At 71.9% G+C, this 57,671-nt stretch carries 46 protein-coding genes, 6 tRNA genes and 1 riboswitch (2 of these 53 running past the window's edge); of the genes, 23 read left to right on the top strand and 29 right to left on the bottom strand.

What is annotated here, in order from left to right:
• Nucleotides 1–590, bottom strand: partial view of an FAD-dependent oxidoreductase gene (locus ABFX81_RS11305; protein WP_086850438.1) — the start only. The gene continues 790 nt to the left of window position 1, outside the view; the window shows 590 of its 1,380 coding nt (coding positions 1–590); the start codon lies at nt 588–590; the stop codon falls past the left edge of the window.
• 375 nt (nt 591–965) lie between these two features.
• Here ABFX81_RS11305 and ABFX81_RS11300 point away from each other — a divergent pair, with 375 nt between their 5' ends.
• Nucleotides 966–1,745 (top strand): TetR/AcrR family transcriptional regulator, encoded by a 780-nt coding sequence (locus ABFX81_RS11300; RefSeq protein WP_086855099.1) that lies wholly within the window; start codon nt 966–968, stop codon nt 1,743–1,745.
• Nucleotides 1,746–2,081: 336 nt separating this feature from the next.
• Nucleotides 2,082–4,082: a sigma-70 family RNA polymerase sigma factor gene (locus ABFX81_RS11295; protein WP_346137982.1), complete on the top strand. Its 2,001-nt coding sequence runs from the start codon at nt 2,082–2,084 to the stop codon at nt 4,080–4,082.
• Here ABFX81_RS11295 and ABFX81_RS11290 read toward each other — a convergent pair.
• Both ABFX81_RS11290 and ABFX81_RS11285 read right to left on the bottom strand, forming a co-directional pair.
• On the bottom strand, nt 4,069–7,374 hold the full coding sequence (locus tag ABFX81_RS11290) for an ATP-binding protein (RefSeq protein WP_346137981.1): 3,306 nt from the start codon (nt 7,372–7,374) through the stop codon (nt 4,069–4,071). The genes ABFX81_RS11295 and ABFX81_RS11290 overlap by 14 nt on opposite strands.
• 96 nt (nt 7,375–7,470) lie before the next feature.
• The gene (locus tag ABFX81_RS11285) at nt 7,471–9,585 is read right to left on the bottom strand and encodes an asparagine synthase-related protein (RefSeq protein ID WP_346137980.1); all 2,115 of its coding nucleotides are present in this window, start codon (nt 9,583–9,585) and stop codon (nt 7,471–7,473) included.
• Nucleotides 9,586–10,411: 826 nt separating this feature from the next.
• On the opposite strand from ABFX81_RS11285, the gene ABFX81_RS11280 reads away from it, so the two are divergent.
• The 4 genes from ABFX81_RS11280 to ABFX81_RS11265 all read left to right on the top strand — a co-directional run bounded on the left by ABFX81_RS11280 (nt 10,412) and on the right by ABFX81_RS11265 (nt 15,599).
• Complete coding sequence (locus tag ABFX81_RS11280) at nt 10,412–11,833, top strand: NsdA family TPR-like regulatory protein (protein ID WP_086852449.1); 1,422 nt, start codon at nt 10,412–10,414, stop codon at nt 11,831–11,833.
• 74 nt (nt 11,834–11,907) lie between these two features.
• Nucleotides 11,908–13,122 (top strand): L-2-hydroxyglutarate oxidase, encoded by a 1,215-nt coding sequence (lhgO, locus tag ABFX81_RS11275; RefSeq protein WP_428837161.1) that lies wholly within the window; start codon nt 11,908–11,910, stop codon nt 13,120–13,122.
• Nucleotides 13,123–13,331: 209 nt separating this feature from the next.
• On the top strand, nt 13,332–14,165 hold the full coding sequence (trmB, locus tag ABFX81_RS11270) for a tRNA (guanosine(46)-N7)-methyltransferase TrmB (RefSeq protein WP_346137979.1): 834 nt from the start codon (nt 13,332–13,334) through the stop codon (nt 14,163–14,165).
• Between the two features lie 75 nt (nt 14,166–14,240).
• Nucleotides 14,241–15,599, top strand: coding sequence for a PrsW family intramembrane metalloprotease (locus tag ABFX81_RS11265; protein WP_346137978.1), 1,359 nt, complete (start codon nt 14,241–14,243; stop codon nt 15,597–15,599).
• 24 nt (nt 15,600–15,623) lie between these two features.
• Here the strand turns inward: ABFX81_RS11265 and ABFX81_RS11260 are convergent, their stop codons facing one another.
• The 4 genes from ABFX81_RS11260 to ABFX81_RS11245 form a co-directional block, all read right to left on the bottom strand.
• A complete protein-coding gene (locus ABFX81_RS11260) occupies nt 15,624–16,568 on the bottom strand; it encodes an aldo/keto reductase (protein ID WP_086850859.1) in 945 nt (314 codons plus the stop codon).
• A gap of 106 nt (nt 16,569–16,674) precedes the next feature.
• Nucleotides 16,675–17,706 (bottom strand): peptidoglycan DD-metalloendopeptidase family protein, encoded by a 1,032-nt coding sequence (locus ABFX81_RS11255; RefSeq protein WP_086850858.1) that lies wholly within the window; start codon nt 17,704–17,706, stop codon nt 16,675–16,677.
• 11 nt (nt 17,707–17,717) lie between these two features.
• Nucleotides 17,718–17,874, bottom strand: a riboswitch (cyclic di-AMP (ydaO/yuaA leader).
• A gap of 289 nt (nt 17,875–18,163) precedes the next feature.
• Nucleotides 18,164–18,237 (bottom strand) — tRNA-Met (locus ABFX81_RS11250).
• A 112-nt stretch (nt 18,238–18,349) separates the two neighbouring features.
• A complete protein-coding gene (locus ABFX81_RS11245) occupies nt 18,350–19,543 on the bottom strand; it encodes a dihydrofolate reductase family protein (RefSeq protein ID WP_086850857.1) in 1,194 nt (397 codons plus the stop codon).
• 89 nt (nt 19,544–19,632) lie between these two features.
• Here ABFX81_RS11245 and ABFX81_RS11240 point away from each other — a divergent pair, with 89 nt between their 5' ends.
• The 3 genes from ABFX81_RS11240 to ABFX81_RS11230 all read left to right on the top strand — a co-directional run bounded on the left by ABFX81_RS11240 (nt 19,633) and on the right by ABFX81_RS11230 (nt 21,619).
• Nucleotides 19,633–20,148 (top strand): MarR family transcriptional regulator, encoded by a 516-nt coding sequence (locus tag ABFX81_RS11240; protein ID WP_086850855.1) that lies wholly within the window; start codon nt 19,633–19,635, stop codon nt 20,146–20,148.
• 151 nt (nt 20,149–20,299) lie between these two features.
• Nucleotides 20,300–20,941 carry a GTP cyclohydrolase II gene (locus ABFX81_RS11235; RefSeq protein WP_086850853.1) on the top strand — a complete coding sequence of 214 codons (642 nt, stop codon included), beginning with the start codon at nt 20,300–20,302 and terminating at the stop codon, nt 20,939–20,941.
• A 99-nt stretch (nt 20,942–21,040) separates the two neighbouring features.
• Entirely contained in the window at nt 21,041–21,619 is a 579-nt protein-coding gene (locus ABFX81_RS11230) for a MarR family transcriptional regulator (protein WP_086850851.1), read from the top strand.
• Between the two features lie 19 nt (nt 21,620–21,638).
• Here ABFX81_RS11230 and ABFX81_RS11225 read toward each other — a convergent pair whose 3' ends face one another.
• The 5 genes from ABFX81_RS11225 to ABFX81_RS11205 all read right to left on the bottom strand — a co-directional run bounded on the left by ABFX81_RS11225 (nt 21,639) and on the right by ABFX81_RS11205 (nt 25,821).
• Nucleotides 21,639–22,712, bottom strand: coding sequence for a SpoIIE family protein phosphatase (locus ABFX81_RS11225; protein ID WP_086850849.1), 1,074 nt, complete (start codon nt 22,710–22,712; stop codon nt 21,639–21,641).
• Nucleotides 22,712–23,155 (bottom strand): ATP-binding protein, encoded by a 444-nt coding sequence (locus ABFX81_RS11220; RefSeq protein WP_086850847.1) that lies wholly within the window; start codon nt 23,153–23,155, stop codon nt 22,712–22,714. Before ABFX81_RS11220 ends, ABFX81_RS11225 begins: the two co-directional genes overlap by 1 nt.
• Entirely contained in the window at nt 23,155–23,538 is a 384-nt protein-coding gene (locus tag ABFX81_RS11215) for an STAS domain-containing protein (protein ID WP_086850865.1), read from the bottom strand. Before ABFX81_RS11215 ends, ABFX81_RS11220 begins: the two co-directional genes overlap by 1 nt.
• 68 nt (nt 23,539–23,606) lie before the next feature.
• Complete coding sequence (locus ABFX81_RS11210) at nt 23,607–24,512, bottom strand: STAS domain-containing protein (protein ID WP_086850845.1); 906 nt, start codon at nt 24,510–24,512, stop codon at nt 23,607–23,609.
• Between the two features lie 139 nt (nt 24,513–24,651).
• Entirely contained in the window at nt 24,652–25,821 is a 1,170-nt protein-coding gene (locus ABFX81_RS11205) for a SpoIIE family protein phosphatase (protein ID WP_086850864.1), read from the bottom strand.
• Nucleotides 25,822–25,984: 163 nt separating this feature from the next.
• On the opposite strand from ABFX81_RS11205, the gene ABFX81_RS11200 reads away from it, so the two are divergent.
• The gene (locus ABFX81_RS11200; RefSeq protein ID WP_346137977.1) at nt 25,985–26,479 is read left to right on the top strand and encodes a MarR family transcriptional regulator; all 495 of its coding nucleotides are present in this window, start codon (nt 25,985–25,987) and stop codon (nt 26,477–26,479) included.
• Between the two features lie 330 nt (nt 26,480–26,809).
• Nucleotides 26,810–27,670: a SigB/SigF/SigG family RNA polymerase sigma factor gene (locus tag ABFX81_RS11195; protein WP_086850840.1), complete on the top strand. Its 861-nt coding sequence runs from the start codon at nt 26,810–26,812 to the stop codon at nt 27,668–27,670.
• A gap of 61 nt (nt 27,671–27,731) precedes the next feature.
• Here the strand turns inward: ABFX81_RS11195 and ABFX81_RS11190 are convergent, their stop codons facing one another.
• From ABFX81_RS11190 to ABFX81_RS11165, 6 genes are all read right to left on the bottom strand, one after another.
• Nucleotides 27,732–28,988, bottom strand: a complete 1,257-nt coding sequence (locus ABFX81_RS11190) for a diacylglycerol/lipid kinase family protein (protein WP_346137976.1) — start codon at nt 28,986–28,988, stop codon at nt 27,732–27,734.
• A gap of 83 nt (nt 28,989–29,071) precedes the next feature.
• Nucleotides 29,072–29,587 (bottom strand): DUF7144 family membrane protein, encoded by a 516-nt coding sequence (locus ABFX81_RS11185; RefSeq protein ID WP_086850836.1) that lies wholly within the window; start codon nt 29,585–29,587, stop codon nt 29,072–29,074.
• A gap of 30 nt (nt 29,588–29,617) precedes the next feature.
• A complete protein-coding gene (locus tag ABFX81_RS11180; RefSeq protein ID WP_086850834.1) occupies nt 29,618–30,085 on the bottom strand; it encodes a PLDc N-terminal domain-containing protein in 468 nt (155 codons plus the stop codon).
• Nucleotides 30,086–30,228: 143 nt separating this feature from the next.
• Nucleotides 30,229–30,987, bottom strand: a complete 759-nt coding sequence (locus ABFX81_RS11175; protein ID WP_346137975.1) for a YhjD/YihY/BrkB family envelope integrity protein — start codon at nt 30,985–30,987, stop codon at nt 30,229–30,231.
• 249 nt (nt 30,988–31,236) lie between these two features.
• The gene (locus tag ABFX81_RS11170; RefSeq protein WP_086850832.1) at nt 31,237–32,586 is read right to left on the bottom strand and encodes a hypothetical protein; all 1,350 of its coding nucleotides are present in this window, start codon (nt 32,584–32,586) and stop codon (nt 31,237–31,239) included.
• 120 nt (nt 32,587–32,706) lie between these two features.
• A complete protein-coding gene (locus ABFX81_RS11165) occupies nt 32,707–33,366 on the bottom strand; it encodes a DUF308 domain-containing protein (protein WP_086850830.1) in 660 nt (219 codons plus the stop codon).
• 220 nt (nt 33,367–33,586) lie between these two features.
• On the opposite strand from ABFX81_RS11165, the gene ABFX81_RS11160 reads away from it, so the two are divergent.
• Nucleotides 33,587–34,228 (top strand): ion channel, encoded by a 642-nt coding sequence (locus tag ABFX81_RS11160; protein ID WP_086850828.1) that lies wholly within the window; start codon nt 33,587–33,589, stop codon nt 34,226–34,228.
• On the top strand, nt 34,225–35,646 hold the full coding sequence (locus ABFX81_RS11155) for a DUF2252 family protein (protein WP_086850826.1): 1,422 nt from the start codon (nt 34,225–34,227) through the stop codon (nt 35,644–35,646). Before ABFX81_RS11160 ends, ABFX81_RS11155 begins: the two co-directional genes overlap by 4 nt.
• A gap of 28 nt (nt 35,647–35,674) precedes the next feature.
• On the opposite strand, the gene ABFX81_RS11150 is transcribed toward ABFX81_RS11155, so the two are convergent.
• From ABFX81_RS11150 to ABFX81_RS11140, 3 genes are all read right to left on the bottom strand, one after another.
• Entirely contained in the window at nt 35,675–35,872 is a 198-nt protein-coding gene (locus ABFX81_RS11150; RefSeq protein ID WP_031116763.1) for a hypothetical protein, read from the bottom strand.
• A 108-nt stretch (nt 35,873–35,980) separates the two neighbouring features.
• Nucleotides 35,981–36,520: a hypothetical protein gene (locus tag ABFX81_RS11145; RefSeq protein WP_086850824.1), complete on the bottom strand. Its 540-nt coding sequence runs from the start codon at nt 36,518–36,520 to the stop codon at nt 35,981–35,983.
• An 18-nt stretch (nt 36,521–36,538) separates the two neighbouring features.
• Nucleotides 36,539–38,167 (bottom strand): MFS transporter, encoded by a 1,629-nt coding sequence (locus ABFX81_RS11140; RefSeq protein ID WP_086850862.1) that lies wholly within the window; start codon nt 38,165–38,167, stop codon nt 36,539–36,541.
• A gap of 148 nt (nt 38,168–38,315) precedes the next feature.
• On the opposite strand from ABFX81_RS11140, the gene ABFX81_RS11135 reads away from it, so the two are divergent.
• On the top strand, nt 38,316–39,281 hold the full coding sequence (locus ABFX81_RS11135; RefSeq protein WP_086850822.1) for a hypothetical protein: 966 nt from the start codon (nt 38,316–38,318) through the stop codon (nt 39,279–39,281).
• A 23-nt stretch (nt 39,282–39,304) separates the two neighbouring features.
• On the opposite strand, the gene ABFX81_RS11130 is transcribed toward ABFX81_RS11135, so the two are convergent.
• From ABFX81_RS11130 to ABFX81_RS11110, 5 genes are all read right to left on the bottom strand, one after another.
• A complete protein-coding gene (locus ABFX81_RS11130) occupies nt 39,305–41,986 on the bottom strand; it encodes a winged helix-turn-helix domain-containing protein (protein ID WP_086850861.1) in 2,682 nt (893 codons plus the stop codon).
• A 185-nt stretch (nt 41,987–42,171) separates the two neighbouring features.
• Nucleotides 42,172–42,244 (bottom strand) — tRNA-Lys (locus tag ABFX81_RS11125).
• A gap of 156 nt (nt 42,245–42,400) precedes the next feature.
• Complete coding sequence (locus tag ABFX81_RS11120; RefSeq protein ID WP_086850820.1) at nt 42,401–44,524, bottom strand: DEAD/DEAH box helicase; 2,124 nt, start codon at nt 44,522–44,524, stop codon at nt 42,401–42,403.
• A gap of 345 nt (nt 44,525–44,869) precedes the next feature.
• Nucleotides 44,870–45,415 carry a hypothetical protein gene (locus ABFX81_RS11115; protein WP_346137974.1) on the bottom strand — a complete coding sequence of 182 codons (546 nt, stop codon included), beginning with the start codon at nt 45,413–45,415 and terminating at the stop codon, nt 44,870–44,872.
• An 87-nt stretch (nt 45,416–45,502) separates the two neighbouring features.
• A complete protein-coding gene (locus ABFX81_RS11110; RefSeq protein ID WP_059420586.1) occupies nt 45,503–45,853 on the bottom strand; it encodes a metallopeptidase family protein in 351 nt (116 codons plus the stop codon).
• Nucleotides 45,854–45,936: 83 nt separating this feature from the next.
• On the opposite strand from ABFX81_RS11110, the gene ABFX81_RS11105 reads away from it, so the two are divergent.
• The 7 genes from ABFX81_RS11105 to ABFX81_RS11075 all read left to right on the top strand — a co-directional run bounded on the left by ABFX81_RS11105 (nt 45,937) and on the right by ABFX81_RS11075 (nt 52,663).
• Complete coding sequence (locus ABFX81_RS11105; protein WP_086844898.1) at nt 45,937–47,523, top strand: metallophosphoesterase; 1,587 nt, start codon at nt 45,937–45,939, stop codon at nt 47,521–47,523.
• A gap of 80 nt (nt 47,524–47,603) precedes the next feature.
• Nucleotides 47,604–47,676, top strand: a tRNA-Glu gene (locus ABFX81_RS11100).
• Between the two features lie 35 nt (nt 47,677–47,711).
• Nucleotides 47,712–47,786 (top strand) — tRNA-Asp (locus ABFX81_RS11095).
• A gap of 24 nt (nt 47,787–47,810) precedes the next feature.
• Nucleotides 47,811–47,884: transfer RNA gene (locus tag ABFX81_RS11090), tRNA-Phe, on the top strand.
• Nucleotides 47,885–48,119: 235 nt separating this feature from the next.
• Complete coding sequence (gene hrpA / locus ABFX81_RS11085) at nt 48,120–52,088, top strand: ATP-dependent RNA helicase HrpA (protein WP_086844896.1); 3,969 nt, start codon at nt 48,120–48,122, stop codon at nt 52,086–52,088.
• A gap of 93 nt (nt 52,089–52,181) precedes the next feature.
• Nucleotides 52,182–52,256: transfer RNA gene (locus ABFX81_RS11080), tRNA-Asp, on the top strand.
• A 206-nt stretch (nt 52,257–52,462) separates the two neighbouring features.
• A complete protein-coding gene (locus ABFX81_RS11075) occupies nt 52,463–52,663 on the top strand; it encodes a DUF6274 family protein (protein WP_086844894.1) in 201 nt (66 codons plus the stop codon).
• Nucleotides 52,664–53,123: 460 nt separating this feature from the next.
• Here the strand turns inward: ABFX81_RS11075 and bldC are convergent, their stop codons facing one another.
• Together bldC and ABFX81_RS11065 are read right to left on the bottom strand one after the other, a co-directional pair.
• Entirely contained in the window at nt 53,124–53,330 is a 207-nt protein-coding gene (gene bldC, locus ABFX81_RS11070; protein ID WP_003949541.1) for a developmental transcriptional regulator BldC, read from the bottom strand.
• Between the two features lie 607 nt (nt 53,331–53,937).
• Nucleotides 53,938–54,783 (bottom strand): DUF8083 family protein, encoded by an 846-nt coding sequence (locus ABFX81_RS11065; RefSeq protein WP_086844892.1) that lies wholly within the window; start codon nt 54,781–54,783, stop codon nt 53,938–53,940.
• 221 nt (nt 54,784–55,004) lie between these two features.
• Between ABFX81_RS11065 and ABFX81_RS11060 the strand changes: the two genes are divergently transcribed.
• Together ABFX81_RS11060 and ABFX81_RS11055 are read left to right on the top strand one after the other, a co-directional pair.
• On the top strand, nt 55,005–56,108 hold the full coding sequence (locus tag ABFX81_RS11060; RefSeq protein WP_086844891.1) for a Glu/Leu/Phe/Val dehydrogenase dimerization domain-containing protein: 1,104 nt from the start codon (nt 55,005–55,007) through the stop codon (nt 56,106–56,108).
• A gap of 299 nt (nt 56,109–56,407) precedes the next feature.
• Entirely contained in the window at nt 56,408–56,659 is a 252-nt protein-coding gene (locus ABFX81_RS11055) for a DUF3073 domain-containing protein (RefSeq protein ID WP_020277200.1), read from the top strand.
• 84 nt (nt 56,660–56,743) lie between these two features.
• Here the strand turns inward: ABFX81_RS11055 and purM are convergent, their stop codons facing one another.
• Nucleotides 56,744–57,671, bottom strand: the 3' portion of a protein-coding gene (gene purM, locus ABFX81_RS11050) for a phosphoribosylformylglycinamidine cyclo-ligase (protein WP_086844889.1). It continues 140 nt past the right edge of the window; only the last 928 of its 1,068 coding nucleotides appear in the window; the start codon falls outside the window, past its right edge; the stop codon is at nt 56,744–56,746.

Genomic DNA, 57,671 nt, shown 5'->3' with positions numbered 1-57,671 from the left:
TAGCGGGCCATGTCCTCCAGTTCGCCGAGCGCCTCCACGCCCGCGAAGCCGCCGCCGACGAAGACGAAGGTGAGGGCCGCGTCGCGGATCGCGGGATCACGGGTGGAGGAGGCGATGTCCATCTGCTCGATGACGTGGTTGCGCAGGCCGATCGCTTCCTCGACGGTCTTGAAGCCGATGCCGTGGTCGGCGAGGCCGGGGACCGGCAGGGTGCGCGAGACGGAGCCGGGGGCGAGGACGAGTTCGTCGTACGTCAGCTGCTGCCCGCCCGTGCCCTCCTCCTCGGTGGCGAGGGTGGTGATGGTGGCGGTGCGCTTCGCGTGGTCGACGGCGGTGGCCTCGCCGATGACGACGCGGCACCGGTCGAGGACGCGACGCAGCGGTACGACGACATGGCGGGGGGAGATGGCGCCCGCGGCGGCCTCGGGAAGGAACGGCTGGTACGTCATGTACGGGTCGGGGGTGACGACCGTGATGTCCACCTCGCCCCGCTCCAGTTCCCGTTTCAGTCTGCGCTGGAGGCGCAGGGCCGTGTACATCCCGACGTAGCCACCACCGACAACGAGAATGCGCGCACGTTCCTTCACCATCCCATGACGCACCCACCGCTTGCGTTTGTCCACAGCCTCGACGAATTGTGTGACCGGAGCGGGAGAGCGCGCGGAGTTGGCCGGAAAGGCGGGCTTCGGTGAGTATGCGCAGGTCAGCAGGGGTGGTGCAGGGGGCGGTGGGGGGCACATTCGGGACGTATGCGGCCCGTACTCCGATCGGTGGGCGCTCCGTGCGGAACGTGCCCCTTCTGAATTGACTCCCTCTCAACTATGTTCGTGTGTCGACGGGGTGTAGGGGGATGCGCTCGCCGGGTCCGCGACGGGCGGCCCGGGGACCCGGGCCTGTTCCTCCGTCCCGGCATCGAATGGCGGGGAGTGTCTCCGGGGGGAGACGTCATTACCGGGGGAATGCATATGCATGTTCAGGACTCTCATTGGTCGTCCGCGTCCGCTGTCGCGGCGGGTGGCGTGACGATGAGCGCGACGGCGGGCAACGGACGCGGGAACGGATCGCGGACGACGCCGCTGCGCGTGGACGCACAGCGCAATCTGGAGCACGTGCTGCGGGCGGCGCGCGAGGTGTTCGGCGAGCTGGGGTACGGCGCGCCGATGGAGGACGTGGCGCGCCGCGCGCGCGTCGGCGTGGGCACGGTGTACCGGCGGTTCCCGAGCAAGGACGTGCTGGTGCGGCGGATAGCCGAGGAGGAGACCTCCCGGCTGACCGACCAGGCCCGTGCGGCGCTCGGGCAGGAGGACGAGCCGTGGTCGGCGCTGTCGCGCTTCCTGCGGACGTCGGTGGCCTCCGGCGCCGGGCGGCTGCTGCCGCCGCAGGTGCTGCGCGTCTCGGTCGAGGAGGACCGGGCCGGTCAGGCGCGGGTGCCGCAGCAGCGGACGCAGCCGGGCTCCACGGAGCTGCGGCTCGTGCCGGAGGAGCCGGTGGCGGTCGCCTCGGTGCCGGCGCCGGCGGTCGGGGCCGAGGACGACGCCGGGGCGTCGGCGCTGCTCGAGGTCGTGGGTCAGCTCGTGGAGCGGGCGCGTGCGGCGGGCGAGCTGCGGGCGGACGTGTCGGTGTCGGACGTCCTGCTGGTGATCGCGACGGCCGCGCCCTCGCTGCCGGACGCGGCACAGCAGGCGGCTGCGTCGACCCGGCTGCTGGACATCCTGCTGGAGGGGCTGCGGTCGCGGCCGGCGTGAGGCGGGGCCGGCGTGAGGCGGGGCCGGCGTGCGGCGGGGCCGGCGTGCGGTCGGCCGGTCGCCGGGACGGGTGGACCGTCGGCCGGGCCGGACGGCCGGGCCGGACGGCCGGCCAGTCGAACGCGCCAGTCGGCTTCGCCGGTCGATCGGGTCCGGTCGCTTTCAAGGCCGGGGTGACGGGGGATCATTCCCCGAATGAGTGATGGCTAGTACTGGCGTGCGGTAAATCCCCACGGATGAGTGATGGTCCGGTCTCCAGGGGTCTGACCAAAAGCCAATATGGCACTCTGACCCGGTGGTCTGGACGTGTTGGCCGGCTGGCGGGGGCTTTCCGCGATGAGCGTTGACGGGCGGGACGAGTCGAGCGGTGACGGGGACGCCACAGCCGGCGGCCCGGTCCCGCCGCAGGTGCCGAGCCAGGGCGGACGCGGCAGCCTCCCACCGGGCGGGCACCCCGCCGGCGGCTCGGTCCCGCCGCAGCGCGCCTGGCGTGAGGACGGCGTCCTGCCGCCGCGCGAGCTGCCGCCCTCCGATGCCGATCTCATCGACCGGATGCGCTCGGGCGACGACACGGCGTACGAGGAGCTGTACCGGCGCCACGCGCAGGCGGTGCGCCGGTACGCCCGGACCTGCTGTCGTGACGCCTACACCGCGGACGACCTGACCGCCGAGGTCTTCGCCCGCATGCTCCAGGCGGTACGCGGCGGCTCCGGCCCCGAGCACGCCGTACGCGCGTACCTGCTCACCTCCGTCCGGCGGGTCGCCGCCTCGTGGACGCGGTCGGCGCGGCGGGAACAGCTCGTCGACGACTTCGCGGTGTTCGCCGCCCAGTCCGCACGCGGCTCCGACGTGTCCGACGGCGACACGCTGGAACTGGGCGCCGACGTACGGGCGATGCACGAGGCCGATCGGTCCCTGGCCATGCAGGCCTTCCGGTCGCTGCCGGAGCGGTGGCAGGCCGTGCTGTGGCACACCGAGGTCGAGGACGAGTCGCCCAGCGAGGTCGCCACCCTCTTCGGGCTCGACGCCAACGGCACCCGGGTGCTCGCCAGCCGGGCCCGCGAGGGCCTCAAGCAGGCCTACCTCCAGGCCCACGTCAGCGCCACGCTCACCGACGACCAGGAGTGCGCGCGCTATGCCGACCAGCTCGGCACGTACGCCCGCGGCCGGCTGCGCACCCGTGCCGAGCGGGGCCTGCGCAAGCACCTGGAGGAGTGCGCGAAGTGCCGGCTGGCCGCGACACAGATCGAGGAGGTCGCCGGCGGTATCCCCGCCGTCGTGCCGGTCGCGGTCATCGGCTGGTTCGGTGCCGCCGGGTACGCCAAGGCGGCGGGGCTCATCGCCGGAGGCGCGGGAGCGGGGGCGGCCGGAGCCGCGGGTGCGGCCTCGGCGTCGGGCGGGGGCTCGTCGGGCGGGTCGGCGGCGGGCGCCGGTGCGGCCGGTGGGACTGCGGGGAGCGGCTCGTCCGGCGCCGGAGGTGGTGCGGCCTCCGAGGGGGTGGGCGCGCCGGTGAAGGCCGGTATCGCGGCCGGTGTGGTCGCCGTGGGCGTCGTGGCCGCGGTGGTGCTGGCGCTGGCCGGCAACGAGAAGCCGAAGGACGAGGCGAGGTCGGCTCCCACCCCGTCCTCGCCGGTGGGCCGGCCCGACGAGCCCACGCCCTCTCCCTCGCAGCGGGAGCCGGGGCCACGGCCACCGGGAATCGTGCCCGCGCGCGCCGAGCAGCCCGCGCCGACACCGGCCCCCAGGACGAGCCCGTCGTCCGCGAGCTCCCCGGCCGCGACACCGAAGCCCACCCCGCCGCCCGCGTCCCCGAGGCCGACACCACCCCCGGCACCCGCACCCACATCCACGCCCACACAGCCGCAGCCACCGCCACCGCCACCGACCGAGGAGCCGCCCGCCCCAGCCGTCTACCAGTGGAGCGAACTGTCGTACGACATCAGCGGCGACGGCACCGAGCCCGAGATGCGGATCGGCACGAGCAGCTGGGTCTGGCAGCGGTACGGCCTCTCGGCCGGCGGCCGGCGGTACACGCACGGCGTCACCGTGCACGGCCGCTCCTCCGTCACCATCGACCTCAACCGCTCCTGCTCCTCGTACGAGGCGCTCGTCGGGGGGGACGACCTGACGCTGAAGCTCGGCAGGGTGTACTTCTCCGTCTACGCCGACGGGGTCCGGCTGTGGCGGTCCGGGCCGGTGGAGGGCGGTGACCCGGCGGTTCCCGTCCAGGTGAACCTCACCGGCCGCAGCACCGTACGGCTGGTGGTGGAACCGCACGGCGCCCTCGACAACGTGGTCCTGGCGGACTGGGCGGAGTCCGAGTTCACCTGCGGTTAGCGGCTTTCAACGCCGTGGCGTGCGAGCTCCGCGCCTGGTCCAGCTCGCGCAGGACGTCGTCCGGGGTGAACGCCGCGCCCCGGGAGCGCTCCGCGTCGCACCGGGCGGGGCCCAGGGCGGAGCGAGCGGCTGCCCCGATCCGCTCCGCCTGGGCGTGCTCCGGCATGGGGCGGGGACGGCCGGCCCAGCACTGGTCCCCGGCGCCGAGCAGCCGTGCCGCGCGCGGGAAGTCGCCGAGGTCGGAAAGCAGTCCCGCCGCGCTGTCCACGACCGTGGCCCGGATCGCGTCGGAGCACCGCTTGTCGACGGCCTCGGTCAGGGCTCCGGTCAGCTTGGCCAGGGCGGGCTCCGGGCCGGACTCGCGCGCCGTGATCATGGCGTCGACCAGATCCAGCATCACGAGGAACTGGGGCGGTGGTGTGCCGCGCGCGACGTCCGCGCGCGCCGCCTCACAGAGCTCGCGCGCCCGGGCCGTGTGCCCCTCCTCGGACGCCATCTGGGCCCGCAGCAGCAGGACGAACGCCTTGGAGTCCGCCACGCCGTACCGGTCGGCGGCGGCGCTCGCCTCGTCCAGCCCCGCCAGCGCGGCCGGGCGGTCTCCCGCGCGGTAGGCGATCTCGGCGAGCCGGGCGATGAGGAACGGCGACTCGGTGTACGCGCCCACCTCGTAGGCGAGCCGCAGCGCCTCCTCGTACTCCCCCTTGGCCTCCTCGAAGCGGCTGCGCGCCATGGCGGCCTCGCCGGCCGCGCCGCACACCTGGGCCCGCAGCCAGCGGTCCCCGGCGCGGCGGCTGAGGAGCCGCAGTTCCGCGAGGTCGTCGTCGACGCCGTCCAGGTCGCCGGACGCGTCGACGACCATGTGCGTACGGAACATCAGCGCGACGGCGGTCTCCCACTCCCCGCCGTGCGTACGGCAGTTGGCGACGGCGGAGTCCATGACGGTCCGCAGGTCGCTCCGGTCGCCCACGTAGGAGGAGATGACCGGGCAGACGAGCCCCGGGATCCGGGCCGCCCGTGGGCCCCCCTCCTGGAAGTAGGCCCACACCCGCTCCACGTACGGCCGCCGCTCGTTGACGAACGCCTCCGTGGACCCGGCTTCGGTCACGAAGAGCATGTGCAGCATGCGCAGGTCCATCCGCAGGGCGTGCAGCGGGTGCCCCGCCTCCCCGTCGGGCGCGGCGAGGAGGTGGTCGACGGGGTCGGGGAGGTCCGGTTCGCCGCCGGACGGCACGAGCCCGGCGGCGGCATCCCTCTCCACGCCGAGCCGCAGGATGCGGTCGAGCCACTCCATGCCCTCGTGCCGGTAGTTGCGCAGCCACCAGAACCAGCCCATGGCCAGGACCAGGGCGCCCGCCTCCTGCTCGTCCCCGGCTGTGAGGGCCCGGTCGAGGGCCGCGCGGATGTTGTCGAGCTCGGTCTCCAGGCGGGAGATCCACGGCAGTTGCGCGGCGGAGCGCAGCAGCGGATCGGCCCGCTCGACGAGCGCACCCACCCACGCCCGGTGCCGCCGCTCGGCCGCGGCACGCAGTGAGGGGGCCTCGGCGGCGCGCTCGACGGCGTACTCGTGGATGGTCTCCAGCAACCGGTACCGCATGCCGCCCGAGCCCTCCGGACCATACGGCCCGCCGGGTGCCGCGACGACGAGGGACTTGTCGACGAGTGCCCCGAGCAGCTCGGCGGCGGGCCCGGTGCACACCGCCTCCGCCGCCGCCAGGTCCCAGCCGCCCGCGAACACGGACACCTCGCACAGCACCGTCCGCTCGGCCTCGTCGAGCAGGTCCCACGACCAGTCGACGACGGCACGCAGGGTCTGCTGGCGGGGCAGGACCGTACGGCTCCCCGAGGTGAGGAGGCGGAAGCGGTCGTCGAGCCGGTCGGCGATCTGCCGGGGCGTGAGCAGCCGGAGGCGGGCGGCGGCCAGCTCGATGGCGAGCGGCAGCCCGTCCAGGCGGCGGCAGATCTCCGCCACCGCCCGCTCGTCACGGAGCACGGCGTCCGCGTCGGGACGGACCGCGACGGCACGTTCCGCGAACAGCCGGCGGGCGTGGTCCGGCGGCAGGGGCTCGACCGGGCGCACCACTTCACCGGGCACACCCAGGGGTTCACGGCTGGTGGCGAGGATCGTGAGCCCCGGGCAGCGGGTCAGCAGGGTCTCGGCGAGGTGGGCGGCGGCGCCGATGACATGCTCGCAGTTGTCGAGGATCAGCAGTTGGCTGCGCGGGGCGCAGTACTCCACGAGCAGGGCGACGGGATCGTCCTGCACGGCCGTCAGCTCGCTGGTCATCAGCACGGTCTCGCGCAGACCGAGCGCGCTGACCACCGCTCCCGGCACCGCCTCGGGCCGGTCGAGCGGGGCGAGCTCGACCAGCCACGCCTGCGGGAGCCCGGCGGCGGCTTCCTCGGCGAGGCGGGTCTTGCCGGAGCCGCCCGGTCCGGTGAGGGTGACGAGCCGGGCCCTGTGCACGTCGGAACGGATGGCGTCGATCTCGGGTTCCCGGCCGACGAAGGAGGTCAGACGGGGACGGATGTTCCCGGTGCGCTGGGGCGGAGCGGGCGTCGGTTTCTCGCTCCTGGCCGCCGACGCGAGCAGGTCGGCGTGGAGGGCGCGCAGGTGCGGGCCGGGGTCGGTGCCGAGGCCTTCCGCGAGGGCGCGGCGGGCGGAGTCGTACGCGGCGAGGGCGTCGGCTTCGCGTCCGGAGTCGCGCAGGGCGCGGATGAGGAGGGCGTGCAGCGGCTCGTCGTAAGGGTGTACGACGGTCAGTTCCCGCAGTTCCGGTACGACGTCCTGCGCGCGGCCGAGCCGCAGGCGGGCCTCGGCCCGGGCCCGGGTCGCCTCCAGGCGCGTGGCCTCCGGGCGCGTGGCGGCGGTGCGGTCGGGGAGGTCGGCGAGGGCGGGGCCGCGCCAGAGGGCGAGGGCGTCGTCGAGATGCCGTTCCGCCGGGGCGGGGGCGTCGGCGGCGAGCGCGTCGGTGCCTCGCTGGACGAGCCGTTCGAAGACGAAGAGGTCGATGTCGTCGGGCGTGGCCGCGAGGCGGTAACCGCCGGTGTCCGAGGTCACGGCGTCCTTGCCGAGTGCGCGGCGGAGGCGGCCGACGAGGGCCTGGAGCGCGGCGTGGGCGTCCTGGGGCGGGTCGTCGGTCCACACCTCGTCGATCAGGACCTGGGGTGGGGTGGTGTGCGAGGGACGCAGGGCGAGGGCGGTGAGCAGGGCGCGGAGGCGCAGGCCGCCGACGGGTACGGCTGTGCCGTGCTCGTCCTCTGCCGTGGTGACGCCCAGGATTCTGTACCGCACCGGGTCATTGTCGCCGGGGTGGGTGTGAGGGGCGTGGGGTTTTTCGGGGCGGGGTGTTCCCGTCGCGGGAGTTGCACGACTGCCCGCAGCCAAGCGCTACACCCGCCGCACTCCGGCCCCCGCCCCCAGCGCCCCCCGCTGCGGCGCGATCCCCGCCGGTACGGCCCGCTGCCGGGCCGGGGTGCCCGTCCAGCAGGTGCCGCGGCGGGAGAGCAGGCGGCGGAGCCACAGTTCCAGGGAGACGAGGTCGGCGAGGCCGTCCAGGGGGAGGGGGTCGCCGGCCGCCGCGGAGCGCAGGGCCTTGCGGACCACCCGGGCCTCGACCAGGCCCGCCTCCGCCAGCAGCGGCGTGTCGAACAGGGCGACCAGGGAGTCCGCCGCCACTCTCAGCCCCGTACGCGCCGCGGCCGCCGCCGTCGCCTGGGTCGGGGCGCCCCACCCGGGCGGCAGGTCCCGGACGCCGGCCCCTTCCAGCACCGTGCGCAGTATGGCCGCCCGCGCACCCGGCCGTACCCGCAGCGCCTCGGGCAGCGCCCGGGCCGCGCGCACGACCTGGTTGTCGAGGAACGGCGCGTGCAGCCGCTGGAAACGGATCTCCGCGGCCTGCTCCAGCACCCGAAGGTCCGCCGCATGCCGCGCCAGCACCGCACGCGCGCGGAAGTCACCCGGCCGCTGTCCCGGCCCCACCAGCTCCGACCGGTGCGTCGCCGCCTGAAGGCGAACCGATACTTCAGCGAGCGCCTCACCGGTCAGCCAGCGCGCCGCCGGCCCGGGTCTGCCCCAGGTCAGCGCGGCGAGCGAGGCCTCCACCGCACCCCCGGGCTCGTCCGGGCCGTCGTCCGTACGGTGGTCGAGCAGGCGCTCGGCCAGCGATTCCAGCCCCGCCCGGTACGGCGTACGGGACAGCCGGCGCGCCGCCGCGTACACGCGCGCGGGGACCAGCACCGAGCCGTCCGTCCTGGCCAGCGCGGCGACGGGCCGCACCAGGTGGCGCCGCTTGCGGTCCATCAGCAGGTCGGCCAGGCGCGCGGGATGGGCGTCCAGGACCTGGCGCGCACCGTAGCCCGTGAAGTGGTCCGCGCTGCCGGCCGCCAGCCGCGCCCGGTGCCGGGCCGCCGTCACCAGGGACGCGCCCGGCTCGTCCGTCAGCGGGCCCTCCAGGTCGGCGTACGGAAGGGTCTCCTCGCCACCGGCCACGACGACATGGTGCAGACGCGGGTTCGCGGCCAGCGCCCCCGCCCGCTCCAGCTCGGCCTCCCGCCCCGCGACGGCCAGGTCGTTGAACGTGACCGCCAGCAGCCGCTCCCCCGCGCCCGTGCCGTGCCCCAGCACCGTGCCCGGCATCCCGGGCAGCCCCGCGGCCAGCAGCGCCAGCGTCCCCGAGGCCGGCCCGCCGGACAGGTCCGCCCCGATCCCCGGCACCGGCATCCCCCGCGCGGCACGCCGCTCGGCGGGTCCCATGCCGGGCACGGGCCCGGGGTCGATGTCCGCCCCGGGGACGTGCCGCGGCGCGGACAGCCGCGTGCGTACGGCCTCCACGAGCGCGTCGCGCACGGCGTCGACCGCGCTGTCGGGATCGGCCGAAGGCGCCGCCACCGCCAGCGAGGCGACCGGTTCGTACCCGGCGATCTCGCGTGCCCCGGCGCGCAGGATCAGCGCATGCCCCGGCGGAATGCGCTTCACGCCGTCGTACGGCGTGGAGTCGTGAAGCGCCGCGGGCACGTCAGGGGCGGCCAGCAGCGCGGCGAGGTGCCCGAAGTCGAGGTTGGCCTCGATGAGGTCGGCCAGCGGCAGCGCGGCCGTCGCATACGCCGTGCCGCCGGCCCAGGGGGTGTAGAACACCGGCCGCGCGCCCGCGAGGTCGCCGCAGACGGTGAGACGCCGGCCCACCTGCACGATCGCGGTGTAACTCCCCGGCCAGGCGGTCAGATGCCGAAGTGCCCCGCCGCGCGCGGCGAACAGCGCGACGCGCAGCTGCTCGTCGGTGGCGCCGCAGATGCCGAGGACGGCGATGCGCGTCCGGTCGTCGGCCTTCACCACCCGCACTTCGTCGGGGCGCCAGTCACCGACCGCCCACAGCGGATCGGGGTCGCCCCACAGGAGTTGGGAGCCCACCGGGTGCAGGGTCTCGCCGTCGGGCCCCGTGGCCCCCGCCGAGCCGGCAGCGACGGCTCCCGCGGCGGTGCTGCTCCATCCCACCAACCACCGCATCGCCGCCTCCACAGGCTGTGGACAACCAGTGCACCGCACGAACCGGTTCACCATGCTGCCATGAAGGAGGCGTTCCAGAGTGTGCCCGCGCCGCTTGCGCCCCGCCGAACGCGCCCCGGCGGAGCCACCCACACCGCCAGGAACACCCCCGAACGCCCCCAACTCCCCCATGCCACAGGAAGAAAGGGGCGGAGAGACAACAGTGAAGAGGGCAGTGAAAACGGAAAGGGAAGACGGCGGCGGAAGCGGCGAGAACAGAAGGGGCCGCCAGGAGGCAAGGCACGTCAGCGACACGTCACCAGTACGACTGCGGCGCGAATGCGCCCCCGATACGCGCCCCGAATACGCCCGACGCGCCCTCAAGTACCGTGGTAGGAGGCCTGACACCCCACCACCGGCGGGGTCGATTTTCGGCCAAATCCCCGACATGCAGGCAGCTTCGAACACTCTCCGTACAGGCTCCGCGTACCACCGAACGGTCGCGCAGTCCGGGAGACGGAGCACGCCTCCCGGACCGTTCCGCCGCCCGCGGGGATGGAGGCGGCGGTGTCCCCCAGCCCACTGGATCCAGTACAGCGGGCCGACCCACGCAATGACCATGGAACCGCTCCGGCGATGGCCGGAGAAGAGCGCACGGACAGGCGCACGGCCACACAGCGGGAGCACGTCGCAACAGCCCGTATCTGAACCGCACTTCAGTACGGACCACAATCCCGCCAACCGGAACAATGCCCCTTAACGCTTGGGATGCGGCGAACTACGCTGGGTTTACGAATGCCGCGTGGTTATGCCAACGTCGGCAGCCGTCTGTGTCGAGGGGTGGCGCATGTCCAGGGAGCAACGCGGGCCGAACGAAAAACTCGGCGCCGTTCTCGCCCTCGCGGGAATCTCGAACGCAGGCCTCGCGCGGCGCGTCAACGATCTTGGCGCTCAGCGAGGACTGACGCTTCGCTATGACAAAACGTCGGTGGCGCGCTGGGTGTCGAAGGGCATGGTGCCGCAGGGTGCGGCGCCGCACCTCATCGCCGCCGCCATCGGCCAGAAGCTCGGCCGCCCGGTGCCGCTCCACGAGATCGGCCTGGCGGACGCGGACCCCGCGCCCGAAGTCGGCCTCGCCTTCCCGCGGGACGTCGGACAGGCGGTGAAGACCGCGACGGAGCTGTACCGCCTCGACCTCGCCGGCCGTCGCGCCGGGGGCGGCATCTGGCAGTCGCTGGCCGGATCGTTCGCGGTGAGCGCGTACGCGACGCCCGCCTCACGATGGCTGATAACCCCGGCCGACAGTTCGGTAGCGCGTGACGTGGGCCCCGGCGAGGACTCCGGCGCACCGCTCAAAGTCGGCCACAGTGATGTGCAGAAGCTGCGGGAGGCCGCCGAGGACGCGCGGCGCTGGGACTCCAAGTACGGCGGCGGCGACTGGCGCTCGTCGATGGTCCCCGAGTGCTTAAGGGTGGAGGCGGCTCCCCTCCTGCTCGGCTCCTACTCCGACGAGGTCGGCCGGGCCCTCTTCGGCGCCTCCGCCGAACTCACCCGGCTCGCGGGCTGGATGGCCTTCGACACCGGCCAGCAGGAAGCCGCCCAGCGCTACTACATCCAGGCCCTGCGGCTGGCCCGGGCGGCGGCGGACGTCCCCCTCGGCGGCTACGTCCTGGCCTCCATGTCCCTCCAGGCCACCTACCGCGGCTTCGGCGACGAGGGCGTGGATCTCGCCCAGGCCGCCCTCGAACGCAATCGCGGCCTGGCCACGGCCCGCACGATGAGCTTCTTCCGCCTCGTCGAGGCCCGGGCACACGCGCGTGCGGGTGACGCCCAGGCGGCCGGAGGCGCCCTGAAGGCGGCCGAGAGCTGGCTGGAGCGAGCCCGCCCCGGCGACAGCGACCCGAGCTGGCTCGGCTTCTATTCCTACGACCGTTTCTGCGCCGACGCGGCCGAGTGCTACCGCGATCTGAAGGCTCCACGCCAGGTCCGCCGCTTCACGGAACAGGCCCTGTCGAAGCCCACCGAGGAGTTCGTCCGCTCGCACGGCCTGCGCCTGGTCGTCTCGGCGGTCGCCGAACTGGAGTCGGGAAACCTGGACGCGGCGTGCGAACAGGGCGTACGAGCGGTGGAGGTCGCCGGGCGCATCTCCTCGGCCCGCACCACCGAGTACGTCAAGGACCTCCTGCACCGGCTGGAGCCGTACGGCGACGAACCACGCGTGGTCGAGCTGCGCGAGCGCGCCCGGCCGCTGCTGATGGCTCCGGCCTAGGCGGACAGGCATGCTGCCGTCCCCGCGTTTGAAGGCATTGTCAGTGGCGCAGTGCACTATCGAAGCGGGAGGTGGTGCAGGTGGCGCGGGTGCCGGAGATCGCGTACGACTGTGACGTGCTGGTGATCGGCGGGGGGATCGTCGGTCTGTCGACGGCGTACGCCATCACACGCGCCGCACCGGGCACACGTGTCACGGTCCTGGAGAAGGAACCGGGCCCGGCCCGGCACCAGACCGGCCGCAACAGCGGCGTCATCCACAGCGGCATCTACTACCGCCCCGGCTCCCTCAAGGCGCGCTACGCGGTGCGGGGCGCGGCGGAGATGGTCAAGTTCTGCGCCGAGTACGGCATCCCGCACGCCGTCACCGGCAAGCTGATCGTCGCGACGGACCGCTCCGAGCTGCCCCGCCTGCACGCACTCGTGCAGCGCGGCCGGGAGAACGGGATACCGGTGCGTGAACTGGGCGCGTCCCAGATCCCGGAGTACGAGCCGGAGGTGCGGGGCCTCGCCGCCATACACGTCGGGACGACCGGCATCTGCGACTTCGTCGCGGTCGCCCGCCAGCTGGCCCACGGCTCGGGCGCGGAGATCCGCTACGGCACGAGGGTCGTCCGCGTCGACCGCCGCCCCGAGCGGGGGGTCGCCGTGCTCACGGCCGCCGGGGACGTCGTACGCGGGCGGGTGCTGGTGAACTGCGCCGGTCTGTACAGCGACGAGGTCGCCCGGCTGACCGGGGACGACCCGGACGTCCGGATCGTGCCCTTCCGGGGCGAGTACTACGAGCTGGCCCGGCCGGAGCTGGTGCGGGGCCTGGTGTATCCGGTCCCCGACCCGGCGTTCCCGTTCCTCGGGGTGCACCTCACGCGCGGGATCGACGGGGGTGTCCACATCGGGCCCAACGCGGTGCCGGCGCTGGCCCGCGAGGGGTACGGGTGGGGGACGGTCCGGGTGCGGGAGCTGGGGTCGACGCTGGCCTGGCCCGGCTCCTGGCGGATCGCCAGGCGGCACTGGCGGTACGGGGCGGGGGAGCTGCGGCGGTCGGTGTCCAAGGGGGCGTTCACGGAGGCGGTGCGGAGGTTGTTGCCCGGGGTGTCCGAGGACGACCTGGTGCCGACGGCGGCGGGGGTGCGGGCACAGGCCGTGCTGCGTGACGGCACGCTGGTGGACGACTTCCTGTTCCGCGAGGGCCCTCGCACGGTGCATGTGCTGAACGCGCCGTCTCCCGCGGCTACGGCGTCCCTGCCGATCGGCAGGGAGGTGGCGCGCAGGGCGTTGAGCGCGCTGTGACCGACCAGTCGCTGGGGTTTCGAGGTGCTCGGCGTGGTTGCGGAGGCCGGGGCGTCGCGCAGCTCGGCACGACGAGGTGCCGCTTCTTTGGGACGGGTGCCGCCCTGGGGGTACCTCCCAGGCCCTTAAGGCACTGGGGGAGGCACGATTGCCCGCAGCCAGGGCCACACCCCCGGCGACCACATGCCGGCCGTAAAATCGGCCTCACTGTGTCTGACTCCGTGAATACCCCCGAACCCTCCCAGCCCACCACCTCCGGTGCCTCCATCCGGCACAGCCGGGCCAAGGGTGAGCCGCGCTTTCCCGATGGGCCGAAGGCCGATCCCGCCGGGTCGCACTTCGAGCGGCGGATCCGGAGTTTCCAGCCGCGGCGGAGCCGGGTCACAGCCGGTCAGGCGGACGCGCTTCAGCGGCTGTGGCCCAAGTGGGGCCTCGACATCGACGGCAGCCGTACCCTCGACCTCGCCGACCTGTTCGGCAACGACAACCCCGTCGTCCTGGAGATCGGCTTCGGCATGGGCGAGGCCACCGCCCAGATGGCCGCGGCCGACCCCACCACCAACATCCTCGCCGTCGACGTCCACACCCCCGGCCAGGGCAACCTGCTCAATCTCGCGGACCGGAACGGCCTGTCCAACGTCCGGGTCGGCAACGGCGACGCGATCATCCTCCTCCGCGAGATGCTGGCCCCGGACTCCCTCGACGGCCTGCGCGTCTACTTCCCCGACCCGTGGCCCAAGAAGCGGCACCACAAGCGCAGGATCATCCAGCCGGACTTCCTGACCCTCGCGGCGAGCCGCCTCAGGCCTGGCGCGATCGTGCACTGCGCCACCGACTGGGAACCGTACGCCGAACAGATGCTCGACGTGCTCACGGCACACCCCGACTTCGAGAACACGCAGGCGGACGGCGGTTTCGCGCCCCGTCCCGACTTCCGTCCCCTGACTCGTTTCGAGGGCCAGGGACTGGACAAGGGACATGTCGTGAACGACCTCGTCTTCCGCCGCGTACAGCACGTGGACCAACCCCCCGCAGGCGCCTGACCGCACGCGCACCACACCCGCACCCGCGTCCCTTCCGCCTGCGGACAGCGCCCATCCGTCGTTAGGGTCAATGCCGTGGCCACCTGCCCCCCACACCCCTGTCCCCGTGGTCCCGTCGACGGCGCACCCGCCGCCGGCCCCCTGCGGCACGCCCACTGGTGGCAACGCGCCTGGGTGCGCTACGGGGCGCTGACCACGCTCCTCGCGATATCCGGCCTCGTCATCCTCGCCCTGGTCCGCGAGGAGACCGGCACGGAGGGGTTCCTGGTCGGGCTGGGGCTGGCCACGCTCCCGGTGCCCCTGCTCATAGCCGCGTTCCGCTGGCTGGACCGGGTCGAGCCGGGCCCCTGGCGCAACCTGCTGTTCTGCTTCGCCTGGGGCGCCTGCGCGGCGGCGCTGATAGCGATCGTCGCCAACAGCTTCGCGACCAGATGGATAGCGACGGCGACGGCGGACCCGTCCAGCGCGGACACGCTCGGCGCGACCGTCATAGCCCCGGTGGTCGAGGAGACGGCCAAGGCGGCGGCCGTCTTACTGGTCTTCCTCTTCCGGCGCCGTGACTTCACCGGCATCCTCGACGGAGTGGTCGTAGCCGGCGTCACCGCCACCGGCTTCGCGTTCACGGAGAACATCCTCTACCTGGGCACCGCCTTCGGCACCGACCAGCTCACCGGCGGCACCGGCATCGCCTCCGTCACGGCGGCGACCTTCTTCGTGCGCATCATCATGTCGCCGTTCGCGCACCCGCTCTTCACCGTCCTCACGGGCATCGGCTTCGGCATCTCCGCGCTCGCGGCGGACCGCCAGCACATCCGCCGCGTCGCCTTCCCGCTCTCCGGACTGCTGCTCGCGATGGGCCTGCACGCGATGTGGAACGGCTCGTCGGCGTTCGGCGAGTACGGGTTCTTCGCCGTGTACGCGGCGTTCATGGTGCCCATCTTCGGGCTGCTGACGTGGCTGGTGATCTGGACACGGCAGCGGGAGCTGAAGACCGTGCGGACGGAGCTGCCCGCCTACGCCGTGGCCGGCTGGCTGTCCCCGGTCGAACCGTACGCCCTCGGCTCGATGCGGGCCCGGCGGATCGCCCGCCAGTACGCCCGCCGCCACGCGGGCAGGGCGGCGGCGCGGCAGGTCGCGCAGTACGAGGGGTACGCGACGTCCCTGGCGTTCCTGCGGCACCGGGGCCGCCGCGGCCGCGCCGGTGCCGACTTCGTCGTACGGGAACGGGAACTGCTGGACGAACTGTGGCGGCGCCGGGAGACGGCCCGCCCCGCGCTGGACTACGCCGCGCGGATCACGGCCCCTCCGGTACCGGTGACGGCCCCGCCGTGGCCGGTGTACGGGGCGTACGGGTACGGCTGTCCGACGACTCCGGCAACGGCGCCGACGACGTCGGCAACCCCGTACCCGGCGTACAACCCGTACCGGTCGTAGCCCCATGCCCGGGCGGGGAACCGCTCAGGCCGAAGCCTCCGTGAGCCGCCCGAGCTCCGCCTCCGTCAGCGTCAGCTCCCCGACCCCGGTCAACGCGGGCAGCTGCTCCACCGTCCGCGCGGAAGCGATCGGCGCCACCACCGTCGGCTGGGCCGCGAGCCAGGCGAGGGCGACCGTGGCGACGGGGACGTCGTGGGCCGCGGCGATCTCGTCGAGGGCGTCGAGGACCCGGCGGCCCCGCTCGGTCTCCAGGTGCTTGGCGGCACCGCCCGCCCGCGCGCTGTCGACGCTCGTACCGGGCCGGTACTTGCCGGTCAGGAAGCCCGACGCGAGCGCGTAGTACGGGACGGCCGCCAGGCCGGTCCGCGCGGCGAGGTCCTGGAGCTCGCCCTCGTAGGTGTCGCGGGAGACCAGGTTGTAGTGGGGCTGGAGGGCCACGTAGCGGGCGAGCCCCTCGCGGTCGGAGAACTCCAGGGAGGCCCGCAGCCGCTCCGCGGAGATGTTGGAGGCGGCGATATGCCGCACCTTCCCGGCCGTCACGAGTTCGTCGAGCGCGCCGATGATCTCCTCGACCGGCACGTCGGGCTTGTCGTAGTGGGTGTAGTAGAGGTCGATGTAGTCGGTGCCGAGGCGCCGCAGGGAGGCGTCGGCGGCGGCCTTGATGTTGGCGGCGGACAGGCCCTGGAACTCGGGGTGCTGGCTGACCTTCGTGGCGACGACGACGTCCGCGCGGTTGCCGCGCGACGTCAGCCACTTGCCGAGGACGGTCTCGGACTCGCCGCCCTGGTTGCCGTCCACCCACGCCGAGTAGACGTCGGCGGAGTCGACGAAGTTGCCGCCGGCGGCGGTGTACGCGTCGAGGACGGCGAACGACTGTGCCTCGTCCGCGGTCCAGCCGAAGACGTTGCCGCCGAGGGCGAGCGGGAAGACCTCGAGGTCGGAGGAGCCCAGCTTGCGAAGAGAAGTCATGCTCCGTGTCAACGGCCGTGCGGGGGAGCCTCATTCCGGAGCGGACGCAAAACTCCCGTGAACGCCCCCGCACGAAACCCCCGCACGAGACCGGAAACGCCGTCGCTCAGACGCTCAGGCCCTTGCCCCGCAGCCACGCCAGCGGGTCGACCCCGTTGGTGGACCCACCGGTGTGGACTTCCATGTGCAGGTGCGCCCCGGTGACGTTGCCGGTCGCGCCCACGCGGCCGATGACGTCACCCGTGCTGACCTTCTGGCCGACGCTGACGCCGATGGACGACTGGTGCGCGTACCAGATCTCCGTGCCGTCATCGAGGGTGAGGACCGTCTTGTAGCCGTACGACCCGTTCCAGCCCGCCTCGGTGATGGTGCCGCTGTGCACCGCCTTGATCGGCGTGCCCGTGGGGGCGGCGAAGTCGAGACCGGTGTGGTAGCCGGAGGACCAGTAGGCGCCGGCCTGACCGAAGGTCGAGGTGATGGTGTACGCGGAGGTCGGCAGCGTGTACTGCTTGGCGAGGGCGGCGAGCCGCTCGGCCTCGGCCTTCTTCCGGGCCTCCTCCTCCGCCTTCCGCTTGGCTTCGGCGGCCTTGGCCTTGGCTTCCTGCTCCGCCTTGGCGGCGGCTTCCGCTGCCGCCTTCTGGGCGGCGTCCGCGGCGTCCTGCGCGGCCTTGGTCTCGATCTGCTCCTGCTGGTGCTCGACCTGCGCCATGATCCGGGCGCGCAGGGCCTCACCGGCGCCGGAGGTGCCCTGCTCGGTGTCGGCGGCCGCGGTGCCGAGGTCGCTGAGCGGGGTGGCCGAGGCTTCGGGGGTGTCGTCGTCCGAAATGAGGGAACCCACCGAGGGAAGGTCCGGAACGGAGATCGACACCGGCGGCTTGCCGGTCTGGGCGCTGGCCATGCCGCCCGCGCCCACGGCGGCTATGACGCCGACGCCCAGGACGGTGGAGCTGCGGGCGAGGCCTCCGCCGCGCTGCTTGGTGACGCGATGCCGGCCACGGACGGGACGGATGGACTCCGCGGTGGGGTTCCATTCCTGGAACGGGCCCTCTTCGGTGCGGTGACCGCCGTAGCCGAAGGTTTCGGTGTCGCGCTGGTTGTGCGCGGACGGGGCCGCGGGGGCAGGCCGGTTGGACGCCACGTGGGCGTACTCCTTTCCTTCCTTCTCGCCTACCGGGTTAGCTGACGGGTTCGGAGCAGGAAGGTCTCCTACGCGCGTATAACTGCCGTGCTTCCACGGCGGCTTACGCCCGATTCACCCCAAGTAGTGGTTCCCCGGTTCCCTTTCGGGATTCGGCGCGTGCGCACGGAGCCGCCTTCTGTGACGGCTGGGACGACCGCGCTGCGTTATCGAACGTTAATGGAGGCGCGGTGGGGATTCCAGCGATTCCGCTTGATCATTAACCTTTTTCGCGCGGACCAACCTGCCATGACCGGCTTAAATCGGACGAGTTGACCGCTTCGTAAGTGACTCACGGGTTTTGACGGTGTGTCAGTTGTGATGCGGAGTGGTGAGATTCGCTCACCGACAGTAATGAAGAACCCATGGAAACAACCGAGGGCCGGAACCCTTTCGGATTCCGGCCCTCGGCCTTCAGTAGCGGGGACAGGATTTGAACCTGCGACCTCTGGGTTATGAGCCCAGCGAGCTACCGAGCTGCTCCACCCCGCGTCGTTGTGACTCCAGTGTACGCCATCCGCGGGACCCCTCGCGCACACCCGGTGCTCAGCGGCCCGGGTTGCCCGCGTGGGTGGGCCGCAGTTCCTGTTGGGCCAGCCCGCGGTCAGTGCGGCAGGTGGCGGTTGGGGGCCTTGGCCCGCTCCTCGTGTTCCGGGAGGACGACGACCTCCACTCCTCCGGCCTCCAGGACGCCGCTGCCGTCGGCCGCCGCCACGAAGGTGTCCGGCTCGCGCCAGGCCGTGACCACGCGCCGTACGCCCGCGTCGAGGATCAGCCGGGCGCAGGGCGCGGGGCGGGAGGCCCGGCGGGCGCAGGGCTCCAGGCTGCTGTAGACGGTCGCGCCGGCGAGCCTGGGGTCGGCCGGGTCGGTCTTCGCCAGGGCCGCCTCCTCGGCGTGCACGACCGGGTCGCCGCCCTCCCGGGAGTGGCCGCGGGCCAGCTCCGTGCCGTCGGCCGCGACCACCACCGCGCCGACGCTGAACGCCGTGTCCGACGGAGGACACTGGGCCGCCAGTTCGCAGGCGAGGGCCAGCCAGTGGTGGTCGGCGGCGACGGGGAGCGGGCCGGCGCCGGGAGCGGTCGGCTCGTAGCGCATGAGGACCACGTCCTCGATCCGCCGGGTCTCCAGCAGCCGGAGCCGGCCGGACTGATAGCCGCCGGGCCCGAAGAGGCGGGGCGCCTCGGAGTCGCCGACGAAGAGCGGGGCGAGGACGAGCTGGAGTTCGTCGGCCAGGCCCTGGGTGAGGAGCTGGGTGTGGATCAGGCCGCCGCCCTCGACCATGAGCCGCCGTACGCCCCGGACGTCGTGCAGGTGGGTGAGGAGCCGTCGCCAGTCGAGGTCGGCGCCGAGCGGGACGACGTCGGTGGCACCTGTGGCTGTGGCCCCTGTGGCATGTGTGGCATGTGGGGCATTGGTGGCTGCTTCGGTGGCGAGGCCGAGGGCACGGGCGCGTTCGGCGCCCTCGTCGGTGGTGTAGAGGACCTTCTCGCCGCCGGTGTGCCAGAACTGTGCCGCCGGGTCGAGGTCACCGGAGCCGCTGACCGTGACCTTGAGGGGGTACTCCGGCAGGCCGGCTGCCGTGCGGGCGGCGCGCCGCTCGGGTGAGTTGACCAGCAGGCGCGGGTTGTCGGCGCGGACGGTGCCGGCGCCGATCAGGATCGCGTCGACGGAGGCCCGGACCTCGTCGACCCGGTCGAAGTCGGCCGGGCTGGACAGGAGCAGGCGTTCGGGGCCGGTGTCGTCCAGGTAGCCGTCGAGGGAGACGGCGGCGGACAGCAGGACGTACGGGTGGGGCATCGACGCTCCCGGCTCGTGGAAACTCGTGGCGGACGGCGGACGGCGGACTCGGGCTTGGTTCAAGTTTGAAACAAACCTACACTGGGTGCATGACGACTCGCTGGCTCACCCCCGAGGAGCAACGCGCCTGGCGCGCGTACATCGCCGCATCGCTGCTCCTGGAGGACGCGATCGACCGGCAGCTCCAGCAGGACGCCGGCATGCCTCACCTGTACTACTCCATCCTGTCCGTCCTGTCGGAGTCCCCGGAGCGGCGGTTGCGCATGACCGATCTCGCCGAGCGGCTGAAGATCACGCGCAGCCGGCTGACGTACGCGGTGACACGGCTGGAGAAGGACGGCATGGTGCGGCGCGAGGCCTGCCGGTACGACAAGCGGGGCAGCATCGCGGCCCTGACCGACGACGGGTTCGCCGTACTGGACCGGGCGGCGCCCGGGCACGTCGAGACCGTGCGGAGCTTCCTGTTCGACCGGCTCAGCGACGAGCAGGTGGGGCAACTGGAGGAGATCTCCACGGCGATCGCGCAGGGGCTCCAGGAGGACGGGACACGGCCGGCGTCGGACGACGTGCCGTGGCGACGGAGGTCCTCCACGGCCTGTTCGTGAGGCACATCACAACGCGCTTCATCTCACCGCTCCTCATTGCTTCAAATTTAAAGCAAGGGTAGGGTTCCGGACGTGGATCTGCTTCAAATCTGAAGCAGCCTGCAAGCCGACGGCTGTGCAGCCGAACAGGAACGGAACCCGGAGGCCCCGCATGCCCGACACCCCCGCTGTCCTCGCCACCCCGCGCTCCCGCGTCCGCGTCCCGCTGCGCTTCCACGACGGCTACGAGGTCGACGCCGAGGTCGTCACCTTCCACGGCCTGGCCGACGGCCAGGAGCACGTGGCCGTCGTCCTGGGGGAGCCCGGCCCGGTTCCGCTGGTGCGGCTGCACTCCGAGTGCCTGACCGGGGACGTGTTCGGCTCCGCCCGCTGCGACTGCGGTCCGCAGCTGCGCGAGGCCGTCGAGCGCATAGCCGAGCGCGGGGGCGTGCTCCTCTACCTCCGCCAGGAGGGCCGGGGCATCGGCCTCTACAACAAGCTCGACGCGTACGCCCTCCAGGACGAGGGCCTCGACACGTACGAGGCGAACGCGGCCCTGGGGCTGCCGGAGGACGCCCGCGACTACACGGCGGCGGCCCAGATGCTCCGGGCCCTGGGCATCGGCGAGCTGGACCTGCTCTCCAACAACCCCGACAAGGCCGCCCAGCTGCGCGGCCTGGGCGTGGACGTCCGCGACCGCGTCCCCACGGGCGTCTTCACCACCGCGCACAACGTCCGCTACCTGCGCGCGAAGGTCCTCCAGACCCAGCACACCCTGCCGCTCGCCGCGCTGACGGGGCTCAGCGCGGGCTGAGCTTCCCGGTCCGGCCGGGTGACAAAACGAGGCGGCTTGCCCCTCGGCTCATCGGGTACAGCCTTTGAATGAGGGCGACCTCCGCAGTACCCGGAGCTTATGGAAAGTGACCGTTTCGTGACCGATCTCGGCGGCCCCGGCGACCACCGGGCGAGGAGACCGGGCGATGGCCCGGAGGTCGTCGCGGCACAGATAGCCGACGCCGTGGAGAGCCTGACGGCCCTGTGGTCGGTCGCCGCCCAGGAGGCGTCCCTGCGGCTGTCCCTGCACCAGCTGCGGGCGCTGCGCATCCTGGAGGCGGCGCCCGGCCTGAACCTGACGGCCCTGGCGGACCAGCTCGACATCGGCCTTCCCACCGCCAGCCGCCTCTGCGACCGCCTGGCCGCGGCCGGCCTCCTGGAACGCGCGCAGCACCCGGACACCCGCCGCGAGGTACAGCTGTGGCTCACCACGCACGGGCGGCACGTCCTGGGCGACGTCGCAGGTCGCAGGGCACAGGCCCTGGCCAGGACCCTGGCGGCGATGGAACCGGGGGAACGGGTGGCGTTGAGCAGGGGGTTGCGGGGGTTTCTCGCCGCGCGGGACGCGGACATCCCACGTGCGGACGGGACCGACCGGGCTGACGGGACCGACGGGACCGACCCGACTCACGGGACCGACCCGACTGGCGGACCGTAGCGGCGGCAGGTCCGGTCGGTCATCCCTCCGAGCCGTGACGGCTCTCCCCACCGGCGCCGCCACCCCCCAGCACCGCCACACACGTGTCGTCCCGCACCGGACGAGCCGCGCTGCCCGCGTCCCGGAGGACCACCGCGGCCACCACCGCCGGGTCGCAGCCCAGGAGCACGGCGTCGTCGGGTGGTGTCCAGCGGCCGGGCAGGCCGTCGCTGTGCAGGACGAGCAGGCTGTCGTCCCGCCACGGCTGCTGCTGCACGGACACGGACGCCGGGGCCTGCGCGCCCACGATGCCGGGCTGGGACAGCATGGCCTTCCAGGTGCCGTCGCTCCGCAGGCGGGCGCCGACGTTGCCGATCCCCGCGAAGTACAACCGGCCGGAAGAGATGTCCAGTTGGGCCACGGCGACCGCCGCGCCCCGGGTGCGGCGCAGGGCCCGGCCCAGATGCCGCAGTATCTCGGCGGGCGGCCGGTCGGCCACGCCGGGCAGCGCGTCCACGGCGGTGCCGGACGCCTCGGCGGCCTTGGGTCCGTGCCCGAGCCCGTCGGCGAGCAGCAGGGTCAGCCGGTCGCCGGAACGCACCCGGCTCCAGGCGTCGCCGGAGTACTCGGCCCGGCCGAGAGGGACGTTGACGCCACCGGCGCGCAGACCGGGCGGGGGCGTCCGATGCCGGCCGGCGGGCGGCTCGTGGTCGATGCGGGCCACGGCCACCGTGCCCCGGCCGGAGGCGCTGTGCAGGTCGAAGTCGTTCGCTATGCGCCGGCACGTGCCGAGGCCGGCGCCCAGGGAGGCGGCGGTGGTGTAGCCGTCGCGCATCGCCGCCGCGACGTCCGGGATGCCCGGGCCGTGGTCGAGCGCGACGAGCTGCACGGACAAGCGCCCGTCGGCGGCGGGTGCGCGCTCGACGAGGTTGATGACGACGTACCCGCCGTCCGCGTGCCGCACCAGGTTGGTCGCCAGCTCCGTCGCCACGAGCGCCGCGGTCGCGGTGCGGTGCGGGCCGAGCCCGGCACACTCGCTGGCCGCCTCGGCCGCCACCCGGACGTCCCGCACCCGGGTCGAGTCGTCCACCGGCACGTCCCACACCCTGCTCATCACGACCCCGGCCGGGCCGGCGGCACGACCGTGGCCCAGGCGGTGACGGTGACGGTGGTGCCCTCACCGGGCCGGCTGTCCACCTCGAACTCGTGGACCAGCCGCTTGGCCCCGCTCATGCCGAGGCCGAGTCCGCCGCCGCTGGTGTAGCCGTCGGTCATCGCCTGGTCCAGGTCGCGGATGCCGGGCCCGGCGTCGACGAAGGCCAGCCGCAGGCCGGGCGACGGACCGCTGCCCAGCGGGGTGATCTCCACGTGGCCACCGCCGCCGTGGACGAGGGTGTTACGGGCCAGCTCACTGGCGGCGGTGACGAGCTTGGTCTGCTGCACCAGACCGAACCCGAGCTCGGCGGCGGCCTGCCGGACCTGCTGCCGTACCCAGGCCAGGTCGGCGTCCGAGCCGATCGGCAGGCTGGCCGGGGCGGCGTGACGGGAGGCCCGCATCACGGACTCCCCCCGTCCTGCTCACCCGCGGTGAGCATCTCCATCGCGCGTTCGACGTCCAGGGCCGTGCGCAGTCCGGGCAGGGTGAGCCCCAGCTCGACCAGGGTGATCGCCACCGCGGGGCGCATCCCGGCCAGCACCGTACGGGCCGCCAGCAGTCCGGCTCCCGCGGCGATCTCGGCGAGGACCCGGCCCAGGAAGGAGTCGACGATGTCCACGCCGGAGATGTCGATGACCACACCGGTCACGCGGGTGTGCGCGATCCGTTCGGTGATGTCGTGCTGGAGCTGCTCGGCCATCCCGTCGTGCAGTTCCCCCTGGAGGGTGACCAGCAGGATGTCGCCCAGCCGGAGGACCGGAACCGTGAAGCCGTGCCCGCCCATGAGCCCGGCGCCCGAGGGTCCGGCGATCGGCGGCCCGAATCCCGCGGGCCCGTTCCCCGAGGGGCCGGTCATCGCGCGCCCGCGTCGGCCGCCCGGACCGGAGCGATCTCGACGCCCTGCCGGCTGAGCGCGTAGGCCAGGGCGTCCGCCAGGCTCGAGCGGGTGAGCACCGTGCCGAGGTCGATGCCCAGATGGACGATGGTCTGCGCGATCGCGGGCCGGATGCCGGAAACGATGCACTCGGCGCCCATCAGCCGGGCCGCGGCCACCGTCTTCATCAGGTGCTGGGCGACCAGCGAGTCGACCGTGGGCACGCCGGTGATGTCGAGGATGGCGAACCGGGCGCGTTCGGCGACGATCGCGTCCAGCAGGCTCTCCATGACCACCTGGCTGCGCGCGCTGTCCAGCGTGCCGATCAGCGGTACGGCGACGGTGCTCTCCCAGAGTTTGATCACCGGGGTGGCCACTTCGTTCAGTTGCTCGCGCTGCCGTGCGATCACCTCCTCCCCCGCGCTGACCGTCGTCTCCAGCACGACCAGACGCAGCGTGCCCATCAGCACGGTGACGGCCAGCAGGCACTCCTGGGCCTCCGGGGCGTAGGGGTCGGGGAACTCGGCGCGCAGCAGCTCGGTCACCGGTTCGCGCAGGGCGGCCACCTCGTCGGCGAGCCCGTCCTCGTCGATGCCCATGCGGCCGCGGGAGGCCGCCATCCGCCCCAACTGGTCGCGCACCGACTCGAATCCGGAGGCCCGGATGTCGTCCAGCCGTCCGGTGGCCGCCACGGCGGCCAGCGCCGCCGTCACGGACCTGCCCGCCTCCACCGCCTCGTCGCGGGACACGGTGAAGACCGTGCGGAACAGCGAGGCGTCCGCCCACCGTTGGGCGATCTGCTCCCGGCGCCGTTCGAGGAAGGCACTCACCTGCTGTGCGGCGGGCTCCCGTTCCGCGTTCTCATCCGACACCGACACGTGCATCGCTCCCTTGCGTGGGCCGGCCGAGGTCGCGCTACGGCACCTCAGCCATTACTTGCCGTATGACAAACATTAAGGCCGCCCTACAGCACCGCCAAACAGCCGCTCGTCCATAGCCTTTGACCTGCGTCTGCCCCGGTCCTCACCGCCCACGCCAGTCGAGACACACCACCAGGGCGTCGTCGTCCGGGACGGTTCTGCCACGGTGGCCGGACAGTTCGCGCAGGACGGCCCGGGGCACCTCGGCGGCCCGGAGCAGCCGGGTCGACTGGATCGCCCGGGCCAGGGCGCCGGCCCCGTACGCCTCTCCGCCCGGAGAGGCGGCGTCGTACACGCCGTCGCTGACGAAGACCAGCCGGTCACCGGGCTCGACCACGAACTCCTGCGCCACGTAGTCGGTCTCCTCGAACATGCCGAGCGGCAGCTGGGCGTCGAACGGCACCCGCTCCACCGCGCCCCGGCGCAGCCGCAGCAGCCGCGGGGAACCGGCGTCCACCGCCCGGACCCGCCCGGTGGCCAGCTCGATGTCCAGCATGAGCACGGACAGGTAGCAGCGGCCCCGGTAGTGGGCGTACACCGCCTGGTCGGCCAGGGCCGCCTGGTCGGCGAGGGGGAGACCGGCCCGGCGCGCGTTGCGCAGGGCGTTGATCGCCAGGTTCGTCAGCAGGGAGGCCTCTATGCCCTCGCCCATGCCGTTGGTGACGTAGAGACTGAGCCGGTCGGCCGTGGCGGACCAGTCGAAGTTGTCGCCGAAGATCGCGTACGCCGGTTCCAGTTGTGCGCCCAGCTCGTACTCGGGGCGGGAGCAGGAGCGGCCCGGCAGCAACTGCCACTGCATCTCGGCGGCCAGGGTGAGCCGGTCCCTGCGGCGGGCCTGGAGGTACACGTCGGTGTCCCGCTCGGCCACGACGACCTCGTGCCCGAGCACCTCGGCGATCTCGGCCAGTTCGCCGAGGCAGCCGTCGGCGTGCTCGCCGCCCGGCAGGGTCACCGTCAGCACGCCGAGGCGGTCACCGCGCACGGTGACCGGCAGATGCACGCGTACTCCGTCACCCGAGTCACCCGAAAGGGCCTCCACGTACGGCTCCTGCGCGCCGAAGGCCCGGCCCGCCGGGCTGTTGTGCACGGACACCGGCTGGAGGGTGTGCGGCGGCACGGACACCGGCTGAAGCACCGTCAGTCCGTAGTCGGCCAGGTACAGCTCGACGGAGTCCGCCGCGTACTGATCGGTCAGTACACGACGGACCGCGTCCAGCAGTTGATGGGGCGCCGCCGTGCGCAGGGCGCGCTCGGCGGTCACGAGTCTGTTCACGATCGTCGTCACGATGGTCGAAGCCCAATCCTTGAATCCTCGGTCGGACACCCACGGGTCTTCGGGCACGTCCCTCGGCCCCGGGGCCGGCCCGGGGGCCGTGGTCGGCCCTGGCGCGCGGCCCGCCTAGTACGCTGGCGGCCATCCCGGTGCCTGCGAGAGTGTGACTGTGACTTCCCTCCGACCCCGCCCTGAGCCAGCAGAGGTCGCCCGCGTGACCTCCACGGCCGCGGAGTTGCTGGAAGTCCTCTGGGGCAGGGCCTCCACGGCACCCGCCTCGGCGTCGCAGCTGCGCGTCCTGCTCATCCTGGAACACCACGAGGGCATCAACCTGCGCACCCTCGCCGACTCCCTCGCCTCCACGCCGCCCTCGACCAGCCGGCTGTGCGACCGGCTCCAGGCGGCGGGGTTCGTCGAACGCGTGGTGAGCGCGGCGGACCGGCGCGAGGTACGGCTGCACCTCAGCGGGCGGGGCCGCGCCTTCCTGGCCGACCTGCGCATCCGCCGGGAACAGACGCTGCGCGCGGTGCTCGACCAGATGCCCGCCGCCAAGCGGGTCGCGCTGCTGCAAGGGCTGGAGGCGTTCTGCGACGCGGCCGCGGCCCAGATACACGACGCCTCCGACGACTCCGCCGCGTCCGGTACCCGCACTGCCTGAAGCGCCCGTCGTGGCACCGGGACGAACATTCCGGATCCTCCCCCGCGCCCGCACGGCACGGCTAGATTGTTGCCTCACGACTATAGTTGTCGAACGACAACTGTCCGCTCCACGAGTCCCTTCGCCAACTCCCGCATGCCGCACCGCCCCACCCTCCTGCCCGTACCGTGAGCCACGGTTGCGGGTACCCCGTCAACGCCCCGACCTGCGCCGACTGTGGTCAACGTCTCGACGGGGAGGACACGGGGCATGAGCCGGGCGACTGCGGGTAGCGGGCTGGAGGCGGCCTGTCGGGGGACGGGAGCGGGCCGGAACTACGAGGGAGGGCCCGTGACGGCGACGACGCGCATCGGCACGACGACGGATTCCGCCACCGACACCGGTGAGGAGCTGCCGCAGATCACCGAGCCTCAGAAGCTCGCCCCGCAGGACGCGCGCGAGCTGACCGGCCAGTTCCTCGAACGGCTCGCCGTGCTGGAGGAGGGCACCCCCGAATACCAGTACGCGCGCAACACGCTCATCGAGATGAACATGTCGCTGGTGCGGTTCGCGGCCCGCCGGTTCCGTACGAGCGGCCAGGCGATGGAGGACGTCGTCCAGGTCGGTGTCATCGGCCTGATCAAGGCCATCGACCGGTTCGAGGTCTCCCGCGAGGTCCAGTTCACCAGTTTCGCGGTGCCGTACATCATCGGCGAGATCAAGCGGTTCTTCCGCGACACGTCCTGGGCCGTGCACGTGCCGCGCCGCCTTCAGGAGGCCCGTACGGAACTCGCCAAGGCCACCGAGGAACTGTCCTCCCGCCTCGGCCGCGCGCCGAGGGTCGCGGAGCTGGCGGCGCTGATGAACCTCTCGGAGGAGGAGGTCGTCGAGGCCCAGGTCGCGGCGAACGGTTACCTCTCCTCGTCCCTGGACGCCGCGATCACCGGCGACTCGGAGGAGAGCGACACGACGCTCTCCGAGTTCCTCGGCGAGGAGGACCCGGCCCTCGAACTCGTCGAGGACTTCCACGCGCTGGCCCCCCTGGTCGCCGAACTCGACGAGCGCCAGCGCCTCATCCTCCACCTGCGCTTCGTCGAGGAACTCACCCAGGCGGAGATCGGCAAGCGCCTCGGCATCTCCCAGATGCACGTCTCCCGCCTGATCTCCCGGACGGTGGCACGGCTGCGGTCGGGGATGCTGGCGACGGGCTAGGGCGTGTCCGCAACGTCCCGCCTGCCCCGCCGGGCGGACGACGGGACTTTACGGACACTCCCTAGCGGCCCAGCGCCAGCCGTACCACGCGCGGCCAGTCGGGTGCCGCGCCGCTCGCCCGTGGTGTGCCGGGGCGACGGCGCGGCACCCGGACCCGGAGTGCCCCGGGCGCGCTGCGGCACACGACGGGTGACGGCAGAACGACGTGTTCTCCGTCGATGCCGACCGCGAGGGTGCCCGTGTCGCTTTCGACGACGACTTCCCCGGCGTTCAGCCGGATGAGTTGCCCGGAGCGCGGACCCCGCACGATGCGCGCCGCCTGGGCGGTGTTGGCGACCCGTACGCACACCACACCGAGAAGGCCCGAGTCCAGCCGTTCCCTGCGCCCTGGCCGGGCCGCGTCGACGGCCCGTCCGTAGGGATTGTTGGAGACGAGCAGCGCCTGGAGTCCGTCGACGTGCGTCCGGTCGGCCCGCGTCCGCAGCCTGGGCGCGTCCTCGCCGGTGAGGAGGCCGGGGAGGGTGCGCAGGGTCGTGCGGGTCTTGGCGTCCCGGTACGCGGGGTCGGTGACGACGGACGCGTACATGCCGAACGAGGCGTTGTTGACGAAGACCCGGTCCGCGGCGTACCCGAGGTCGACGCGGAGTTCGACGCCGTCGGTCAGCGCCTCCAGGGCCGCCGCCGGATCATCGCGGTCCAGGCCGAGGTCGAGGGCGAAGTGGTTGCGGGTACCGGCGGGAATCACCACGAACGGCACGTCGTGGTGTGCCGCGACCTCGGCCACCAGCGCCTGGGTGCCGTCGCCGCCCGCCACCGCCAGGAGGTCGGCTCCCTCGGCGACGGCCTGCCGGGCCAGTTCGGTGACGTCCTGGTGCTGATCCGCGTCGAGCAGGGCCACCCGGCAGCCCGCCGTCCGGGCCTTCTCCACCAGGTGGAAACGGTCCACCTTGCCGCCGCCGGAGCGCGGATTCATGAGGATCCACGGGGTACGGGGTGCCTCCACGAAAGCCTGTTGGGTGGCGGCGGTGTGACCAGGTGCCAGGACCGTACGTGCCGCCGTGACGGCCAACAGCCACAGGCCCAGGGACAGCAGGGCCGGCCCCAGCATGCCGAACGTGGCATACAGGGCGAGGACAGCGACCGGCGCGGCCACCGACAGTGCCGCCCCGAGGGCGCGCAGCACGCCGGTGTGCGCCAGGGTCCACCACACCCCGACGGCGGCGAGCGCCAGCCCGGCGATGCCGGCCAGCGCCCACAGCACGCTCCGCAGACCGGCGGCCACGAGCGGCACCACGATGCTTGCCAGCAGGGCGAGCACGGCAAGGCGAGCCCGTCCGGCACTGTCCGTGCGTACGGTCGGGCTCGCCCCTCCCGGTGCCTTCGTGTTCCCGCCGCGTCGCACTAGGACGGTGGGCGCTGCTCGTAGGTTCGGCGCTCCTCGTAGGGCCGGCGCTCCTCATAGGTTCGGCGCTCGTCGGACGGAGGGCGCTCCTCGGACAGGTCGAAGAGGTTGTCGCGCTGGACCACACACACGGCCCAGATGATGAAGCCCGAGATCGTGATCATCACGACCGACCACACCGGGTAGTACGGCAGGGAGAGGAAGTTGGCGATGATGACGAGTCCGGCGATGGCCACGCTGCTGACGCGCGCCCACACCGAGACCTTGAGCAGCCCGATGCTGACGATCACGGCGAGCGCGCCCAGAACGAGGTGGATCCAGCCCCAGCCGGTCAGGTCCCACTCGAACACGTAATTGCGCGTCGTGAGGAAGATGTCGTCCTCGGCGATGGCCATGATGCCCCGGAAGACGTCGAGCAGGCCGACGAGGAAGAGCATCACGGCCGCGAAGGCCGTCAGGCCGGTTGCCCATTCCTGCTTCGCCGTGTGTTCCGGCCGGGTGTGTGTCGCGGTCATCTTGTGCCTCGATTCGTGGTGCGCTAATGCTCAGCGACCGGGAGTGCGGGCGGTGGAGCCGGCGTGCTCCGCCGGGCCGTGGCCGGTCAGGACCAGTTCCTTGGCCCTGCGGAACTCCTCGTCCGTGATGTCGCCACGGGCGCGGATGTCGGACAGCTTGGCCAGTTCGTCGATGCTGCTGGACCGGCCCGTGCCGCCCGCGGCTTCCCTGATACGGGCGTCGAAGGCTTCCTGCTGTGCTCGGGCCTGCGCCATTTCCCGGCGTCCCATGTTCTTGCCGCGGGCGATCACGTAGACGAAGACGCCCAGGAAGGGCAGCAGGACGGTGAACGCCAGCCAACCGGCTTTCGCCCACCCGCTCATCTCGTCGTCGCGGAAGATGTCGAAGACGATGCGGAAGAGCAGGACGAACCACATGATCCACAGGAAGAACAGGAGCATGCTCCAGAAGACGCTCAGCAAGGGATAGTCGTACGCCAGGTACGTCTGTGCGCTCATGTCTCTTCTCCGTTTCCGGGCGCTCGCCCGGCCGCCCTGGTGTGCTGTCTCCAGCGTGGGCGCAGCCGGGGCCGGGTGCCTCACCCGACGCGGGTGAGCCTGCGGGCCGGCCGGCACTCGATGGCTGCCCTCCTGCGGCAGGATCATGGGACGGCCCGCGTACGGCGGGGGGCGGCGACTTTCCGGTACCAGTCGGAGGAGGCGACGTACTGGCCGATGGCGAGGCCCGAGACGGCCACCAGGAACACGGCGATCAACCAGGACATGAACGTGAAGACGGGCCCCAGCGGGCCGAACTCCCGCAGGCTGCGTTCCATGACCGTGGGCACGAACAGACCGGCGGCCCAGCTCAGTACGACCGTTCCCAGGCCCGCGAGCAGTGCTCCCGGCAGCAGGCTCCGCCAGCCGATCCGGCCGCCCAGCAGCAGATGCTGGGACCACCACCACAGCGCGGTCGCCGACAGCGCGGACAGCACCCATCCGGTCACCACGCCGCCGCCGAACCCGCCGCGCAGCGGTGCCTGGACCAGGAGGACGCCCAGCCAGACGAGCAGCCAGAGCAGCCAGCGCCAGACCGCGGCCCGCACCGGTGTCCGGGGCAGGCGCCAGCATCGCTCGCAGACCGCCTGAAGCGCCCGGCTGAAGGCCGTGGCGGACACGAGAGTCACCATCACGCCCACCGCACCGACGGCGTCCCGCGGTGTGCCGGTGGCGGTGAAGGCACGGCGTACCTCGTCGAGCGTGTCGCCGCGCACCCCCAGAACAGCGCGGAGGGAGTCGGCCAGCAGGTCCTGCACCTCTCGGGGGGCGAACGCCGCGACGGTCATCAGCAGCGGGAGCGCGGTGATGAAGGCTTGCGCGGCCAGTCTCACGGAGCCCTCGACGACGTTGAGCGCCGACAAGCGCGACAGCAGCCGGGCCGTGGTCCCGGACCGCGCACGGGCCGCGAACCGCGCGACCGTGTGCCCGCCCGGCTCGGTGTGCCTGCCGGGCTCCGTATGCCTGCCGGGCTCCGTATGCCTGCCGGGCTCCGTATGCCTTCCGGGCTCCGTATGCCTTCCGGGCTCCGTATGCCTGCCGGGCTCCGTATGCCTGCCGGGCTCCGTATGCCTGCCGGACGCGCGCCCGAAACCGGGTTTTCCTGCCATGACTCACAGCGCCGCCGCCCGTTGCCCCGCTCGGTCGGCCGGTCCGGCGGCGGCCGCGAGGATCGCCAGGACGATCAGGACGGCCAGGGCGATGCCGAGGACGAGGGCCACCGCTCCGACCGTGGGGTGGTTCCAGAGCACGAGCGCCAGCGCTCCGGCCGCGATGACGACACCCGTAAGCCATGCCCGGTGGTCCGCCAGCCAGCGTCCGGAGGCCCCGGTGCGCAGTCCGGCACGGCTCAGCCCCCGGCCGGCGGCCGTCGTGCCCCGGTCCGCCACCGTGCGGACGGCGCGGGCGGGGCGTCCGGGACCGTACAGGTACGCGACCAGTGCCGTGATCACCGAGACGACCAGCAGGGTGCGCGTGCTGTCGCGCAGGAAGCGGACGAACGTGTCGTAGATCGCCGCGGCCGCGTCGGTGGGCAGCGCGGTGGGCGGGACGGAGTCCAGGTAGACCCGTCGGACCACGGCCAGCGCGACGAGCAGCACCACCATCATCACGCCGACGCCCGTCGCGGTGATCACCAGCATCACCCGGTGTGCCGGATTGGTCCACACGGCAAGCGCGGCGAGGACGACGGTCAGGACGGGCAGCCAGGTTCCGAGGATGTCCAGCAGCCGCATCGTGTCCTGCGCCTTGCCCAGTTCCTCGGCCTGGAACAGCGTGATCGTCCGGTCGGTGTCCGGGATGGCGGCCGCCTTGTCGAAGCCGGCGTCGACGAGCCGCTCCCGTACCTGGTCTACGACCGCTCCCACGTCCAGTCGGACGGTGTCGCCCTCGGCGCGCAGGGCACCCTGCCTGTCACCGGTCAGCATGTTCACCACCGCGGCGTGCGACCGCCGGTTGGCGCCCTCCCACACCTGCTGGAAGACATCGCTGGTGATCACGCGGGTCACGGTGCGGTCCACCACGGTCCTGACCGCGTTGCGCAACGGCCCCTCGAGGGACTCGGCCCCCTCCACCACCCGGGGTGGTGCCCCGGCGTCCTGGAGGGCCCGGGTGAGCGAGTCCGTCACCGCCTTGACGTCCACGTTCTCCACCACACGGTCCGTGAGCCGGTTGATCACGACCTCCTGCACGGGCGGCTCGGACGCCAGCGGCGCGACGGTCTCCACGTACCGGTCGGTGTCGGAGACGGTGTCCTGGACCCAGGCCGCGACGACGGCCAGGGGCGCGAGCAGCAGGGCCAGCAGGAGGAGGACCGAGGAGCCGGCCCGGCGTACCCCCCGGTGGCGCACCGCCGCGTGCCGGCGCAGTCGCTCGTACTCCGCGCGTTCCTCGTCGGTCATGACGTGCTTCTCGTGCGGTGTTCCGCCGGAGTCCGGCGAATCCGGGGTCTCGGCCGGGTTCATGGGTGCTCCTCTCCGTGCGCCGCTTCGGCCGTGACGGCCGCCGCCCGGGATGGCGGTGGGGGGCTGAGGCGACCGCAGGGTCCGGTGCTCTGCCGCGCCCGCCGGAGCGGCAGGTGCGGGTCAGTCCGTCTCGGCGGGGGCCCGCGGCCCCGTGGATCGCGTCTTTCTGAGTGCGGCCCGCCACGCGAGGGCGACCACCGCCTCACCCAGGCCGAGCAGGACGAGCCACAGGCCGAGCAGCCTGGTCAGGGCGCGGGCCGACTCGGCCGGCAGCGCGAGCACCACGATCCCCGCGACGACGGCGAGCACCGCGACACCCATGAGGACGCCACGGTGAGGCAGGTCCTTCGCGGCGACGGCCGTATAGAGGGTGAGGATGCCGGACGCCAGCCAGACGACCCCGACGATCAGTGAGAGCGCGGCGATCGTCTGCAGCGGGTTCCGCAGGCACAGCACTCCGGCAAGGACGTACAGCACGGACAGGAACAGCCCCGGGAGCCGTTCGTGGCCCTCCCGAGCGAAGACCTCGACGAACCGGAACGCCCCGGCCACCAGCAGGTGCAGGCCGATGAGGACCGCCAGGACGTGCAGGGTCACCTCCGGCCAGACCAGTACCAGGACGCCCAGGACAAGGGTCGCGACGGCCGAGGCCAGGAGCCAGGTCCATGAACGGCCGAGCCGCGCCAGTGCCTGCGCGGGGTCGTCCGGCGGACCGGGGGCCGCCCCGTCGGGCTCGTGTTCCTGCCCGGTGCGCGATGCCGGACCACGCGACATGGTCATGGCTCCTCCTCGCGTGATCGGACGGTCGCTTCCGGCCGCCGACGGGGCGGTGTGTGAGGGGGCGGTGCGAGGACCTGACCGCTCCAGGGTCACGCCTGTCGCCGGAAGCCGGGTCACCCGCCACGGGTGATCCGGCGACGCCGTCGAGGCGGTGAGGTGGGACTCCCGGAGCCCCGCCCCACCGGCCTTCCGGCCGCCGGACGGAACGAAGAGACACGAGATGAGCGATTCGAGCACTGCCCCGACGGACCGCGCCCGGTCCGGGCCGGAGGCCCACCGGCACCGCAGGCGGCTCCGCCCCCGCCGATGGGCGGCGGTCGCCGCCGTCGCCCGCGCCGTGTTCATCGCCGCCGGCCTCGTCACCGCCTACTACCTGCTGCCCCTGGACGAGCGTGGTACCGCCGGTGCCTCGGCGCTGCTCGTGTGCGGTCTGCTGGCGGTGCTGCTGGTGTTCGGCTGGGAGGTGCGGGCCATCACGCGCTCGGCCCACCCGCGGCTGAAGGCAGTCGAGGCACTGGCCGCCACGCTGGCCCTGTTCCTGGTCCTCTTCGCCGGCGCCTACTACCTGCTGGACCGCTCCGCCCCGGACTCCTTCAGTGAGCCGATGACCAGGACGGACGCCCTGTACTTCACTCTCACCACCTTCAGCACCGTCGGCTACGGGGACATCACGGCACGCTCCCAGACCGGGCGCGTGCTGACGATGGTGCAGATGGCGGGAGGACTGCTGCTCGTGGGCGTCGCCGCACGGGTGCTGGCGAGCGCGGTCCAGGCGGGGCTGAGCCGGCAGCGCCGGGAGCCGCCGGCTCAGCCGCGCCCCGGCACCGACGCCGGGAATCGGGACAAGGAGACCGGGCCATGACCGTACCCAGCGCTTTCACCGCGTCCCTGTCACCGGCCGAGCGAGCGGCGTACGGCAGGAACGCGCGCAGACGGGCATCGCGTTCGTGCCACGGCTGGTACGAGACGGCGCAGCGGCGACCCGACCCGATCGAGGTGATAGAGGATCAGTCGGCCGATCGGATGCCGGAGTTGGTGCCGATCCGCTACGGCCGCATGCTGGAGTCGCCGTTCCGCTTCTACCGCGGCGCAGCCGCGATCATGGCGGCGGACCTGGCGCCCCTCCCCAACACCGGGCTCCAGGTGCAGCTCTGCGGGGACGCCCACCCGCTGAACTTCCGGCTGCTCGCCTCGCCGGAGCGCCGTCTGGTCTTCGACATCAACGACTTCGACGAGACCCTGCCCGGACCGTTCGAATGGGACGTCAAGCGACTGGCCGCCGGTTTCGTGACGGCCGGCCGGGCCAACGGCTTCTCGCGCAAGGAGCAGAACAGCACCGTGCGCGCCTGCGTGCGGGCCTACCGGGAGCGGATGCGCGAGTTCGCCGGCATGCGCACCCTGGACATCTGGTACGCCCAGGACGACGCCGACCGGCTGCGGGAACTGCTGGCGTCGTCGAACGACAAGTCGCTGGACAGGGAGACCAGACGCCGTACCGCCGAGGCCGCGGCGCGCGCCCGTACGCGCACGCATCTGAGGGCCTTCGAGAAGCTCACCCGCGTCACGGCCGAGGGCCGGCGCATCGCACCGGACCCACCGCTGATCACCCCGCTCGCCCAGCTGGCGGCGGATTCCTCCACGGCCGGGCGGGAGAAGGAACTCCAGACCCTCGTGGACGGGTACGCACGGACCCTGCCGTCCGAGCGCCGGCACCTGTTGCGCCACTACCGCCTGGTGGACATGGCCCGGAAGGTGGTGGGCGTCGGCAGCGTCGGTACGCGCTGCTGGGTGCTGCTCCTGCTCGGCAGGGACGACGACGATCCCCTGCTGCTCCAGGCCAAGGAGGCGCAGGAGTCGGTGTTGGCCGCCCACACCGGCGGCGAACGCTACGACAACCAGGGCCGCCGGGTGGTGGCCGGACAACGCCTGATGCAGACGACCGGCGACATCTTCCTCGGCTGGACGCACGTCGTGGGCCTCGACGGGCGGGGCCGGGATTTCTACGTGCGCCAGCTGTGGGACTGGAAGGGCATCGCACGGCCGGAGACCATGGGCCCTGGCCTGCTCTCCCTCTTCGGCCGGCTGTGCGGGGCGTCCCTGGCACGGGCCCACGCCCGCTCGGGCGACCCCCTGGCCCTCGCCGCCTACCTGGGCGGCAGCGACCGCTTCGACCGCGCGCTCACCGAGTTCGCCCAGTCCTACGCCGACCAGAACGAGCGGGACTTCGCGGCACTGGAGGCCGCCCGCCGCTCCGGCCGGATCAGGGCGAAGCCGATGTGACGACGCCTGGTCCACGCCGCCCGGCCCCTCACTCCGGCACCTGCCGCATCTCCAGGACCCGCAGTCCCAGTGACTGGCAGCGTGCCAGCAGCCCGTACAGGTGCGCTTCGTCCACGACAGGGCCGAACAGGACGGTCTGGCCGGACATCACCACGTGGCCCAGCTCCGGAAAGGCTTTGGCCAGCGTTTCCGACAGGTGTCCCTCGACTCGGATCTCGTAGCGCACGAGCTGTCCTTCCCTGTTCCCTGCGATCGTCGGTCTCCGCGCTCCTTCGGTCCTCACCCGGTGCAGGTGACCCGTCGACCGGTGACAGGCCCCACCGGTCAACGCCTCTCAATGCGTCAGAACGATCTTGACGGAGATGATCAGTAGACCTAGCAGCAGGTTGACCGATGCGGTGACGGCCATGAGCCGCTGCGAAGCACCGGCGCGGCGGGCCGCGGCGACGGACCAGCCCACCTGCCCGGCCACGGCGACGGAGAGGGCCAGCCAGAGGGCGCCGCGCACGTCCAGGCCCAGGAGCGGACTGACGGCCACCGCGGCGGCCGGCGGGACGGCGGCCTTGACGATCGGCCACTCTTCACGACACACGTTCCATACGACCCGGCGGTCCGGAGCCTGTTGCGCCAGGCGCGCCCCGAAGAGCTGGGCATGCACGTGCCCGATCCAGAACACCACGCCGGTGAGCAACAGCAACAGCACCAACTCGACGCGGGGGAGCGAGCCCAAGGAGCCGGCGCCGACCACCACGGAGGCCGCGAGCATGGACCCGTAGACGCCGCCCGTGTAGTCCGCGCGGGCCCGGCGCTCGGCACGGCGCTCCGCGCGGGCCGTGGCCGGGCCCGTTGTCGTTCCGGTTCTGGTCCTCGGCACCGGTGACTCCCTCCGGACTCAGCTCGTCGAGCCGGTCACTGAGGCCGGAGCGTCGGCGTCCGGTTGCCGCGGACGGCTGTCCCCGGCCGTCGGCAGGCGCGGTGTGACCAGCAGACTGGCGAGAGCGATGCCGCCGGTGGCCAGGATCGCCGCCTTCAGACCGTCGAGCTGCGCGGAGGCGTAGGAGTCCGCGACGGCGTCGACCTCGGACGGTGGCAACCCGGCACGCTCGGCCGCCGAGCGCACCTGATCGGTGGAGACGAAGGTGACCCCCGCCTGGAGAGCGACACCGACCTCCTGACGGGTCTGTTCGGACAGCCCCGGGTTGTCCGCCACCTGCGAGGTGAAGGCGTGGGCCAGCGCGCCGATGAGGATCGACCCGATGAGCGCGGTGCCCAGCGCGGAGCCCAGATTCTGTGCCGTGAACTGGAGCCCTCCGGCCTCACTGCGCTCCTCCTCACCGACGCTGGACTGGACGACGTTGCCCAGTTGCGAGGCGAGCAGGCCGACACCCACGCCCAGCAGGGCCATGGCGCCGGCGAACTGCGCGTCGTCGATGACCGGGTCGATGGTGGCCAGCAGCCACACGATGGCCGCCGCCAGGGTCACCAGGGCCAGGCGGACCACCCGGCGCGGCCCCCACACCCGCCCCAGCGAGGACGCGGAAAGGGAGGTCACCAGCATCGTGGCGGACACCGGGAGCAGACGCAGACCCGTCTCGAAGGCGTCGAATCCCTGAACCACCTGCAAGTACAGCGGGATGGTGAAGAACAGCCCCAGCAGGATGAGGTTCTGGCTCAGCAGCGTCATCAGGCCGGACCGCAGGACGGGCCTGCCCAGCAGGGACAGGTGGACGAGGGGGTCGGCGCCCTGGTGCTCCCGCCGCCGCTCCCAGTGCCGGAAGAGGGCCAGGACGGCCGCCCCGGCGCCGACGACGAACAGGGTCGGAGCGAACCCGAAGACGGTGAAGGGCGGGTTGCGGGGCTGCACCCACCCCCAGGTGCTGCTCTGCAGCACTCCGAGCACGCCCAGCCCCAGCCCGGCCGCGGAGAGCACCGCGCCGATCCCGTCCAGCCGGGGACGCGGGCCGCTCGGGGCGGACTTCGCGATCACCCGGCGGCACAGCAGGACGGCCACGACGACCACGACCTCGCCGGCGAAGACCAACCGCCAGGTGAGGTACGTCGTCACCCAGCCGCCCAGGAGCGGGCCGACCGCGATCCCGGCGCCGGCGAGCCCGCCGATGACCGCGTAGGCGATGGCCCGGTCCTTCCCGCGATACGACTCGGCGACGAGGGCGGCCATGGCCGGCAGCACCATGGCGGCTCCGAGCCCCTCGATGACGGACCAGCCCAGCGTGAGGACCCACAGCGTGGGCGCCACGGCGGTCAGGGCCGATCCCAAGCCGTAGACGACCAGCCCCAGAAGGAACATGCGGCGGCGCCCGAGGATGTCCCCGAACCTGCCGCCGATGACCATGAAAGCGGCCATGACCAGCGCGTACAGGGTGATGACGGCCTGGATGGCGGTGACCTCGGTGTCGAAGTCCTCGACCAGCTGACTGATGGACACGTTCATGACGGAGGTGTCCAGGACCATCAGGAACTGGGCCGTACCGAGGACGATCAGAGCCCGCCAGTGCTTCACGCTGTCCACCTCTCGCGCGTATCGCCGCTGTCCCATCGCATCCGAAGGACACGCCCCGTGCCTCACCCGCCACGGGGGAGGGCAGGGCGGAAAGAAGAGAGGACTGACCATTTGTCCTCATTGGGGGGATGTGTGATAGATACGATCTGTGCCGCACCGGGAGAAAGCGAAAACTGCGCGTTCCCGCAAGGAGCCCTCCCCTGAGCGCTCGCTGCTGGCGTCGGTCGTCGGCGATCCCGGGCACCTCCCCGAACTCCTCGCCGACTTCGCTGTCCGCAGCGTCGGTCCTGCCGTGCCCGAAGCGATCGCCTCACTCCGGCGGAATCACCCCACCGCCACCGAGACGGAGCTACGGGCACGGGTGATCGCTCACGGCCGCCGGACCGTCGTATCGGAGGGCTCCCTCGTGGGCGGCCCGTTCCTCGTCCTCATCCCCGTCGCGTTCTGCGCGGCGCTGCTCCGCCAGGCACGGACGGTCCTGGAGCTGGCCGCCCTCGACGGCCGCGACCCCACGGCGAGCGCCCGCGCCGGGGAACTCCTCGTCCTCCAAGGCGTGTACGAGGACACCCGGCAGGCGCAGCACGCGCTCACCCGCACCGGACGCGCCACCGGCGCACCCGCCCGCTGGAAGCGGTGGGCGGCCCTGTGGGCCGTCACCCTGCGCATGGCCCACCTCCTGGGCATCCTCACGCCGGACGGCGGGAGTCATGAAGCGGACCGGCGCGTACGCCGGGTCGCCGGCCAGGCTTGGCGGTGGCTGCTCCTCGGCGTGGTCTTCCTGGTCGGACTGGTCGCCCCCCTCGTCTGGCTCCCGTACATGGCGATGATCTACCAGCGCGCCGACGCCCGCCTGGCAGACCGTGTCCTCGCCTACTACTTCGCCGACACCGCACCCGCCCCACGCCACCGGGCCTCCCGCCTCGAACCGGAAGTGATCGCGGCCGCGCTCCGCGCGCTCCTCTCCCTCCTCGTTCCGCTCGCCCTGACCGCCGCGACCTTCCTGACCGGGCTGCGCATCGCCGACAGCCGCTGGCCGGTCCTCGGCATCACCCTGGCCACGGCGTCCGCGGCGGTCGGCGCGCTCTGGTACTGGCGCCGCCACCGGCGTCCTTGACCGTCAGAGCAGCCCGAGGACCGTCAGAGCAGCCCGAGGTCGCGCGCGCGGCGCACCGCGTCGCTGCGCCGGTTCACCGCCAGCTTCCGGTACACGCTCTTGAGGTGGGTCTTCACCGTGTTCACCGACACGTAGAGGTCGGCGGCGATTTCTTCCGTCGACATCATCCCGGCCAGCCGCTCCAGGACATCGCACTCACGTCCGCTCAGCTCCACCGCGACAAGTGGCGAGCGCGGCGTCCCCATGGCGGGCTGCTCCCCGCCTCGGAGCGGGCCGGGCGTGAGCCAGCCCCCGGCCAGCTCGTCCAGCGGAGCCGTGGCCAGAAGAGGCCGGATCCACGCTCCCGCATCCAGGAACGGACGCCGCAGCCGCTCGCGCCGGGCGTCGAGGAGCGCCTGTGCCACGAGTCTGCGGGCGGTGGCGGTGTCTCCCGCCCTCTCCGCGGCCTGAGCCCTCACCAACGCTGCCCGCACGGTCACCGCCGGCCCCGTGCCGCCCTGCGTGTGGATGCTGTCGAGCAGGTCGACGGCCGTCTCGGGACGCCCGGCGGCGAGCTGGATCGCCGCGGCCTCCACCACACACGCCGGCTGGTCGCCGGACACGCCCTGAAGTACCTCGGCTGCTTCGTCCGGCCGCCCTTCGGCCAGATGGGCGGCGGACGCGATGAGCGCCTCATGGCTTGCCGCCCAAGGTGAGGCCACCGCGGCGGAGACGGCCGGGTCCGCCGCCTCGACGGCGGCTCGTGCCCGGCCCCTGGCCAGCAGCAGACGGGCTGTGGCCAGGGCTCGTCCTGCCGACGGCACCGGATCACGGGCTCCCGACGGGACGGCCGCCTCGTCGAGGAGGGCCTGGGCCCGGTCCAGCTCATGACGGTCGACGGCCACGGCGGCCAGGACCAGCCTCTCGATGCCCGAACCCGACTGGGACATGCCGACGCGCTCCCTCTCGGACACCGCCGCCAGGGCCTTGCGCTCCGCCCGGCCGGGCCAGCCGTTCAGATAGTCGATCAGGGCCAGGTGCCCCATCGACTCCTCCCGGGGCAGCACGGTGGCAGCGGCGCCGGGCGTGCCCACCACGGTGGTGAGAGCAGCGCGCGCGTCCTCGAAACGACCGGCCCACAGGCGCGCCGACCCCAGATGCGTCAGCAGCAGGGCGGGGATCTCGGGATGCTTGTCCAGGAGCTGCGCCGGGACTGCCCGCCGCAGCTCGTCTGCCGACTCGGCGGCCGACTCGGCCCGTGGCGGACATCCGGTCAGCCGGGCCGCCAGTGCTTCCAGCAGCGCACAGCTCAGCTGGGCGGCCGCCAGGTGGGGCGCGCCGTCGGCCAGCCGCTCCCGGGCGCGGCGCAGGCGGGGCAGGCCACGGTCGAGGTCGCACCGGGACAGGTCGCAGGCCGCGCGTACGAGGTCCGTCGCCGGACTCCGGGCCTCCGGCCCCATACCGGAGAACAACTGGGCCAGGTCACCCGAGCGCAGGCCGTTGAAGACCTGCCCGATCGCCAGGTCGTCGACGAGGGCACCGGCGGTGAACTCCCAGTCGCCCGCGGCGGCGCCGTGGACGAGTGTCTCCGGCAGGAATCCGGAACGGCGCATCCACCGCGCGGCCCGCCGGTGCAGTTCCGTCTCCACACCGGGCAGGCGCTCGCGCAGATGGGCCCGGAGGATCTCCCCGAACAGCGGGTGGAGCTGGTACCAGGAGTGCCCGAGGTGCTCGACGAACGCGTTGTCGCGGTGCAGCCCGGCGAGAAGGGGTCCGGCATCGGTGCGCAGGGTCAGCGCATCGGCCAGACCGGGACAGAAACGGTCCAGGACGCTGACGCGCAGCAGCAGGTCCTGCGTCTCCTCCGGCTGTCCCTTGAGGACCTCGGCCAGCAGGAAGTCCGCGACCGTACTGTGGTCCGCCTCGAACTCCTTGAGATAGAGCTCCGGGTCGGCGCTCTCCCGAGCGGCCAGAGCGGACAGGCGCAGGCCGGCGGCCCAGCCCCGGGTGCGGTCCACCAGGGCGCCCGCGGCCTGCACCGGAAGGCTCAGACCATGCAGCTCAAGGAGCGCGACCGCCTCTTCGGACGTGAAGGCGAGCTCGGCGGTGCGGATCTCCGTCAGCTCCCCGGCCGCCCGGTAACGGTGCAGCGGAAGCAGCGGTTCGGTGCGGGTGACGAGGACGAGGCGCAGCCCCTGCCCGGCGTGGCGCAGGACGAACTCCAGTTGCTCCGCGACCTCCGGAGCGGTCACCCGCTCGAACTCGTCGAGGACGAGGACCACGGGCCGGCCGCGATCGTTCAGTTCGGCGGCGAGCGCGGCCAGCAGCTTCTGGTCCACTTCGGTCGCGTCCGCGGGAGTCCCGATCCGGTCGGACACCGACGCACCACAAGCGCGCAGTGCCTGGAGGACGTACGCCCAGAACACCCCCGGACGCCGGTCCCCCACCTCCACGGTGAGCCAGGCGACCGGCGGCCGCAGTCCGCGGGCCCAGTCGGCCGCCAGCAGGGTCTTGCCGGCCCCGGCCGCCCCGTCGATCAGGGTCAGCGGCGTCCGGAGAGCCTGGTCGAGGTGGTCGACGAGCCGCTGCCGCCGCAGGAACGTGTCCGGCCTCGCCGGGAAGGCGAACCGGGTACGCAGAAACGGGTCTCCCAGAGGGTCGGCGTACGGCACCGCCGGAACGATCGGAACCGCTGGTCCTCGGGAGTTCTCGTGAGTCTCGGCCACGGCGCTCACCACCCCTGTCCGTCAGGGTCACGTCACAGGTAGCGCTTCCTCCCTCAGCATCCCAGTCTTCCTGTTCCGCCGCGCGGCGCACCCGGCACCCGAGAACGAAGCAGCGCCCGACCCGACCGAAGCCGAATCAGGCGCTGCGTAGCAGGTCAGAGGACATATCCCCCGCCCGCCTCCGGTAGGCCCTGTGGGACTCGAACCCACAACCAATGGATTAAAAGTCCACTGCTCTGCCAATTGAGCTAAGGGCCCAGGCGATGTTGCCCCCACGAGCATAGCCGGACCAGGCCGACTCTCCGATCGGGTATCGGTGACCCGGCCGTGCCGGAGGTGTGAAAACCCTCCGGAACGGCGAAGCGCCGTGGCCCCGTTGGTACGGAGGGCCACGGCGCTCGTCACGCCTGTGCGTCAGCCGTTGCGCTTCCAGCGCGGCTTGTCCTCGCGGCGCTGGAAGGAACCGCCGCCACGGTGGTCGTCACGACGGCCCTGCGGACGGTCGTGCCCGGGACGGTCGTGCCCGCCGGCGCGGAAGCCCGGACGGTCGTCCCGGCGGTCGCGGTTGAAGGGACGGTCGCTGCCACGGTGCCCGCCGCGCTCGTCCCGGCGGAAGCCGCCGCGGTCGTCACGACGCTCGAACGGACGACCGCCGCGGTCGTCACGACGCTCGAAGGAACGGCCGCCACGGTCGTCACGACGGAAGCCGCCGCGCTCACCCCGGTCGCCCCGGTCCGCCCGGTCGTCCCGGCGGAAGCCACCACGGTCGCGGTCACGGTCGAAGGAACGGCCGCCACGGTCACCGTCACGGTCCCGGTTGAACCCGCCGCGGTCGTCACGACGCTCGAAGGAACGGCCACCACGGTCGTCACGACGCTCGAAGGAACGCCCGCCGCGGTCGTCACGACGCTCGAACGAACGGCCACCACGGTCGTCACGACGCTCGAAGGAACGACCACCGCGGTCACGGTCGAAGGACCGGTCACGCCCGGCCCCGCCACGCTCCTCGCGCCGCTCCCGCCGCTCGTACGGCGCGGGAGCCTCGGAGCGCTGCTCGCGCTCGGCGTCCTGCGCCGTCCGCTGCTCCGGCACCGAGATCTCGACGCCGGCCGGAACCTCCGCGGGCTCCCCGGCGACCACGGCCGCAGGGTCCTCGCCACGCTCCCGGGCGACCCGGGCGAGCAGCCGGTCGGACTCCTCACGCAGCTCGTTCGCACGCCGCTGCGCCCGCTCCAGCTCCTTGGTGAGCTGGGCGACCTCGCGCTCGGCCTGCTGCGCGGCGTTGCCCACGGACTCGGCCTGGACCTCGGTCATCGACCGGGCGCCGGTGATCTCGGCGACCTCCGGGTCGAAGGCCGCGCCGCCCTGGATGATGTGGCGCGTGGCGTCGACGCCCGCGTCCTCCATCAGCCGGAAGATCTGGCGCCGCTGGTGCGGCAGGGACAGGGAGACGACCGTGCCCGTGCGGCCGGCACGCGCCGTACGGCCCGCGCGGTGCAGGTAGTCCTTGTGGTCGCCGGCCGGGTCCACGTTCAGCACCAGGTCGATGCCGTCGACGTGGATGCCGCGCGCCGCGACGTCGGTCGCGACGAGCACGTTGACGTACCCGTCCTTGAAGTCGGCCAGGGTCCGCGTCCGCGCGCCCTGGGTCATGCCGCCGTGCAGCGCGTCGGCCTTCACACCGGAGTCGCGGAGCTGCTCGGCGACGCGGTCGGCGCCCAGCTGGGTGCGGACGAAGATGATGGTGCGGCCCTTGCGGGAGGCGATGGCCGCGGTGACCGGCGCCTTGTCCTTGGGCTTCACGATCAGGATGTGGTGCGACATGGTCGTCACCGCGCCCTGGGCGGCGTCCACCTCGTGGTGGACCGGGTCCTTCAGGTACCGGTCGACGAGGGTCTTGATCTCGTTCTCCATGGTCGCGGAGAACAGCATCCGCTGACCGCCCGCCGGGATCTGGTCGAGCAGCTCCGTCACCTCGGGCAGGAAGCCAAGGTCGGACATCTGGTCGGCCTCGTCGAGAACGGCGATCTGCACGTTCTCCAGCGAGCAGGCGCCGCGGTTGATGATGTCGCGCAGCCGGCCCGGAGTGGCGACCAGGACGTCGACGCCCCTCTCCAGGGCGTAGATCTGGTTGCCCATGGACGTACCGCCGCAGACGACCTTCATCTTGAGGCCGAGGACGTCGCCGTAGGGCTGGAGCGCGTCGGCGACCTGCATGGCGAGCTCACGCGTCGGCGTGAGGATGACGGCCCGCGGCTTGTGCTTCTCGGTGCGGCCGCCGGCCAGCGTGGCCAGGGTCGGCAGACCGAAGGAGAGGGTCTTGCCGGAGCCGGTGCGGCCACGGCCGAGGATGTCCTTGCCGACCAGGGCGTCCGGGATGGTCGCGGCCTGGATCGGGAAGGGGGTGGTCACACCGTTCTGCGCGAGCTTGCGCACGACGCCCTCGGGGAGACCGAGGCCGGCGAAAGTCAGTTCGGGGGTGTCGTCGGCTGCCTCGTTCTCGGGCACGACGATGTGATCAGTACTGGCGATGGACATGCGAATGCGAAACCTTCCGGAGTCTCGTCGGCACGCGCCCGTCAACTCCGTGATTCGCGATTCGCAATACGACCGCCTCAATGCGGTCCACCACGGCAAGGGAGAGAGTACGCGCCACACGGCGCGCTCTGCAGTGGCGCCGGGCAAGATGGGATCAAACGATCTGCCACCATACGCACTCCGGGCCCCACAAGGCAAACCGGACTGTGCAGGAGGCAGCGGGCTGCTTTCCGAGGCCGGACAGCTTCCCGACCCCTCCAACCAACCCCCGGCCGGAAATGTTCCCGCTGAGGCGGTGAACTCCCGGCCCGCTGCGGCGACCGCCGCGACGGTGCGTCCCCGGCCCTACGCCGGTGACCCCGCCTCCGGTGCCGGCTCCCGCTGCGCCAGCTGCGGCCCCGGCGGCTCGTGCGCCGACGACGACGGCTCCGGCTTGTCCGTCGGCTCCGGCGACGTCGTCACCTCGGTCGGCGTCGGCGTGGGCTCGGGATCCGCCGACCGGGTGGGCGCCGGAGGGGCCGGCGGCTTCGGCGTCGGCCTGGCCGGCTTCCCCGGCTTGTCGCGCCCCGGCGCGGAGGCGCTCACCACGGCGGACGGCGACGCCCCGGGGGCCGTCGGCTCCCCCGCCCCACCGCCCTTGCCCTTCCCGCCCTTCTTCCCCTTCTTCCCCTTGCCGCGCCCGTGCTCGCCGTCTGCCGCCGCCGCGCCGAGCCCGGTACCGCCGCCCGACACCGCCGGGCCGCCGTCGGGCGCCTCGCCGCCCCGCTGCCCGGCGGAGTGCGACGGCTTGACGCTCCCGCCCGCGTCGTCGCCGACGCTCATGCAGCCGGCGGCGGCGGCGACGGCCACGACCGTGGCGGCCAGACGGACGGGTACGTACAAGGGGCGCACGGGGCCACCTCCGGGAAGGGTGATGGAGTCAACACCTCCAACTCCCGCCGCCCACAAGAGGACACGCGCCCCGCATTCACAACCCGCTCAGCCGTAGCCCAGGGCGTGAAGGCGCGCGTCGTCGATGCCGAAGTGGTGCGCGATCTCGTGCACCACTGTGATCTCCGTCTCGGCGACGACGTCCTCCCGCGACTCACACATCCGCAACGTGGGATTCCGGTAGATGGTGATGCGGTCCGGCAGCACACCGGCGTACCACTCGCCCCGGTCGGTCAGCGGAGTCCCCTCGTAGAGCCCGAGCAGCTCGGGATCGTCCGACGGCGGATCGTCCTCGACGAACACCGCGACGTTGTCCATCAATCGCGTCAACTCCGGCGGGATCCGGTCGAGCGCCTCGGCAACCAGTTCCTCGAACTCCTCGCGCGTCATCTCCAGCACAGGCCCATTGTCGGCCACGACACGGCCGTACGAGAGCCATCCGGCGTCGCATATCCGGCCCGTCACTTGGGCATACGGGACCAATGGCCCGCGTCCCCGCCGCAGTCCTGAGTGTCCTGAACCCGATCCGCAAGGCCCCGCACACCCTCGCCCGCCGCTACCGCTCCCGCCAGGCCCCGGCCACGGTCGAACTCGTGCCGCAGCCGCACCCCTGGTCCCGCGCGGTGGGACTCGTGGCCGTCGTCCTCCTCGGCGCGTGGCTGGGCCTGCTGGTCGTGGGCAATGTCCGGGTCCCGGTCGGCCCCATGAACACCACCATGACCCTGCGCCCCTCCTTCACGGGCGGCACCAAGATCAACATCTCGCCGCTGGGCGCCCTCCAGCTCGACAGCCACATCGCCCCCGTCCGCCTGGACGTGAACGTCGACCAGCTCGACCCGGAGCGCTCCCAGGCTCTGGTCGACCACCCCGAACGGCTCTCCGGCCTCCAGGACGAGGTCACCCAGGACGTCGGACGCGGCACCCTCGACCTGGCCCTCCGCTCGGGCGTCGCCGTCGTCGGCGGCGCCACCGCACTCGGCCTCGCGGTCTACCGCCGGCCCCGCCGCGCCCTGGCCGCCGGCGGCCTCGCGCTCACCCTCCTCGCCGCCTCGGGCGGCACGGCGTACGCCACCTGGCGCCCCGACTCCGTCCTGGAACCCAGGTTCTCCGGACTCCTCACCTCGGCCCCCTCCCTGGTGGGCAACGCGCGCAGCATCGTCACCGAATTCGACGTCTACCAGAAGGAATTGGCCCGCCTGGTCACCAACGTCACCAAGCTCTACGACGCCACCTCGACCCTCCCGGCCTACGCGCCCGACCCCTCCACCATCCGGGTCCTGCACGTCTCCGACATCCACCTGAACCCGGCGAGCTGGAAGATCATCGCCTCGCTCGTGGAGCAGTACAAGGTGGACGTGATCGTCGACTCGGGCGACACGATGGACCACGGCACGGCCGCCGAGAACGGCTTCCTGGACCCCATCGAGGACCTCGGGGCCCCCTACGTCTGGGTCCGCGGCAACCACGACTCGATGATCACCCAGCGCTATCTGGAGGGCCTGAAGAACGTCCACGTCCTGGACGACGGCCGGGCCAAGACGATCGAAGGCCTGCGCTTCGCGGGCATCGGGGACCCGCAGTTCACCCCGGACCGCTCGAAGCAGCCCGGCAACGAGCAGTCCCAGGAGCTGGCCGGAGCCCGTCTGGCCACGGCCCTGCGCGACCAGCGCACGGCCGGCACCCCGGTGGACATCGCCATCGCCCACGAGCCGTCGGCGGCCCGTGAGGTCGACGGCGAGGTGCCGCTGGTGCTGGCCGGCCACGTCCACCACGACGAGATGGAAGTCCTGAAGTACGGCACCCGACTCCGCATCGAGGGCTCCACGGGCGGCAGCGGCCTGCGCGCCATCGAGGGCAAGCACCCGGACCCCATCGAGGCGTCGATCCTGTACTTCGACCGGGACAACCGCCGCCTCCAGGCCTGGGACGAGATCGAACTGGGCGGCCTCGGCCTGACGACAGCCGAGGTCAGCCGCCACATCCCGGAGGAGAACCAACCGGGCGCGACCCAGTCCCCGACCACCCCCACGACGGAGTCCCCGTCGCAGTCCCCGACGCCCTCCTCGTAAACCGTTTTGGCGATAGCTCCCGCCATCCCATATGCTTCTCACGTCCCCGACGCGCTGAGAAGCGCCCAGGCGGGCCGATAGCCCTCATCGTCTAGCGGCCTAGGACGCCGCCCTTTCAAGGCGGTAGCACGGGTTCGAATCCCGTTGGGGGCACGCACCACCCTGTGCGACACTGTCGTACGACGCTTGGTCCTGTGGAGCAGTTTGGAGTGCTCGCCACCCTGTCAAGGTGGAGGCCGCGGGTTCAAATCCCGTCAGGACCGCTGAGGTTTCACGTGAAACCTCGTGGCTGGGTAGCTCAGTTGGTACGAGCGTCCGCCTGAAAAGCGGAAGGTCGCCGGTTCGACCCCGGCCCCAGCCACAGCCGCCCTCATCAGGGCTTGAGCCCCTCTCCATCTCTAGTGGAGAGGGGCTCTTTCGTGCCGTCTACGCCAACCGGTACGCCAACGCGCTCAGGAGAGGGTGTCCCTCACTTCTCGTGGGCGGCGGCTTGTGCGTTCGGGGATCCCTCACGCCCGCCCCCTGCGGGGCCGCCCCACCGCCGGAGGCAAAAGCGTTAGCCACGAATTTCCCGGGGATGAGATCCTGGATCCCGTATGTCTACGCAATCCGCCCCCGCCCTCGGCGCCCTCGCCCCCCGCCTGACCGAGCTGTCCCTGCGCGACGCGCACCGGCTCGGGCGCAGGCTCGAAGGTGCGCGCAAGATCCGTAAGCCGGAGGCCCGGTCCGCCGTCCTCGCCGAGATCGAGGCCGAGATCGCCAAGGGCGAGGAGCGCATCGCCACCCGGCGCGCCCGCGTGCCCGCCGTCACGTACCCCGAGCAGCTGCCGGTCAGCCAGAAGAAGGACGACATCGCGGCCGCGATCCGCGACCACCAGGTCGTGATCGTCGCCGGCGAGACCGGCTCCGGCAAGACGACCCAGATCCCCAAGATCTGCATGGAGCTCGGCCGGGGCGTGCGCGGCATGATCGGCCACACACAGCCGAGAAGGATCGCCGCCCGCACTGTCGCCGAGCGCGTCGCGGAGGAGCTGAACACGCCCCTCGGCGAGGCAGTGGGCTGGAAAGTCCGCTTCACCGACCAGGTCGACCCGGACGGCACCTTCGTCAAGCTCATGACGGACGGCATCCTGCTCGCCGAGATCCAGACCGACCGCGAGCTGCGCGCCTACGACACGATCATCATCGACGAGGCCCACGAGCGGTCCCTCAACATCGACTTCCTGCTGGGCTACCTCGCCCAGCTGCTGCCGAAGCGCCCCGACCTCAAGGTCGTCATCACTTCGGCCACCATCGACCCCGAGCGCTTCTCGCGGCACTTCGGCGACGCCCCGATCATCGAGGTCAGCGGCCGTACGTACCCCGTGGAGGTCCGCTACCGGCCGCTCCTGGAGGAGGACGGCGACGACGCCGACCGCGACCAGATCACCGCCATCACCGACGCGGTGGAGGAGCTCCAGAAGGAGGGCCAGGGCGACATCCTGGTCTTCCTCTCCGGCGAGCGGGAGATCCGCGACACGGCAGACGCCCTCACGAAGAAGAACTACCGCTTCACGGAGATCCTGCCCCTCTACGCCCGGCTGTCGCACGCCGAACAGCACCGCGTCTTCCAGCAGCACACCGGACGCAGGATCGTTCTGGCCACGAACGTCGCCGAGACCTCCCTCACCGTCCCGGGCATCAAGTACGTCATCGACCCGGGCTTCGCCCGGATCTCCCGCTACAGCCACCGCACCAAGGTCCAGCGCCTCCCCATCGAGCCGGTCTCGCAGGCCAGCGCCAACCAGCGCAAGGGCCGCTGCGGCCGTACCTCGGACGGCATCTGCATCCGCCTCTACAGCGAGGACGACTTCAACGCCCGCCCGGAGTTCACGGACGCGGAGATCCTCCGTACGAACCTCGCCTCCGTCATCCTCCAGATGACCGCGGCCGGCCTCGGCGACATCGAGAAGTTCCCCTTCATCGACCCGCCGGACCACCGCAACATCCGCGACGGCGTGCAGCTCCTCCAGGAGCTGGGCGCCCTCGACCCGGCGCAGAAGGACCCCCGCAAGCGGCTCACGGACACCGGCCGCAAGCTCGCCCAGCTGCCCGTCGACCCGCGGCTGGCCCGCATGGTCCTGGAGGCGGACAAGAACGGCTGCGTGCGCGAGGTCATGGTCATAGCCGCCGCGCTGTCCATCCAGGACCCGCGCGAGCGCCCCGCCGACAAGCAGACCCAGGCCGACCAGCAACACGCCCGGTTCAAGGACGAGACCAGCGACTTCCTGGCCTACCTCAACCTCTGGCGCTACATCCGCGAGCAGCAGAAGGAGCGCGGTTCGTCCTCCTTCCGCCGGATGTGCAAGCAGGAGTACCTCAACTTCCTTCGCATCCGCGAATGGCAGGACATCTACAGCCAGTTGCGCACGGTCGCGAAGCAGATGGGCATCCACCTCGACGAGGACGATGCCCCGGCCGACCGCATCCACGTCTCCCTCCTCGCGGGCCTGCTCTCCCACATCGGCATGAAGGACGTGAAGGACGCCGGTGGGGAGGGCGGGAGGAACGCCGGGAAGAACGAGTACCTGGGCGCCCGCAACGCCAAGTTCGCGATCTTCCCCGGCTCGGCCCTCTTCAAGAAGCCCCCGCGCTTCGTGATGTCCGCCGAGCTCGTCGAGACGTCCCGCCTCTGGGCCCGCGTCAACGCCAGGATCGAGCCCGAGTGGGTCGAACCGCTCGCCGGCCACCTCCTCAAACGCACGTACAGCGAACCGCACTGGGAGAAGGACCAGGCCGCGGTGGTGGCGTACGAGAAGGTCACGCTCTACGGCGTGCCGATCGTGGCGCAGCGGAAGGTCAACTACGGCCGGATCGACCCCGAGGTCAGCCGCGACCTGTTCATCCGGAACGCACTGGTCGAGGGCGACTGGCGCACGCACCACAAGTTCTTCTCGGACAACCGCAGGCTCCTCACCGAGGTCGAGGAGCTGGAGCACCGGGCCCGGCGCCGGGACATCCTGGTCGACGACGAGACGCTGTTCGACTTCTACGACCAGCGGATCCCGGAACACGTCGTCTCCGGCGCGCACTTCGACTCCTGGTGGAAGCACAAACGGCACGAACAGCCCGACTTCCTCGACTTCGAGCGCGAGATGCTCCTCACCGAGAAGGCGGGCGAGGTCACCAAGGCCGACTACCCGGACTCCTGGCGCCAGGGCAATCTCAAGTTCCGGGTGACGTACCAGTTCGAGCCGGGCGCGGACGCCGACGGCGTGACCGTCCACATCCCGCTCCAGGTCCTCAACCAGGTCACGGACGAGGGCTTCGACTGGCAGATCCCGGGCCTCAGGGAGGAGCTCGTCACGGAGCTCATCCGCTCCCTGCCCAAGCCGATCCGCCGCAACTACGTCCCCGCGCCGAACTACGCGAAGGCGTTCCTGGACAAGGCGGTCCCCTTGCAGGAGCCGCTCACCACGACCATGGCCCGCGAGCTGCGGCTCATGGTCGGAGTCCCGTTCGACGCCGAGGACTTCGACTGGGGCAGGGTCCCCGATCACCTGAAGATCACCTTCCGGATCGTCGACGAGCGGCGGCGCAAGCTCGCCGAGGACAAGGACCTGGAGGCACTGAAGCTCAGGCTCCGGCCGAAGGCCCGCAAAGCCCTCTCCCAGGCGGCGGCCGCCACGGCGGAACGCCAGGGCGGCGAGTCCCTGGAGCGCAAGGGCCTCACCGACTGGACGATCGGCACCCTCACCCGCGTCTTCGAGACGAGGCGGGCCGGCCAGCCGGTGAAGGCGTACCCGGCGCTGGTCGACGACGGCGACACGGTCTCCGTACGCCTCTTCGACACGGAGGCCGAGCAGCAGCAGGCCATGTGGAAGGGCACCCGCCGCCTGATCCTGCGCAACATCCCGGTGAACCCGGCGAAGTTCGCCTCCGAGAAACTGACGAACCCGCAGAAGCTGGCGCTGTCCGCGAATCCGCACGGCTCCATCCAGGCGCTGTTCGACGACTGCGCGATGGCGGCCGCCGACAAGCTGATCGCGGACTTCGGCGGGCCGGCTTGGGACGAGGAGTCGTACCGCAAGCTGTACGAGAAGGTGCGCGCCGAGATCGTCGACACGACCGTCCGCACGGTGGGCCAGGTGCAGCAGGTCCTGGCCGCCTGGCAGGCCTGTGAACGCCGCCTGAAGGCCGTACGCAGCCCCGCGCTGCTGCCGAACCTCCAGGACGTGCGGAGGCAGCTGGACGCCCTCGTGAAGCCCGGCTTCGTGACGGAGGCGGGTCTGCGTCGGATGCCGGACCTGATGCGCTACCTGGTGGCCGCGGACCGGCGTCTGACGCAGATGCCGACGAACGTCCAGCGGGACACCACGCGGATGCAGAAGGTCCACGAGATGCAGGACGAGTACGCCTGGCTCCTGGAGCAGATGCCGCAGGGCCGGCCGGTGCCGTCGTCGGTCCTGGACATCCGCTGGATGATCGAGGAGCTCCGGGTCAGCTACTTCGCCCACGCGCTGGGCACGGCGTACCCCGTCTCCGACAAGCGGATCGTGAAGGCGATCGACGCGTCAGTGCCGTAACGGCGTGCGCACGCAGGGTGAGTTCGACCAGGGCCCCACCCTCCTGTACAGTCTCTTCTCGCAGCGCAACGCACGAATGGCGCCGCGAAACCTGGTCCTGTGGAGCAGTTTGGAGTGCTCGCCACCCTGTCAAGGTGGAGGCCGCGGGTTCAAATCCCGTCAGGACCGCAGCAAGGAAAGAGGGCCCGCACCCCGCAAGGGGCGCGGGCCCTTTCTCGTGACCAAGCCCAGATCTTTGGATCTGGGCTCTTTCTTGTGCGCCCCTGACCTGCGAGACGCCACCTCGCGGCCCCTCACGCCGTCTTGACGGCCTGTCGTTCCCTCGGTACCCAGAAACCAGGGCCGTTCCCCGTTCGGCCTTCTGGAGGTGGCGCATGACGGCATCGGCTAGGCACGAGACGCGGGCCCTGCTCCGTGCGCACCTGGCGGCCGCGTCGTCGTACCGGCATCTCACTCGCCACTGTCCGATCTGCCATCACCTGCTGCGGCTGGCGATGGAGTCCGCCCAGTCCGCCCCTCGCACCGCCCAGGCCTCCCAGGGGGCCGTCGAGAACGAGAGCCCTGCGCGGGCGTGACCGGGGCCGGTCCCAACAACCGTCCGCGCAAGGGGCTCTGGAGCCGGGAGTTCCACTACCGCACCCGCGGTGGAGCCAACAAGCCGCTTGGTATGTGACGGGTGTCACCGCATGAGTTTTGGAAAGTGCGGTACTTACACCCCGCCTACAACAAGTCAATTTAATATGTGCAATTGCACCCCATCGACGGTGCTGCACACAGGGGATGCGACACCCCTCCCCAGACTCCGACAAGGCCGCTCACAACAGGGCTCAGCGGACCGACAGCCGGCGCACAAAAAAGATCGCGCTGGACCCGGCGGAGTCCAGCGCGACCGACGACGCACCCTGTATATGCCTGGAGAGCTCTGACTGGCGTGGGCGTGGGACCTGTTGGGGCAGGACCCGCGTCGCTTGGAGCTGTGGTTCCGGACGCCTCGACTGATGGGGGACCAGCCGGTTTGCCCGGTTATTCAGTTGTTCAGGCCTCGCTGCGCTGCTGCGGAATGCCCGCGAGCAGAGCGCGGACCTCGGCCTCGCGGTAGCGGCGATGCCCGCCGAGCGTGCGGATCGACGTGAGCTTGCCGGCCTTCGCCCACCGCGTGACCGTCTTGGGGTCGACGCGGAACATGGTGGCGACCTCAGCCGGGGTCAGCAGCGGCTCGGCATCAGGGGTGCGAGCGGTCATGAGCGGCCTCCTCGGGAGAACCGAACCTTCTCGGTTCTTTCCTCTAAATTCTGCACCTTGACCCGCGTTGCCCGAAATGGCGGACGCGAGTCGAGTCGGTTATAGGACGAACGGCTTGTCCTCGGCACTACAACTACACCATCTGTCCAGCCGCGTCGGCCAAACCGATGGAATTGCCCTCCCAGGTGTTCATCAGCGACGGAAGCCGATGGACCATGCCATAGCGGACAGTCACGCCACTGTGACGATCAGTCACAGCGGCGATCAGGAGTCATCAGACGTCATCAGACCCCCCAAAGCGTGCAATGCGGAGATTCCGCCCACGATGCAACACAACGGGACGGAAGGAGCCCCCCGGACTCCTTGTCCTATTTTGGCATGAGGAGGGGCAAGGGGCGCAAGGGTCATGTACGTGCAGTCCGTCACGTTTGGCCTACTTGAGAGGTACGCCCGGATCGGAACCTACGTCCGTTGTTGACAAGGCGTCAGTAGACGCAGAGCGCACTTCAGGAACGTCGGTGCGAGGACGAAACCCCAAAACGGGCGGTACGTCAAACGCCTGTTCGTGACCGGTCGCGAGCGGTCCGTAGGATCCGAAGGTCAGAGGTCAGTTCGCCGACCGCAGATCCCGGACGGAACGCCACCGGTCCACCAGGCGGGCGTACGCCTCCCCCGCGGCCGCCCCGTCGCCCCGGCGCAGCGCGGCGATGCCCTCCGCCACGTCCGCGGCCGAGTGGTCGTGCTCCAGCGCCCCGGCCGGCAGGGCGTGCACCAGGCCGCCGTAGTCCAGCTCCACGAGCGAGCGCGGGTGGAACTCCTCCAGCCAGCGTCCGACGTCCACCAGGCCGTCGATCAGCGGCCCCTCGTCCATGGCCTCCTTCAGGGCCCGCAGGCCCCGGGCCACGCGCCGCCGGGCCTGGACCATGGGAGTGCGGTAGCGCAGCACCGGCGGGCTGTCCTCGCTGTCGCCCTTGTCGTACTCGCGCTCCTCGTCGGCGACCAGCACGAACCAGTTGATCGGCACCTGCCAGGTCGCCGTACGGATCCACGGCCGGGCGTCCGGGTTCTCCGCCAGCCAGCGCTCGTAGTCCTGGGCCGCCTGGTGGCGCAGGACGGGCGGCAGGACCGCGTCCAGGACCGGCGGCGGGAGCTCCTCGGAGAGCTCTTCCAGGGCCTGCCAGCCGCGCAGCCGGGTGCGCCAGGGGCAGACGCAGACGACGCCGTCGACGTCCAGCACGAAGGCGTCCTGGCTCTCGTGCACCGGCACCAGGACCGGCGGGGTGGGCGCCAAGTCTGCCAGGGCGCGGCGGAGTTCGTCCTGGTACGAGGGACGCTCCGGACGGCGCGCGTAGCGGGCCCAGTGGCCGCGCTCCGGCTCCGGGAAGGCGGCCAGCGGTTCGTACACGCGCAGATAGGTCGCGTAGGGGACGATCACCGAGGACACCTTGGGCACGCCTGCTCCCTCCCCCGCCCATCGTCGCGAAAACCTGCGGAACCATTCACAAAAGCACGGGAAATCTATGCAAATCGTCGCACGGCTGTACTCCGGTCGGAGGTGATCCTGAGCACTGTGCGGCCGGCGGGCGCACCAGGCTCTAATCTCGTGCTCACAGTCCCCGCCACCCGCACGGGAGCTGGTCTCCACCCGCCGCAACTTACTCAGGAGTCACCACAGTGACCGACGTAACCGGCGCACCTGCTGATGTACTGCACACCCTGTTCCACTCGGACCAGGGGGGTCATGAGCAAGTCGTGCTCTGTCAGGACCGCGCGAGCGGCCTCAAGGCCGTCATCGCCCTCCACTCCACCGCCCTGGGCCCCGCGCTCGGCGGGACGCGCTTCTACCCGTACGCGAACGAGGCCGAGGCCGTCGCCGACGCGCTGAACCTCGCCCGCGGGATGTCGTACAAGAACGCCATGGCCGGTCTCGACCACGGCGGCGGCAAGGCCGTGATCATCGGCGACCCGGAGCGGATCAAGACCGAGGAGCTGCTCCTCGCCTACGGCCGGTTCGTCGCCTCCCTCGGCGGCCGGTACGTCACCGCCTGCGACGTCGGCACGTACGTCGCCGACATGGACGTCGTGGCCCGCGAGTGCCGCTGGACCACCGGCCGCTCCCCGGAGAACGGCGGCGCCGGTGACTCCTCCGTCCTCACCGCCTACGGCGTCTACCAGGGCATGCGGGCCTCCGCGCAGCACCTGTGGGGCGACCCCTCGCTGCGCGCGAAGCGGGTCGGCATCGCCGGCGTCGGCAAGGTCGGCCACCACCTGGTGGAGCACCTGGTGAAGGAAGGCGCCGAGGTCTTCGTCACGGACGTGCGCGAGGACGCCGTACGGCGGATCACCGGGCGGCACCGGGACGTCATGGCCGTGAAGGACACCGACGAGCTGATCCGCATCGACGGTCTGGGCATCTACGCCCCCTGCGCGCTGGGCGGGGCACTGGACGACGACACCGTGCCGGTGCTGACCGCCGAGGTGGTCTGCGGCGCCGCCAACAACCAGCTCGCCCACCCGGGCGTGGAGAAGGACCTCGCCGACCGCGGGATCCTCTACGCGCCGGACTACGTGGTGAACGCCGGCGGCGTCATCCAGGTGGCCGACGAACTGCACGGTTTCGACTTCGAGCGGTGCAAGGCGAAGGCGGCGAAGATCTTCGACACCACGCTGGCCATATTCGCACGTGCGAAGGAAGACGGCATTCCGCCGGCTGCCGCGGCCGACCGGATCGCCGAGCAGCGCATGCACGACGCGGCCGCGGCCCGCCGGGCGGCCTGATCCGGGAGCGCCCTCGTACGTTTGGCCGGTACCCGTCGGTGGGCAGTTAGAGAGAACTCTCACTTCTACCGGCGGGTCGACCGCCGATAAGTGGTTAAAATCGCGGTTGACCAGCGAGGACGGGGCGCCTCGAAGGTCCTGGGCGCGGGCACGTCATGCGGGCGACGTACCGTATGGGCGCGGGCTCAGGTACCGTGGAAGCCCTACGGACCGGTCTCTCCGCGGAGAGTCCGTGCCGGACCATGAACGCGTGTCAAGACTCTGGGGCCGTCGAGCCCCGTCGTTGAGGGGGTCGAGCCATGGGGCGCGGCCGGGCCAAGGCCAAGCAGACGAAGGTCGCCCGCCAGCTGAAGTACAACAGCGGTGGGACTGACCTCTCACGCCTGGCCGAGGAGCTGGGTGCATCGCCTTCGAATCCGCAGCCGCCTAACGGCGGGCCGTTCGAGGACGATGATCAGGACGACGACCTGTACGCACGGTACGCCGACCTCTACGAGGACGACGATGAAGACGAGGACGACCAGTCCTCGCAACACCGTCGCGGCGCTTGACCCTGCACTGAGCACTCACCCGGTCGGTGACTTCGGTCACCGACCGGGTTCTGTGCTGCCCGCAGGGTCACGGCCCTCCGTGCCTCAGTTCGCGTAGTCACCGATCAGGGCGGCGCCGGTGGTGTGCTCGCCCCGGTCCGTGATCTCGCCTGCCACCCAGGCGTCCACGCCGCGGTCGGCCAGGGTCGCCAGGGCCACGTCCGTGGACTCCTGCGGCACGATCGCGATCATGCCGACGCCCATGTTCAGGGTCTTCTCCAGCTCCAGGCGCTCGACGTTCCCCGTCCGCCCGACGAGGTCGAAGACCGGACCCGGGGTCCAGGTGGAGCGGTCGACGATCGCGTGCAGCCCGTCCGGGATGACCCGGGCGAGGTTGGCCGCGAGTCCGCCGCCGGTGACATGGCTGAAGGCGTGCACCTCGGTGGTGCGCATCAGGGCCAGGCAGTCCAGCGAGTAGATCTTCGTCGGCTCCAGCAGCTCCTCGCCGAGGGTGCGGCCGAACTCTTCGATGTGGGTGTCCAGGGCCAGGCCCGCCTGGTTCAGCAGGACGTGCCGGACGAGGGAGTACCCGTTCGAGTGAAGACCGGAGGACGCCATGGCGATCACCGCGTCACCCGTACGGATACGATCCGCGCCGAGCAGCCGGTCGGCCTCCACGACGCCCGTACCGGCGCCGGCGACGTCGAAGTCGTCCTCGCCCAGCAGGCCCGGGTGCTCGGCCGTCTCACCGCCGACCAGAGCACAGCCGGCCAGCACACAGCCCTCGGCGATGCCCTTGACGATGGCGGCGACACGCTCGGGGTGGACCTTGCCGACGCAGATGTAGTCGGTCATGAACAGCGGCTCGGCGCCGCACACCACGATGTCGTCCATGACCATGGCGACCAGGTCGTGGCCGATCGTGTCGTAGACGCCGAGCTGGCGGGCGATGTCGACCTTGGTGCCGACGCCGTCCGTGGCGGAGGCGAGCAGGGGCCGCTCGTAGTTCTTCAGGGCGGAGGCGTCGAAGAGG

It is taken from the genome of Streptomyces coeruleofuscus (assembly GCF_039532725.1).
Classification (GTDB): Bacteria; Actinomycetota; Actinomycetes; order Streptomycetales; family Streptomycetaceae; genus Streptomyces; species Streptomyces coeruleofuscus.
The sequence above is the reverse complement of the archived record's forward strand: the minus strand, read 5'-3'. Positions and strand labels throughout refer to the sequence as shown.

What these genes read in the sequence shown, in the direction of transcription:
- ABFX81_RS11055 (WP_020277200.1), top strand. Translation starts at nt 56,408, where the DNA reads ATGGGGCGCGGCCGGGCCAAGGCCAAGCAGACGAAGGTCGCCCGCCAG.
- ABFX81_RS11285 (WP_346137980.1), bottom strand. Translation starts at nt 9,585, where the DNA reads ATGCGGTGGTTGGTGGGATGGAGCAGCACCGCCGCGGGAGCCGTCGCT.
- ABFX81_RS11210 (WP_086850845.1), bottom strand. Translation starts at nt 24,512, where the DNA reads ATGCACGTGTCGGTGTCGGATGAGAACGCGGAACGGGAGCCCGCCGCA.
- hrpA (WP_086844896.1), top strand. Translation starts at nt 48,120, where the DNA reads ATGTCTACGCAATCCGCCCCCGCCCTCGGCGCCCTCGCCCCCCGCCTG.
- ABFX81_RS11075 (WP_086844894.1), top strand. Translation starts at nt 52,463, where the DNA reads ATGACGGCATCGGCTAGGCACGAGACGCGGGCCCTGCTCCGTGCGCAC.
- ABFX81_RS11215 (WP_086850865.1), bottom strand. Translation starts at nt 23,538, where the DNA reads ATGGGCGGGCACGGCTTCACGGTTCCGGTCCTCCGGCTGGGCGACATC.
- ABFX81_RS11260 (WP_086850859.1), bottom strand. Translation starts at nt 16,568, where the DNA reads ATGACTTCTCTTCGCAAGCTGGGCTCCTCCGACCTCGAGGTCTTCCCG.
- bldC (WP_003949541.1), bottom strand. Translation starts at nt 53,330, where the DNA reads ATGACCGCTCGCACCCCTGATGCCGAGCCGCTGCTGACCCCGGCTGAG.
- ABFX81_RS11180 (WP_086850834.1), bottom strand. Translation starts at nt 30,085, where the DNA reads ATGAGCGCACAGACGTACCTGGCGTACGACTATCCCTTGCTGAGCGTC.
- ABFX81_RS11240 (WP_086850855.1), top strand. Translation starts at nt 19,633, where the DNA reads ATGACGACTCGCTGGCTCACCCCCGAGGAGCAACGCGCCTGGCGCGCG.
- ABFX81_RS11160 (WP_086850828.1), top strand. Translation starts at nt 33,587, where the DNA reads ATGAGCGATTCGAGCACTGCCCCGACGGACCGCGCCCGGTCCGGGCCG.
- ABFX81_RS11220 (WP_086850847.1), bottom strand. Translation starts at nt 23,155, where the DNA reads ATGCGGGCCTCCCGTCACGCCGCCCCGGCCAGCCTGCCGATCGGCTCG.
- ABFX81_RS11300 (WP_086855099.1), top strand. Translation starts at nt 966, where the DNA reads ATGCATGTTCAGGACTCTCATTGGTCGTCCGCGTCCGCTGTCGCGGCG.
- ABFX81_RS11185 (WP_086850836.1), bottom strand. Translation starts at nt 29,587, where the DNA reads ATGACCGCGACACACACCCGGCCGGAACACACGGCGAAGCAGGAATGG.
- ABFX81_RS11225 (WP_086850849.1), bottom strand. Translation starts at nt 22,712, where the DNA reads ATGAGCAGGGTGTGGGACGTGCCGGTGGACGACTCGACCCGGGTGCGG.
- ABFX81_RS11230 (WP_086850851.1), top strand. Translation starts at nt 21,041, where the DNA reads ATGGAAAGTGACCGTTTCGTGACCGATCTCGGCGGCCCCGGCGACCAC.
- ABFX81_RS11280 (WP_086852449.1), top strand. Translation starts at nt 10,412, where the DNA reads ATGTCCAGGGAGCAACGCGGGCCGAACGAAAAACTCGGCGCCGTTCTC.
- ABFX81_RS11295 (WP_346137982.1), top strand. Translation starts at nt 2,082, where the DNA reads ATGAGCGTTGACGGGCGGGACGAGTCGAGCGGTGACGGGGACGCCACA.
- ABFX81_RS11120 (WP_086850820.1), bottom strand. Translation starts at nt 44,524, where the DNA reads ATGTCCATCGCCAGTACTGATCACATCGTCGTGCCCGAGAACGAGGCA.
- ABFX81_RS11245 (WP_086850857.1), bottom strand. Translation starts at nt 19,543, where the DNA reads ATGCCCCACCCGTACGTCCTGCTGTCCGCCGCCGTCTCCCTCGACGGC.
- ABFX81_RS11155 (WP_086850826.1), top strand. Translation starts at nt 34,225, where the DNA reads ATGACCGTACCCAGCGCTTTCACCGCGTCCCTGTCACCGGCCGAGCGA.
- ABFX81_RS11105 (WP_086844898.1), top strand. Translation starts at nt 45,937, where the DNA reads ATGGCCCGCGTCCCCGCCGCAGTCCTGAGTGTCCTGAACCCGATCCGC.
- ABFX81_RS11235 (WP_086850853.1), top strand. Translation starts at nt 20,300, where the DNA reads ATGCCCGACACCCCCGCTGTCCTCGCCACCCCGCGCTCCCGCGTCCGC.
- ABFX81_RS11170 (WP_086850832.1), bottom strand. Translation starts at nt 32,586, where the DNA reads ATGAACCCGGCCGAGACCCCGGATTCGCCGGACTCCGGCGGAACACCG.
- ABFX81_RS11165 (WP_086850830.1), bottom strand. Translation starts at nt 33,366, where the DNA reads ATGACCATGTCGCGTGGTCCGGCATCGCGCACCGGGCAGGAACACGAG.